At 59.8% G+C, this 57,046-nt stretch carries 52 protein-coding genes (2 of these 52 cut by a window edge); 28 read left to right on the top strand and 24 right to left on the bottom strand.

From position 1 onward, the window contains the following. The 6 genes from flgJ to ACXX9E_RS13205 form a co-directional block, all read right to left on the bottom strand. Positions 1 to 88 carry the 5' end (the start) of a flagellar assembly peptidoglycan hydrolase FlgJ gene (gene flgJ / locus ACXX9E_RS13230; RefSeq protein WP_458555529.1) on the bottom strand. It extends 1,193 nt beyond the left edge of the window, so only the first 88 of its 1,281 coding nucleotides appear in the window; it begins with the start codon at positions 86 to 88; the stop codon falls past the left edge of the window. A gap of 11 nt (positions 89 to 99) precedes the next feature. Further along, positions 100 to 1,188: a flagellar basal body P-ring protein FlgI gene (locus ACXX9E_RS13225; RefSeq protein ID WP_458555528.1), complete on the bottom strand. Its 1,089-nt coding sequence runs from the start codon at positions 1,186 to 1,188 to the stop codon at positions 100 to 102. A gap of 27 nt (positions 1,189 to 1,215) precedes the next feature. Continuing rightward, entirely contained in the window at positions 1,216 to 1,911 is a 696-nt protein-coding gene (flgH, locus tag ACXX9E_RS13220) for a flagellar basal body L-ring protein FlgH (protein WP_007965503.1), read from the bottom strand. Between the two features lie 52 nt (positions 1,912 to 1,963). Beyond that, positions 1,964 to 2,749 carry a flagellar basal-body rod protein FlgG gene (gene flgG, locus ACXX9E_RS13215; protein ID WP_123465693.1) on the bottom strand — a complete coding sequence of 262 codons (786 nt, stop codon included), beginning with the start codon at positions 2,747 to 2,749 and terminating at the stop codon, positions 1,964 to 1,966. A gap of 45 nt (positions 2,750 to 2,794) precedes the next feature. Beyond that, positions 2,795 to 3,535 carry a flagellar basal body rod protein FlgF gene (locus tag ACXX9E_RS13210; RefSeq protein ID WP_093439577.1) on the bottom strand — a complete coding sequence of 247 codons (741 nt, stop codon included), beginning with the start codon at positions 3,533 to 3,535 and terminating at the stop codon, positions 2,795 to 2,797. Between the two features lie 361 nt (positions 3,536 to 3,896). After that, the gene (locus ACXX9E_RS13205) at positions 3,897 to 5,459 is read right to left on the bottom strand and encodes a sigma-54-dependent transcriptional regulator (RefSeq protein WP_123465691.1); all 1,563 of its coding nucleotides are present in this window, start codon (positions 5,457 to 5,459) and stop codon (positions 3,897 to 3,899) included. 374 nt (positions 5,460 to 5,833) lie between these two features. Here ACXX9E_RS13205 and phhA point away from each other — a divergent pair, with 374 nt between their 5' ends. The 6 genes from phhA to ACXX9E_RS13175 all read left to right on the top strand — a co-directional run bounded on the left by phhA (position 5,834) and on the right by ACXX9E_RS13175 (position 10,247). Then, positions 5,834 to 6,625, top strand: a complete 792-nt coding sequence (phhA, locus tag ACXX9E_RS13200; protein WP_123465689.1) for a phenylalanine 4-monooxygenase — start codon at positions 5,834 to 5,836, stop codon at positions 6,623 to 6,625. A gap of 117 nt (positions 6,626 to 6,742) precedes the next feature. Then, on the top strand, positions 6,743 to 7,099 hold the full coding sequence (locus tag ACXX9E_RS13195) for a 4a-hydroxytetrahydrobiopterin dehydratase (protein ID WP_003222798.1): 357 nt from the start codon (positions 6,743 to 6,745) through the stop codon (positions 7,097 to 7,099). Beyond that, positions 7,099 to 8,292, top strand: a complete 1,194-nt coding sequence (locus ACXX9E_RS13190; protein WP_458555527.1) for an amino acid aminotransferase — start codon at positions 7,099 to 7,101, stop codon at positions 8,290 to 8,292. Before ACXX9E_RS13195 ends, ACXX9E_RS13190 begins: the two co-directional genes overlap by 1 nt. Before the next feature lie 268 nt (positions 8,293 to 8,560). After that, on the top strand, positions 8,561 to 8,692 hold the full coding sequence (locus ACXX9E_RS13185; RefSeq protein WP_261991227.1) for a hypothetical protein: 132 nt from the start codon (positions 8,561 to 8,563) through the stop codon (positions 8,690 to 8,692). A 69-nt stretch (positions 8,693 to 8,761) separates the two neighbouring features. Further along, positions 8,762 to 8,944 carry a hypothetical protein gene (locus tag ACXX9E_RS13180; protein WP_123465685.1) on the top strand — a complete coding sequence of 61 codons (183 nt, stop codon included), beginning with the start codon at positions 8,762 to 8,764 and terminating at the stop codon, positions 8,942 to 8,944. A gap of 115 nt (positions 8,945 to 9,059) precedes the next feature. Then, a complete protein-coding gene (locus ACXX9E_RS13175; RefSeq protein WP_186748333.1) occupies positions 9,060 to 10,247 on the top strand; it encodes an MFS transporter in 1,188 nt (395 codons plus the stop codon). Here the strand turns inward: ACXX9E_RS13175 and arfB are convergent. Then, positions 10,244 to 10,657 (bottom strand): alternative ribosome rescue aminoacyl-tRNA hydrolase ArfB, encoded by a 414-nt coding sequence (gene arfB, locus ACXX9E_RS13170; RefSeq protein WP_095050152.1) that lies wholly within the window; start codon positions 10,655 to 10,657, stop codon positions 10,244 to 10,246. The genes ACXX9E_RS13175 and arfB overlap by 4 nt on opposite strands. 457 nt (positions 10,658 to 11,114) lie before the next feature. Between arfB and ACXX9E_RS13165 the strand changes: the two genes are divergently transcribed. From ACXX9E_RS13165 to queC, 4 genes are all read left to right on the top strand, one after another. Continuing rightward, the gene (locus ACXX9E_RS13165; RefSeq protein WP_007920142.1) at positions 11,115 to 11,378 is read left to right on the top strand and encodes a PAAR domain-containing protein; all 264 of its coding nucleotides are present in this window, start codon (positions 11,115 to 11,117) and stop codon (positions 11,376 to 11,378) included. Between the two features lie 116 nt (positions 11,379 to 11,494). Further along, on the top strand, positions 11,495 to 16,153 hold the full coding sequence (locus ACXX9E_RS13160) for an RHS repeat-associated core domain-containing protein (RefSeq protein WP_458555526.1): 4,659 nt from the start codon (positions 11,495 to 11,497) through the stop codon (positions 16,151 to 16,153). 2 nt (positions 16,154 to 16,155) lie between these two features. Then, the gene (locus tag ACXX9E_RS13155; protein ID WP_222833433.1) at positions 16,156 to 16,554 is read left to right on the top strand and encodes a hypothetical protein; all 399 of its coding nucleotides are present in this window, start codon (positions 16,156 to 16,158) and stop codon (positions 16,552 to 16,554) included. Between the two features lie 297 nt (positions 16,555 to 16,851). Beyond that, complete coding sequence (queC, locus tag ACXX9E_RS13150; RefSeq protein WP_123465675.1) at positions 16,852 to 17,550, top strand: 7-cyano-7-deazaguanine synthase QueC; 699 nt, start codon at positions 16,852 to 16,854, stop codon at positions 17,548 to 17,550. A 53-nt stretch (positions 17,551 to 17,603) separates the two neighbouring features. Here the strand turns inward: queC and ACXX9E_RS13145 are convergent, their stop codons facing one another. Together ACXX9E_RS13145 and ACXX9E_RS13140 are read right to left on the bottom strand one after the other, a co-directional pair. Beyond that, entirely contained in the window at positions 17,604 to 18,482 is an 879-nt protein-coding gene (locus ACXX9E_RS13145; RefSeq protein ID WP_064119579.1) for a queuosine precursor transporter, read from the bottom strand. After that, on the bottom strand, positions 18,466 to 19,071 hold the full coding sequence (locus ACXX9E_RS13140) for a helix-turn-helix transcriptional regulator (protein WP_128613656.1): 606 nt from the start codon (positions 19,069 to 19,071) through the stop codon (positions 18,466 to 18,468). Before ACXX9E_RS13140 ends, ACXX9E_RS13145 begins: the two co-directional genes overlap by 17 nt. A 531-nt stretch (positions 19,072 to 19,602) precedes the next feature. On the opposite strand from ACXX9E_RS13140, the gene glyA reads away from it, so the two are divergent. Then, the gene (gene glyA, locus ACXX9E_RS13135) at positions 19,603 to 20,952 is read left to right on the top strand and encodes a serine hydroxymethyltransferase (protein WP_123465673.1); all 1,350 of its coding nucleotides are present in this window, start codon (positions 19,603 to 19,605) and stop codon (positions 20,950 to 20,952) included. A 73-nt stretch (positions 20,953 to 21,025) separates the two neighbouring features. On the opposite strand, the gene ACXX9E_RS13130 is transcribed toward glyA, so the two are convergent. Then, positions 21,026 to 22,444, bottom strand: coding sequence for an amino acid permease (locus ACXX9E_RS13130; RefSeq protein WP_123465671.1), 1,419 nt, complete (start codon positions 22,442 to 22,444; stop codon positions 21,026 to 21,028). A gap of 893 nt (positions 22,445 to 23,337) precedes the next feature. On the opposite strand from ACXX9E_RS13130, the gene ACXX9E_RS13125 reads away from it, so the two are divergent. Then, positions 23,338 to 23,475, top strand: coding sequence for a hypothetical protein (locus ACXX9E_RS13125; protein ID WP_003222780.1), 138 nt, complete (start codon positions 23,338 to 23,340; stop codon positions 23,473 to 23,475). Positions 23,476 to 23,545: 70 nt separating this feature from the next. After that, complete coding sequence (locus tag ACXX9E_RS13120) at positions 23,546 to 24,511, top strand: M29 family metallopeptidase (protein WP_123465669.1); 966 nt, start codon at positions 23,546 to 23,548, stop codon at positions 24,509 to 24,511. Positions 24,512 to 24,743: 232 nt separating this feature from the next. Here the strand turns inward: ACXX9E_RS13120 and rluB are convergent, their stop codons facing one another. The 6 genes from rluB to ACXX9E_RS13090 all read right to left on the bottom strand — a co-directional run bounded on the left by rluB (position 24,744) and on the right by ACXX9E_RS13090 (position 29,785). Next, the gene (rluB, locus tag ACXX9E_RS13115) at positions 24,744 to 25,964 is read right to left on the bottom strand and encodes a 23S rRNA pseudouridine(2605) synthase RluB (RefSeq protein WP_222833435.1); all 1,221 of its coding nucleotides are present in this window, start codon (positions 25,962 to 25,964) and stop codon (positions 24,744 to 24,746) included. 143 nt (positions 25,965 to 26,107) lie between these two features. Beyond that, positions 26,108 to 26,299, bottom strand: coding sequence for a DUF1289 domain-containing protein (locus tag ACXX9E_RS13110; RefSeq protein ID WP_186748515.1), 192 nt, complete (start codon positions 26,297 to 26,299; stop codon positions 26,108 to 26,110). A 144-nt stretch (positions 26,300 to 26,443) separates the two neighbouring features. Beyond that, complete coding sequence (gene scpB / locus ACXX9E_RS13105; RefSeq protein ID WP_458555525.1) at positions 26,444 to 27,445, bottom strand: SMC-Scp complex subunit ScpB; 1,002 nt, start codon at positions 27,443 to 27,445, stop codon at positions 26,444 to 26,446. Positions 27,446 to 27,456: 11 nt separating this feature from the next. After that, on the bottom strand, positions 27,457 to 28,278 hold the full coding sequence (locus tag ACXX9E_RS13100) for a segregation and condensation protein A (RefSeq protein ID WP_024012074.1): 822 nt from the start codon (positions 28,276 to 28,278) through the stop codon (positions 27,457 to 27,459). After that, positions 28,279 to 28,908 carry an L-threonylcarbamoyladenylate synthase gene (locus tag ACXX9E_RS13095; RefSeq protein WP_007966016.1) on the bottom strand — a complete coding sequence of 210 codons (630 nt, stop codon included), beginning with the start codon at positions 28,906 to 28,908 and terminating at the stop codon, positions 28,279 to 28,281. A 13-nt stretch (positions 28,909 to 28,921) separates the two neighbouring features. Then, a complete protein-coding gene (locus tag ACXX9E_RS13090; protein ID WP_186748513.1) occupies positions 28,922 to 29,785 on the bottom strand; it encodes a PHP domain-containing protein in 864 nt (287 codons plus the stop codon). A gap of 87 nt (positions 29,786 to 29,872) precedes the next feature. Here ACXX9E_RS13090 and ACXX9E_RS13085 point away from each other — a divergent pair, with 87 nt between their 5' ends. The 6 genes from ACXX9E_RS13085 (at position 29,873) to ACXX9E_RS13060 (ending at position 34,344) form a co-directional block, all read left to right on the top strand. Next, positions 29,873 to 30,469, top strand: a complete 597-nt coding sequence (locus tag ACXX9E_RS13085; RefSeq protein WP_123452630.1) for a septation protein A — start codon at positions 29,873 to 29,875, stop codon at positions 30,467 to 30,469. A 1-nt stretch (position 30,470) separates the two neighbouring features. Further along, positions 30,471 to 30,770, top strand: coding sequence for a YciI family protein (locus ACXX9E_RS13080; RefSeq protein WP_016987935.1), 300 nt, complete (start codon positions 30,471 to 30,473; stop codon positions 30,768 to 30,770). A 278-nt stretch (positions 30,771 to 31,048) separates the two neighbouring features. Next, the gene (locus ACXX9E_RS13075; protein ID WP_123465659.1) at positions 31,049 to 31,459 is read left to right on the top strand and encodes an SH3 domain-containing protein; all 411 of its coding nucleotides are present in this window, start codon (positions 31,049 to 31,051) and stop codon (positions 31,457 to 31,459) included. Positions 31,460 to 31,466: 7 nt separating this feature from the next. Continuing rightward, positions 31,467 to 32,144, top strand: coding sequence for a response regulator transcription factor (locus tag ACXX9E_RS13070; RefSeq protein WP_123465657.1), 678 nt, complete (start codon positions 31,467 to 31,469; stop codon positions 32,142 to 32,144). Positions 32,145 to 32,377: 233 nt separating this feature from the next. Next, positions 32,378 to 32,827, top strand: a complete 450-nt coding sequence (locus ACXX9E_RS13065) for an LTXXQ domain protein (protein WP_128616258.1) — start codon at positions 32,378 to 32,380, stop codon at positions 32,825 to 32,827. A 176-nt stretch (positions 32,828 to 33,003) separates the two neighbouring features. Continuing rightward, positions 33,004 to 34,344 (top strand): sensor histidine kinase, encoded by a 1,341-nt coding sequence (locus tag ACXX9E_RS13060; protein WP_128616257.1) that lies wholly within the window; start codon positions 33,004 to 33,006, stop codon positions 34,342 to 34,344. A 949-nt stretch (positions 34,345 to 35,293) separates the two neighbouring features. Here the strand turns inward: ACXX9E_RS13060 and ACXX9E_RS13055 are convergent. Continuing rightward, positions 35,294 to 35,860 (bottom strand): nitroreductase family protein, encoded by a 567-nt coding sequence (locus ACXX9E_RS13055; protein WP_429541299.1) that lies wholly within the window; start codon positions 35,858 to 35,860, stop codon positions 35,294 to 35,296. A gap of 121 nt (positions 35,861 to 35,981) precedes the next feature. Here ACXX9E_RS13055 and ACXX9E_RS13050 point away from each other — a divergent pair, with 121 nt between their 5' ends. Next, positions 35,982 to 37,436 (top strand): TrkH family potassium uptake protein, encoded by a 1,455-nt coding sequence (locus tag ACXX9E_RS13050; RefSeq protein ID WP_123465649.1) that lies wholly within the window; start codon positions 35,982 to 35,984, stop codon positions 37,434 to 37,436. Here ACXX9E_RS13050 and ACXX9E_RS13045 read toward each other — a convergent pair. Next, a complete protein-coding gene (locus ACXX9E_RS13045; RefSeq protein ID WP_202894582.1) occupies positions 37,393 to 38,454 on the bottom strand; it encodes an AraC family transcriptional regulator in 1,062 nt (353 codons plus the stop codon). The genes ACXX9E_RS13050 and ACXX9E_RS13045 overlap by 44 nt on opposite strands. 164 nt (positions 38,455 to 38,618) lie before the next feature. Between ACXX9E_RS13045 and ACXX9E_RS13040 the strand changes: the two genes are divergently transcribed. Together ACXX9E_RS13040 and ACXX9E_RS13035 are read left to right on the top strand one after the other, a co-directional pair. Then, complete coding sequence (locus ACXX9E_RS13040) at positions 38,619 to 38,930, top strand: Mpo1-like protein (RefSeq protein WP_123465645.1); 312 nt, start codon at positions 38,619 to 38,621, stop codon at positions 38,928 to 38,930. Positions 38,931 to 38,951: 21 nt separating this feature from the next. Next, on the top strand, positions 38,952 to 39,545 hold the full coding sequence (locus ACXX9E_RS13035) for an HD domain-containing protein (RefSeq protein WP_123465643.1): 594 nt from the start codon (positions 38,952 to 38,954) through the stop codon (positions 39,543 to 39,545). A gap of 115 nt (positions 39,546 to 39,660) precedes the next feature. Here ACXX9E_RS13035 and ACXX9E_RS13030 read toward each other — a convergent pair whose 3' ends face one another. Beyond that, complete coding sequence (locus ACXX9E_RS13030; protein WP_123465641.1) at positions 39,661 to 40,476, bottom strand: UDP-2,3-diacylglucosamine diphosphatase; 816 nt, start codon at positions 40,474 to 40,476, stop codon at positions 39,661 to 39,663. Between the two features lie 135 nt (positions 40,477 to 40,611). Here ACXX9E_RS13030 and ACXX9E_RS13025 point away from each other — a divergent pair, with 135 nt between their 5' ends. Then, positions 40,612 to 41,376: an AraC family transcriptional regulator gene (locus ACXX9E_RS13025; RefSeq protein ID WP_458555524.1), complete on the top strand. Its 765-nt coding sequence runs from the start codon at positions 40,612 to 40,614 to the stop codon at positions 41,374 to 41,376. 97 nt (positions 41,377 to 41,473) lie between these two features. Beyond that, on the top strand, positions 41,474 to 42,367 hold the full coding sequence (locus ACXX9E_RS13020) for a DMT family transporter (RefSeq protein ID WP_267804729.1): 894 nt from the start codon (positions 41,474 to 41,476) through the stop codon (positions 42,365 to 42,367). On the opposite strand, the gene ACXX9E_RS13015 is transcribed toward ACXX9E_RS13020, so the two are convergent. Then, positions 42,361 to 42,648 (bottom strand): Rdx family protein, encoded by a 288-nt coding sequence (locus ACXX9E_RS13015; RefSeq protein WP_458555523.1) that lies wholly within the window; start codon positions 42,646 to 42,648, stop codon positions 42,361 to 42,363. The genes ACXX9E_RS13020 and ACXX9E_RS13015 overlap by 7 nt on opposite strands. A gap of 71 nt (positions 42,649 to 42,719) precedes the next feature. On the opposite strand from ACXX9E_RS13015, the gene ACXX9E_RS13010 reads away from it, so the two are divergent. Next, positions 42,720 to 44,921 (top strand): patatin-like phospholipase family protein, encoded by a 2,202-nt coding sequence (locus tag ACXX9E_RS13010; RefSeq protein WP_458555522.1) that lies wholly within the window; start codon positions 42,720 to 42,722, stop codon positions 44,919 to 44,921. A gap of 131 nt (positions 44,922 to 45,052) precedes the next feature. On the opposite strand, the gene ACXX9E_RS13005 is transcribed toward ACXX9E_RS13010, so the two are convergent. The 3 genes from ACXX9E_RS13005 to recQ form a co-directional block, all read right to left on the bottom strand. Next, a complete protein-coding gene (locus ACXX9E_RS13005) occupies positions 45,053 to 46,831 on the bottom strand; it encodes a motility hub landmark protein FimV (protein WP_458555521.1) in 1,779 nt (592 codons plus the stop codon). Positions 46,832 to 46,958: 127 nt separating this feature from the next. Next, positions 46,959 to 47,393 (bottom strand): MarR family transcriptional regulator, encoded by a 435-nt coding sequence (locus tag ACXX9E_RS13000; RefSeq protein WP_027613988.1) that lies wholly within the window; start codon positions 47,391 to 47,393, stop codon positions 46,959 to 46,961. Between the two features lie 133 nt (positions 47,394 to 47,526). After that, entirely contained in the window at positions 47,527 to 49,656 is a 2,130-nt protein-coding gene (gene recQ / locus ACXX9E_RS12995; protein ID WP_186748508.1) for a DNA helicase RecQ, read from the bottom strand. 309 nt (positions 49,657 to 49,965) lie between these two features. Between recQ and ACXX9E_RS12990 the strand changes: the two genes are divergently transcribed. The 3 genes from ACXX9E_RS12990 (at position 49,966) to ACXX9E_RS12980 (ending at position 53,803) form a co-directional block, all read left to right on the top strand. Further along, complete coding sequence (locus tag ACXX9E_RS12990) at positions 49,966 to 50,553, top strand: UPF0149 family protein (protein WP_123465629.1); 588 nt, start codon at positions 49,966 to 49,968, stop codon at positions 50,551 to 50,553. 10 nt (positions 50,554 to 50,563) lie between these two features. Beyond that, a complete protein-coding gene (locus ACXX9E_RS12985; RefSeq protein ID WP_123465627.1) occupies positions 50,564 to 50,959 on the top strand; it encodes a YbaN family protein in 396 nt (131 codons plus the stop codon). 156 nt (positions 50,960 to 51,115) lie between these two features. Next, positions 51,116 to 53,803 carry a hypothetical protein gene (locus ACXX9E_RS12980; protein ID WP_458555520.1) on the top strand — a complete coding sequence of 896 codons (2,688 nt, stop codon included), beginning with the start codon at positions 51,116 to 51,118 and terminating at the stop codon, positions 53,801 to 53,803. 115 nt (positions 53,804 to 53,918) lie between these two features. Here ACXX9E_RS12980 and ACXX9E_RS12975 read toward each other — a convergent pair whose 3' ends face one another. After that, positions 53,919 to 57,046: the end of a retention module-containing protein gene (locus ACXX9E_RS12975; protein ID WP_458555519.1), read on the bottom strand. Its footprint extends 5,479 nt past the window's final position; 3,128 of the gene's 8,607 nt are visible here — the last part of the coding sequence; its start codon lies off the right edge, out of view; its stop codon occupies positions 53,919 to 53,921.

Here is a 57,046-nt window from a genome sequence, read left to right as displayed (position 1 = left end):
CACCGACCTTGAGCTGGTTCAGGCGATTGAGGTCCGAGTACGAACCCGAATCGTTGCTGCTGACCAGACCGCTCTTGCGCATATCCATGAGTGTCGGCCTCAGATCACGATCAGGTCGGCTTGCAACGCGCCGGCCTGTTTCAGTGCTTCAAGAATGGCCATCAAGTCACCCGGTGCCGCGCCAACCTGGTTCACCGCCCGCACGATCTCGTCGAGGGTGGTGCCCGGACCGAACTTGAACATCGGCTTGGCTTCTTGCTGGGCATTGACCCGCGAACGCGGCACGACGGCGGTCTGGCCGTTGGACAATGGACTTGGCTGGCTGACGATCGGGTCTTCGGTGATGGTCACGGTCAGGCTGCCATGGGTCACGGCGGCCGGCGAGACCTTCACGTTCTGGCCGATGACGATGGTGCCAGTACGCGAGTTGATGATGACTTTCGCCACGGCCTGGCCCGGATCGACCTCAAGGTTTTCCAGGATCGACAGGTAGTCGACGCGCTGGCTCGGATCAAGCGGTGCAGTGACGCGGATCGAACCGCCGTCGATGGCTTGCGCCACGCCAGGGCCTAGCATGTCGTTGATCTTGTCGACGATGCGCTTGGCGGTGGTGAAGTCGGAACGGTTGAGGTTCAGCGTCAGGCTGTTGCCCTGGTTGAAACCGCTCGGCACCGAACGCTCGACCGAAGCACCGCCGGGAATACGACCGGCCGACGGAACGTTGACGGTGATCTTCGAACCGTCGCGCCCTTCGGCGTCGAAACCACCGACCACCAGGTTGCCCTGAGCGATGGCGTAGACGTTACCGTCGATACCCTTGAGCGGGGTCAGCAACAGGGTGCCGCCGCGCAGGCTCTTGGAGTTACCGATGGACGACACGGTGATGTCGACCTGCTGACCCGGTTTGGCGAACGCCGGCAGATCGGCACTTACCGACACCGCCGCGACGTTTTTCAACTGCACGTTGCCCGATCCCGGCGGCACCTTGATGCCGAACTGCGAGAGCATGTTGTTGAAGGTCTGCAGGGTGAACGGAGTCTGTGTCGTCTGGTCGCCGGTGCCGTTAAGCCCGACCACCAGGCCGTAACCGATCAACTGGTTGGAACGCACGCCGGAAATGCTGGCGATATCTTTCAGCCGCTCGGCGTGGGCACCAAAGGCTGCGGACAACAGGGCCGCAGCCAGCATGAGGCTCTTGAAATTCAAAGTCGCCACCTAGAAAGGGAACAGCGGGCTGAGGAAGAAACGGTCGAACCAGCCTGGCTGACTCGCATCGGCAAACGAACCGGTGCCCGAGTAGGTGATGCGCGCATCGGCGACACGGGTCGACGACACGGTGTTGTCGGTGGCAATGTCATCAGCGCGCACCAGACCTGCGATCCGCACCAACTCGTCGCCGGTGTTGAGGGTCATCCACTTCTCGCCGCGCACGGCGATGATGCCGTTGGGCAACACGTCAGCCACGGTCACGGTGATCGAACCGGTCAGGGTGTTGCCCTGCGCCGCCTTGCTGTCGCCTTTGGTCGCACGGTCGCCGCTGTAGCCGACGTCCAGGCTCAGGTCGTTACCGCCCAACGGGTTGTTGGTGGTACCGCTGCCGCCGAACAGCGACGTCAGGCCGATGCCGGTCTTGCTGTTCTTGGCCACTTGCGAGTTGGCGTTCTTGCTCGCCTGAGTCTTCTCGTTCAGCGTGATGGTGATGATGTCACCGACGCGGAACGCCTTGCGGTCGCTGTACAGGTTCTGCTCGAAGCCGGCCTGATAGATCGAGCCGTTGTTGGCCGCAGCCGGCAATGGCGTGCGCGGCAACACCGGGGCGTAGTAAGGGTCATTGGGCTTGGGCGTCGGCGCGACGCAGCCCGCGAGCGAGACGACCCCACCCAATGCCAGAACAGATACGAAGCGTTTCATGACCCTACCTCACGGTGTTGCTGGCGGCCTCATGGCCGCCTCATAGACTGGATTACAGATTCTGCGTTACGAACGAGAGCATCTGGTCGGCGGTGGAGATCACCTTGGAGTTCATCTCGTAGGCGCGCTGAGTGGTGATCATGTTGACCATCTCCTCAACAGTGCTGACGTTCGAGGTTTCCAGAGTGTTCTGCAGCATGGTGCCGAAACCGTTCAGGCCCGGGGTACCGACTTGCGGCGCACCGGAAGCGGCGGTTTCCAGGAACAGGTTGTTGCCCACCGCTTGCAGACCAGCCGGGTTGATGAAGTCGGCAGTTTGCAGGTTGCCGATCACCTGGGACGCCGGGTTGCCGGCAATGGTGATCGACACGGTGCCGTCGCGGCCTACGGTGAAGGTCTGGGCATCGTTGGGAATGACGATGGCCGGTTCCAGGGCGAAACCGCTGGCGTTGACGATCTGGCCATTGGAATCGAGGTGGAACGTACCGTCACGGGTGTAGGACGTGGTGCCGTCCGGCTGCAGAATCTGGAAGAAACCACGACCGTCGATGGCCATGTCCAGCGGCTGCTCGGTGGTTTGCAGGCTGCCGGCGGTGAAGTTTTTCTGCGTGCCGACGATGCGCACACCGGTACCCACCTGCAGACCGGACGGCAGTTCGCTGTCCTGGGTCGACTGGGCGCCTGGCTGACGCTTGATCTGATACAGCAGGTCCTGGAACTCGGCGCGGTCACGTTTGAAACCCGTGGTCGAGACGTTCGCCAGGTTGTTGGAAATGGTGGTCAGGTTGGTGTCCTGGGCGGACAGACCGGTTTTGGCAACCCATAGAGCCGGAAGCATTCGATTCTCCTCGTGCGCCTGTTTTACGGCGCGACGTTCTGATAATTAGCTGATCTGCAAGACCCGAGCCATGGCCTGGTCGTCGTCTTTGGCGGTGTTCATCATCTTGACGTGCAATTCGAACTGCTTGGCCAGGGCCAGCACCGAAGTCATTTCTTCCACGGCGTTGACGTTGCTCGACTCGAGGAAACCCGACACCAGTTTGACGTTGGCGTCGGCCGGCGCAGGCTGGCCGTCCTTGGTGTAAATCGAGCCGTCGAGGCCCTTGTTCATGTTCTTGATGTCCGGGTTGACCAGCTTGATCCGGTCGACTTCCGCCATGACGCGCGGGCCTTCGCCCATCGCACGAATACTGATGGTGCCGTCTTCGCCGACTTCGATCTGCTGCTCGGGCGGCACGGCGATCGGACCGCCATTGCCCATCACCGGCATGCCGTTGCCGGCACGCAGCACGCCGAGGGCGTCGACGTTGAGGCTGCCGGTGCGCACGTAGCTTTCGCCGCCGTTCGGGTTCTGCACGGCGATCCAGCCATTGCCGGTGACGGCGACATCGAGGTCACGGCCGGTCTGTACCAGCGAGCCCGGGGTGAAATCCGTGGCCGGGCGTTCGCTCATGGCAAAGGCACGCGCCGGAAAGCTGTCACCGAACACCGGCATCGAACGCGCCTGCTCCAGGTCGCGCTGAAAACCGTTGGTGGAGATGTTCGCCAGGTTGTTGGCATGGGCCTTTTGCGCCAGTGCGTTCTGGCTGGCGCCGGTCATTGCCACATAAAGGTACTTGTCCACACTCTTTCCTCTGCATGCCGGACGTTTGCCGCCCACCGCTGTACTGCTGAGCCATAAGCAATTTGCAGACCAACTTTTTTCTGGCGGCTGGCAGCCCGATAAACAAAGGACTTGAGGGAATCAGAGGGGAAACTTGAAATGTATCGAAGTCGAAAAACCGGCGGTGTTATGCCGCTTGGCGGCAATCCCGATCTCTGCGGCTGAAGGAGAACTTGTGGTGAGGGGATTTATCCCCCGATGGGTGGCGAAGCCGCCCCGCTTTTCCTTCAGGACGACCTCATTCGTAGGTTTTGCGACTGCTACGCAGCCGCTCGGGGATAACCCCCCTCGCCACAAAACGCTTGATACCACAGCGTTGCTGTTAGTTTTCGGGGTCTTTGCCCACTTCATATTCGCGCAGTTTGTTGGCAATCGTGGTGTGCGAAACCCCCAGCCGCTTGCCCAACTGCCGGCTGCTTGGATGTTCGGAATACAGTCGCTCCAGCACCGCCTTTTCGAAACGCCCGACAATCTCGTCCAGCCCACCTTCAAGCGAGAAATCGCCAAGCGGCTGACGCACGCCGTAATCCGGCAGGCGAATATGCTCAGCCTTCACCGTGCCGCCCTCGCACAGCGAAACCGCCTGGAACAGCACGTTCTCCAACTGCCGCACGTTACCCGGCCAATGGTAATGACTGAGACGATCCATCGCCGCCGGCGCCAGTTTCGGCAGCGAGCAACCGATCTGCCGACTGGCCTGATCGAGGAAGTGCTCCACCAGTGGCGTCAACCCGTCGAGGCATTCGCGCAAGGGCGGGATGTGCAGCGACAGCACATTCAAACGGTGATACAGATCCTGGCGAAACTCACCGCGTGCGCACAGTTCGGACAAGTCCACCTGAGTCGCGCAGATCACCCGCACATCCAGATACACCTCTTCATCGCTGCCGACCCGCCGGAAGCAACCGTCCTGCAAAAAGCGCAGCAGTTTCACTTGAAGGCGCGGGCTCATCTCGCCAACGCCATCGAGAAACAGCGTACCGCCCGCCGTCAGCTCCAGCAGACCGAGCTTGCCTTCGGCGCGCGCCCCTTCGAACGCGCCCGGTCCGTAACCGAACAGCTCGGTCTCGGCCATGGACTCCGGCAAGCCGGCGCAATTGAGCGCCATCAACGGCGATTGCCCGCGCGGGCTGGCGAGGTGGCAGGCACGCGCCAGCAACTCTTTGCCGGTGCCGGTCTCGCCTTCGATCAACAGCGGCGCATCCAGCGGCGCCATGCGCCGGGCTTCACGCACCACCGCCGCCATCACTTTCGAGCTCTGGAAGATGCTGTCGAAGCCGCGCAACTCCTGTTTGCGTACGTTGTAGATACGCTCGCCAACCCGGTCGGCACGGTGCAGTGTCAGCACCGCGCCGGCCATCGCTTCGCTGTCGTCATGCTCCGATTGCAGCGGCGCGATATCAGCCAGAAAGATGTCGCCCTTGACCTTGACCCGCATGCCATTGATGCGCGACTTGTTGGCGCGCACCAGTTCCGGCAGGTCGAAATCTTCGGCATAACGCGACAGCGGTATCCCCGGCACCTCATCGACGCGCACCCCGAGCAACTGCGCCGCCGCACGGTTGGCGGCGACAATCGAGCCGCCCATGTCGATCGACAACACCGGAAACTCCAGCGCACCGAGCAAGGCATTCAATTCCATGTGCCGACGCTCGCTCGGCATCAAACCGACACGCTTGACACCAAACACCCCGGCAATCGCCTCGAACTTCGGCCGCAGCGCCTGAAACTGGATGTTGATCAGGTTCGGGCAATGCAGATAGATCGCGTTGCCATGCTCGCCACCCACTTCACCGCGCGCCACGTTGATCCCGTAGGCGACCAGCAAGTTGAGAATGTCGCGCAGGATGCCGATGCGGTTCTGGCAATGGACTTTGATGCGCATAAAAATCGTCCGAATAAACGATAAAGAACCTGTAGGAGTGAGCCTGCTCGCGATAGCGGTTTATCAGGCTGTACTGAAGGTGAATGACACACCGCTTTCGCGAGCAGGCTCACTCCTACAGGGGGACTGCGCCAGACTTTTCTGTCGAGGCGCGCAGATAGTTGTCAAGATTATGTGACAGCCATCGACCTTTTCAAACCCACTAATGACCGTAAACGCGAGTTATCCTGCAAAGCGTAACGATTATTTTACGATTTAAAGAGAAATTTCCTACACAGAGGCGTTTCAACCTGCTGCACATCAATGCGCTCTCGGGTAATCCTGAATCCATCGCTGGACATAACAAGAACGAATTCCCCTAGCAGGAGAGCAGTATGAAGCAGACGCAATACGTGGCCCGCGAGCCCGATGCGCAAGGTTTTATCGACTACCCCGCCGAAGAACACGCGGTGTGGAATACGCTGATCACTCGCCAACTGAAAGTGATCGAAGGGCGTGCTTGCCAGGAGTATCTGGACGGTATCGAGAAACTCGGTCTGCCACACGACCGCATTCCGCAACTGGGCGAGATCAACAAAGTGCTCGGCGAGACCACCGGCTGGCAGGTCGCCCGCGTCCCGGCGCTGATCCCTTTCCAGACCTTTTTCGAATTGCTCGCCAGCAAACAGTTTCCGGTGGCCACCTTCATTCGCACCCGCGAAGAGCTGGACTACCTGCAAGAGCCAGACATTTTCCACGAGATCTTCGGCCACTGCCCGCTGCTGACCAACCCGTGGTTCGCCGAATTCACCCACACCTACGGCAAGCTCGGCCTGCAGGCCACCAAGGAAGAGCGCGTGTATCTGGCGCGCCTGTACTGGATGACCATCGAGTTTGGCCTGGTCGACACCCCGCAAGGCAAACGCATCTACGGCGGCGGCATCCTGTCCTCGCCGAAAGAGACCGTTTATTGCCTGTCGGACGAGCCTGAGCATCAGCCGTTCGATCCGCTGGAAGCCATGCGCACGCCGTATCGCATCGACATCCTGCAGCCGTTGTACTTTGTCCTGCCGAACCTCAAGCGCCTGTTCGACGTGGCCCATGAAGACATCATGGCCATGGTCAAGCAAGGCATGCAGCTGGGTCTGCACGCGCCGAAATTTCCGCCGAAACCGAAAGCCGCGTGAACCGCGACTTTTGCTGACAATTGAGCCTGTCCGTCGCCGCCACTTTGGTTTAGCGTGACGGCATTGACAGCTCAAAAGCTTTAATAAAAAAAACACTCTCGATTTCAGGAATACATCATGTCCACTTTGAACCAAGCCCACTGCGAAGCCTGCCGCGCCGATGCGCCACAAGTCAGCGATGAAGAACTGCCGATCCTGATCAAGCAGATCCCTGACTGGAACATCGAAGTGCGCGACAGCATCATGCAACTGGAGAAGGTCTTCCTGTTCAAGAACTTCAAGCATGCACTGGCGTTCACCAACGCAGTCGGCGAAATCTCCGAGGCCGAGGGTCATCACCCGGGCCTGCTGACCGAGTGGGGCAAAGTCACCGTGACCTGGTGGAGCCACTCGATCAAGGGCCTGCACCGCAACGACTTCATCATGGCTGCACGCACTGACGAAGTGGCCAAGACCGCAGAAGGACGCAAGTAATGCACTTCGACGCCATCGGCCGGGTACCCGGCGACCCGATCCTCGGTTTGATGGAGGCCTATGCGCAGGACAGCAATCCGCGCAAGTTCGACCTCGGCGTTGGCGTCTACAAGGATGCCCAGGGCCTGACGCCGATCCCCGAAGCGGTGAAAATCGCCGAGGCGCGCCTGGTCGAAAGCCAGGACACCAAGACCTACATCGGCGGTCACGGCAATCCGTTGTTCGGCAAGGTCATCAATGAGCTGGTGCTCGGCGCCGACTCGAAGCTGATCGCCGCACAACGTGCCGGCGCCACCCAGACGCCGGGCGGCACCGGGGCCCTGCGTCTGGCGGCCGACTTCATCGCCCAATGCCTGCCGGGCAAGGGCGTGTGGCTGAGCAACCCGACCTGGCCGATCCACGAAACGATTTTCGCCACCGCCGGGGTCAAGGTCAGTCACTACCCATATGTGGGCAGCGACAACTGCCTCGACGTCGACGCCATGCTCGCCGTGCTCAACGAAGTACCGAAAGGCGATGTGGTGCTGCTGCATGCGTGCTGCCACAACCCGACCGGTTTCGACCTGAGCCATGACGACTGGCAACGCGTGCTCGACGTGGTGCGCAGCCGCAATCTGCTGCCGCTGATCGACTTCGCCTATCAGGGCTTTGGCGACGGGCTGGAACAGGATGCGTGGTCGACCCGACTGTTCGCCGCCGAAGTGCCCGAGTTGCTGATCACCAGTTCATGCTCGAAGAACTTCGGCCTGTACCGCGACCGCACCGGTGCGCTGATCGTCTGCGCGAAAACCGCCGACAAGCTCATCGACATCCGCAGCCAGTTGGCCAACATCGCTCGCAACCTGTGGTCGACGCCACCGGATCACGGCGCGGCGGTGGTCGCGACCATCCTCGCCGACCCGGAGCTGAAAGCGCGCTGGGCCGACGAAGTGGAAGCCATGCGTTTGCGCATCGCCCAGTTGCGCAGCGGTCTGGTCGAAGCGCTGGAGCCACACGGCTTGCGTGAGCGCTTTGCGCACATCGGCGTGCAGCGCGGGATGTTTTCCTACACCGGCCTGTCGCCGGAGCAAGTGAAACAATTGCGTGAGCAGCACAGCGTGTACATGGTCAGCTCGGGCCGGGCCAACGTCGCCGGCATCGACGCCACGCGTCTCGCCTTGCTGGCCGACGCCATCGCCAACGTCTGCAAGTAATACCGCCCCCCCTTGTAGGAGTGAGCCGGCTCGCGATGGCGGTGTATCAGTCAACTTAAATGCTGGCTGACACAGCACCATCGCGAGCCGGCTCACTCCTACCGTTGTTTTTGCGGTGACCTTTTGCTTTTGCCCTCCCCCTGCGGCCATCTGTCGCATTAATTTGAATTAAAAGTCTGATTGTCATTTTTCCTGCTGTATCCTGCGCAGGCTTTCAAGAAGCGCGGATCTACCAGATCTATCAACAGACTTAGCGAGGAGCGCAACCATGCACGAGATTCCTAATCTCCCCTTCCCAAGCCTGCACGTACCTGAGCAGACGACCACGCAGCAAGCCGGAGCCCAACAGCCCGAGCCGAAAGAAGCCGTTGACAGCCGCCCGGCCGACAACGACGAGTAAAACCCGCCGTACAGACCGTGTGGAAAGCGCTAACATGCGCTTTCCACACTGCCTGAATCCGAGCCCGCCATGACCGACGAATTCTCCGAAAGCCAAGCCGCCGTCCTGATCGGCGCGACCGAGAAAATGATCGAGATCTGGAACCGCCTCTCCCCGGAAAAACGCGCCGCCCTGCTCGCCCGTTTCGGCAGCGAAGAAAATGCCCTCGCCGCCCTGGTCACCACGCAACTGGTCGCCCCGGCCAAGTCCTGATGCCAGCACCCTGCAAATAGTTTTACTGTTGCCCACCTCAGCGTCGTCCGCGCCGCTATCATAAGCAGCCTATCTAATCCTGCTTTGCCGTGGATCGTTTCCCATGTCGTCCTCTATGCCACAACCCCAGCGCCCCCTGGCGGTCACGCTGCAAGTCGTTTCCATCGTCCTCTTCACCTTTATCGGCTACCTGAACATCGGTATTCCGCTCGCAGTGCTGCCGGGCTATGTCCACAGCGATTTGGGCTTTGGCGCGGTGGTTGCCGGCCTGGTGATCAGCGTGCAATACCTGGCCACCCTGCTCAGCCGCCCGTACGCCGGCAAGATCATCGACAACCAGGGCAGCAAACGTGCGGTGATGATCGGGCTGGCCGGTTGTGGCTTGAGCGGTGTGTTCATGCTGATTTCGGCCTGGACCCCGAACCTGCCCATGCTCAGCCTGATCAGCCTGTTGATCGGCCGGCTGGTGCTGGGCAGCGCGGAAAGCCTGGTCGGTTCCGGTTCAATTGGCTGGGGCATCGGCCGGGTCGGCGCGGCGAACACTGCCAAAGTGATCTCGTGGAACGGCATCGCCAGTTACGGCGCACTGGCGGTCGGCGCGCCGTTCGGGGTGTGGCTGGTCGGCCAGTTGGGGCTGTGGAGCATGGGCGTCAGCATCATTCTGCTGGCAGCACTGGGCTTGCTGCTGGCGTGGCCGAAAACCGCCGCGCCGATTGTCGCCGGCGAACGTCTGCCGTTCATGCACGTGCTCGGCCGCGTCTTCCCCCACGGTTGCGGACTGGCGCTGGGCTCGATCGGCTTTGGCACCATCGCCACCTTCATCACCCTGTATTACGCGACACAGCATTGGGACAACGCGGTGCTGTGCCTGAGCCTGTTCGGCGCCAGCTTCATCGGTGCGCGCCTGCTGTTCGGCAACCTGATCAATCGCCTCGGCGGCTTCCGCGTAGCGATCGCCTGCCTGTCGGTAGAAACCCTGGGGCTGCTGCTGTTGTGGCTGGCGCCGGACGCGCATTGGGCGCTGGCCGGCGCGGCACTGAGCGGTTTCGGTTTCTCGCTGGTATTCCCGGCGCTGGGTGTGGAAGCAGTGAATCTGGTGCCGGCCTCCAGTCGCGGCGCAGCGGTTGGCGCGTATTCGCTGTTCATCGACTTGTCGCTGGGGATCACCGGGCCATTGGCCGGGGCGATTGCGGCGGGATTCGGTTTTGCCTCGATCTTCCTCTTCGCCGCCCTCGCCTCGCTAAGTGGATTGGCGCTTAGCGTGTATTTGTACAAACACACGGCGAAGTACCGCGAAGACTAAAAATCCACCTTGCCGCGTCCGGCCTTGATACTGCCGCGCTTGGTTTTCGATTCGAGTCGACGCTTTTTTGAACCGAGGGTCGGCTTGGTTGGACGGCGTTTCTTTTCGACTTTGGTCGCGCTGAGAATCAGCTCGACCAGACGCTCCAGCGCATCGGCGCGGTTGGCTTCCTGCGTGCGGTATTGCTGGGCCTTGATGATCAACACGCCATCGCTGGTGATGCGACTGTCGCGCAGCGCCAGCAACCGCTCTTTGTAGAACTCGGGCAGGGACGAGGCCGGAATGTCGAAGCGCAGGTGCACGGCACTGGAGACCTTGTTGACGTTCTGCCCACCGGCGCCCTGGGCGCGGATGGCTGTCAGTTCGATCTCGGCATCCGGCAGATGCACGTTGTTGGAAATCACCAGCATGGAAAAAGCGTCCGTATTCAGAACGCGCAGGATACTCCGAAACAGACCTCGAACCTGCTGAAGATCCACTGCCGGCCTTCGCCTGTTCGCGATGAGGTCAGTGCAATCAACATCGTTTTGTCAGAAATCGATCAGCCGCCCAACTGCGCAACTTCTTGCGCACCGGTCTTCGAAAAAACGCCCGCCACTCGCCTGTAGCCCTTGTTACACGGCCCCTGTAGCCGAGTGCGCAAGAAGTTGCGCAGCACTGCGCAACTTCTTGCGCACTTTGAGACGGTTTCCCACAGCAAAAAACGATTTATCTCTAAGGCACAGGACGCAAACCCTTACCGCGTAATGGCCATATAGTGGCTGGCACGGATTTTGATATCAAATCGGCACTAACGCGTGCTGAACGCAGGCAGGAAAGACAGGGTAGCTCGCCGAGCCAGCCACCCTCGGTCAAAGGAATGACGTAATGAAAGACGCAATTCGCTTGGGCGACTCCACCACGCACGGTGGCAAGGTCCTCGAAGCCTTCTCCCGCACCGACCTCAACGGCAAGCCGATTGCCGGGGTCGGTCACAAGGTCAGCTGCCCGCTGTGCAAAGGGGTTTTCCCGATTGCCGAGGGCAGCAGCACTTACACCGTCGATGGCACACCCATCGCACTGGACGGCATGAAAACCGCCTGCGGGGCCGCACTGATCGCCAGTGGCCCGAAAGGCGCGGTCGTCAGCTAATCCCGTTTTTTCACTTTGATCCGCACCTCTGAGAGGCGGCTTGCTGTCGCCCGCTCGTTGAGGTCTTCAATTTTTGTCCGCAAAGCCCAGGCCTTGTTGCCGGGTGAGATGCTGTCATGACTACTGAAATCGTAAAACGTGAACCTCAGGTTGCCATCGTTCCACTGAACGCCATCGACATTCAGGACGTTGCCAGCGGTGCGGCAACGTTCGATGCCTGGCTTCAATCCGCGAGTGGTGGGGTGGTCACTCTCGACCGGATCAAGAACGTCGCCGGCGCCTTACCCGTGGTGGGCAACATCATGGCGCTGGTCGATGCGCTGGGTGACATCGTCACGCTGTCGAATGCCCAGAAGCGTGATTTGCTGGCTTGGGCCAGTCTGGGCATCAACCTGATCGGTGTTTTGCCGCTGCCACCGGCGATGGCAGCAGCCCGTATGACGTTGCGCCCAACACTGTTTCTGGTACGTCAGGAGATGAGGGCCAGCAGTAAGATGCTGATCAGTTCGTCGGTCATCGAGATCCTGATCGGGCATTTGAACGAGTCCATCATCGGCACGCTCGACGATTTCGTTGAGCAGGCCAAAGGCAAGTTGCCGGGGATTCTGGCGGACGCTGGCAAGCTGGGTGAGGACGTCATCAACGAAATTGCCAAAGGCCTCGATACGGTGGCCAATGGCAAGCTCGACGCCAAGGGCGATCTAAAAGCGGCCAGCGCACAAGCGAGTGCGGCAGTTGATCAATTCAAGAATGATCCCCTTGCATCGTTTGGCAACATCTTCGCCGCCGCTTCCAGCGCCTATAAAGCCGCAGGCAAGGGCTTAGCCAACAGTGCCGCTGATCACCTGCTACCCGATGAGGTGAAGAAGCGGGTTGCCACGGAAACCGCAAAACTGCGGGCAATGGGTCCGGAATTACGCACACAGCTGAGCAAGCTGGACGATGAGTCCGCTCAGAACTCCATCGGCTGGTTGCTGCTGATCCTCTCCAGTGCCGTGACCTTGTGGCGCAAGCGCAATGCCCATGGCCAAAGTACCGCGGTCCATACAGAGAAGACCGGTAAGGCCACCCACACGGCTTCAGAGGGCCAGTTGGGCGTTAACCAAAAGCAAGTTCCAGCGGAAAAAGCGCCCAATCCAAAGAAAGGCCCCTGTGAATGCGCCACGCCATACAGCATCAATTTTGCCATAGGCTCTGAAAGCCTCAGCCATACCGATTTCAGCCTGCCCGGCCCCTTCCCGATCGAATGGACACGCACCTACAACTCACGCCTCGGCGCCTTCGATCAGAGCGAACTCGGCGCTCGCTGGATCAGCGAATTCACCACGCGCTTCGACTGCGTGGACGATGGCCTGACGTTCTGCGACGCTGACGGCCGCGACCACAGCTACCCGCTGCCAAAGGTCGGTCTGTTCCACTACGACGCCATTGAAAACATCACCCTGGTTCGCAGTGGCGAAGACCAGTTGCTGTTGTGCCGTGGCTTCGAACGCAAGGAAACCTACGTCCGCCGTGGCCAGCGCTTTGTGCTGAGCAATATCTCGCTGCGCAACGGCGCCGGGGTCATGCTGCATTACGAGCATCGTCACGGCGAACACTCGCTGCTCTCCGACCTGATCACCTACCAGGAAAACGACATCAGCAAGGTGCACCTGCACCTCGGCACGATGATCGACGATCACGGCCGGTTTATCGGCCTCTGGCAGATCGTTGACGGCGAGCCGTTGCGACAACTTTGTGCGTACCAATACGACGCCTATGGCGACCTGATTCAGGCGCAGGACGAGAACGGCGCCGTCTGGTCGTATCAGTTCCAGCATCACCTGATCACCCGCTACACCGACCGCACCGGGCGCGGCATGAACCTGCAGTGGGACGGTTCAAGCGCCAAGGCCAAAGCCATCCGCGAATGGGCGGACGACGGCAGCTTCGACACGCGCCTGGAGTGGGACGAAAACATCCGTCTGACCTACGTCACCGACGCGCTCGGCAACGAGACCTGGCACTACTACGACATCCTTGGCTACACCTATCGCATTCGCTACGCGGACGAGCGTTCGGAATGGTTCTTCCGCGACGAGGCCAAGAACATCGTGCGCCGCGTCAACGCCGACGGCAGCACCGATCGCTACAGCTACGATGAACGCAGCAACCTGCTCGAACACATCCGCGCCGATCACACGGTGATGCACTACGCGTACGACGACCAGGACCTGCTGATCAAGATCAGCGACGCCGAGGGCGGTCAGTGGCAACGCGCCTATGACGACCAAGGCAATCTGGTTGAAGCGCTGGATCCGCTGGGCAACAAAACCGAATACGCCTACAACAAATCCGGTCAGCCCACCGCGATCAAGGACGCCAACGGCAACGAAAAGACCCTGGACTACAACGATGCCGGGCAACTGGTCGAGTACGTCGACTGCTCGGGCAAGACCAGCGCCTGGGAATACAACGAACTGGGGCAGATGATCTGCTTCACTGACGCCGCCGGTAACGCCACCGAATACGAATACAAGGCTGGCCAACTGGTGCTGATCAAGCACCCGGACAAGACCGAAGAGCGTTTTGAGCGCGACGCCGAAGGTCGGCTGCTGGCGCATGTCGACGCTCTCGATCGCTGCACCACGTGGAGCTACAGCGCGGCCGGTTTGATCGCCGAACGTGTCGATGCCGCCGAGCAAACCCTGCGCTACCGCTGGGACCGTCTCGGACGGCTGACGGCCCTGGAAAACGAAAACGAACAACGCGCGCACTTTCACTACGATCCGGTCGGACGCCTGCTGGAAGAACGCGGCTTTGACGGGCGCAGCACGCGTTATCAGTACGACCCTCTGACGGGGCGCCTGGCCCAAACGATCAATGGCCAACGCGTAATCTCGTTGAGCTTCGACCCGATGGGCCGCTTGACCGACCGTCGCGCCACCTTGGGTGACCAGTCGCAAAGCGAAACCTTCGCCTACGATGGCAACGGCAACATGGTGCTGGCCAACAACGCCGACAGCCGCCTGCAATGGTTTTATGATCCGGCAGGAAATATTCTGCGCGAGCACCAACACTATCTGGGGTTGGACAGCCCGGTGGTCGCGGTCTGGCGGCACGAATACGACGTACTAAACCAGTGTATTGCTACGACCCGTCCAGATGGCCACCGTGTTAGTTGGTTGACCTACGGCAGTGGCCACTTGCTGGGTCTACGACTGGACGATCATGAACTGGTTGGCTACGAACGCGACGACCTGCACCGCGAAGTCGCCCGCCATCAAGGCAACCACCTAGTGCAAACCCAAAGCTGGGATCCGGTTGGTCGCTTGCAGGAGCAATTGCTGGGACGCAGCGACGACAAATCCACGCTGCTCAAACGCGAATACACCTACGACGCGGCCGGCCAACTGACTAACATCAACGACAGCCGCCGCGGCCCACTCGCCTATCGCTACGATCCTGTTGGCCGACTGCTCAGCGCCGTGACGCGTCAAGGCGTGGAAACCTTTGCCTTCGACCCGGCCGGCAACCTGCTCGACGAGAAGGCGACAGAAATTCGCCGACCACTGGATCTGACGCCACAGCGCAGCAAACTGGTCGACAACCTGCTGCGCGAATATGTCGGCACGCATTACGACTACGACGAACGCGGCAACCAGATCCAGCGCTGGCACAACGGCCAACGCAGCGATCTGCGTTGGGATCTGTTTGATCGACTGGTGCACTTCGAAGACCCGCGCCTGAGCGTGGATTTCGCCTACGACGCACTGGGACGCCGCCTGCACAAAAATTCCCGCGCGCACTACAAACAGCGCCCGGAAGCCGGTTCCCTCTGGAACAGAAACGAACACGCGCGCAAACAGCGCGAACTCGGCTGCGGCTTCACCTTGTACGGCTGGGACGGCGACACCCTCGCCTTTGAAAGCAGCCCTTCACAAAGCGATGGCGAACCCGGACGCACGGTGCACTACGTCTTCGAACCGGGGACTTTTGTGCCTGTAGCGCAGGCTGTACGGCATGCGCCAATCGAGCTGATCGGGTTGCCGGATTACAGCGGTGAATACAGCCTTGATGAAGATCCAGTGTGGAATCACAAGGCGACGGCATTACCGTTTGATGCGTTGGCCTGGTACCAGTGCGATCACTTGGGCACGCCGCAGGAACTGACGGATTCACAAGGCAACATGGCGTGGACCGCGCAGTACAAGGCGTGGGGGCAGGTGACGGAGCAGCGGTCGGAATGGGCGCGGCAGCATGGCGTGATGAACCCTATACGGTTCCAGGGGCAGTATCACGATCATGAGACGGGGCTGCATTACAACCGGTATCGGTACTATGATCCGGGGGTTGGGCGGTTTGTTAGTAAGGATCCGATTAGCTACGCGGGGGGATTGAATCTTTATGCTTATGCGCCTAACCCTATAGGCTGGGTTGATCCACTAGGGCTGACATCAACTTGCAGCTGTGGAATCGGTGGACATTTCTCGGGCACAGAAAAACCAAGGAGTGAAGGTGCTACCCCAAACTCAATTTATACAAAATCCGACAAATCCGGTCAGGTTGCTGTTCAAAATACGATCTACGATGAAAACGGAATTGCAATTGGCCAAGTAGACTTCAAGAATCATGGCGGCAGCGCAGTATCAGGACATGGCCATATAATCGATCCTCCGGGCAACCTATCTTCTGGTCATGGCTCAAGTGCCGTCCACCTCGAGCCCGGTGCGGTTCCTCAGGGATGGGGAGTCATTCCTCCTGGTATGCAACCCTCAACACCTATAGGAAAGTAGATATGACACTGTCTATGGAACAAGTAAGCAAGGTTTCGGAGGCCTTTCATCGTTTTGAAGATGGGTTAATTCTTTCTTTCGAATTTTTTTACCTTCCCAATGAACCCCTTGCCGCGCAAGTAATATTCCATGCCAGAGATCATAGAGTTAAAGGCAACGTATGGAAGAAAGTAAAGGTGATAGTGGGGGCGGTGGAGGAGTTAAGTGCAAAAGTTAAAGGCAATCAGTTTAACTCAATATGTTCTGGGGTTAGGATCTTGAAATTTGACGACGTCTGGTGTGTGGAAATTGATGGAAATTACGACATGGATGCCGATCCCACTTCACTAGCCCAGATACGCGAGGATGGAGAGCTCTACATAATTGGTCGACAGATAACAATCCTCGAGATTGCAGACTGATTTCTATAGACTTGATTTTCAATCATATCATTGGACCAGCGAGCAGCCCGTCTGCTCGTGATTACTTTTCATTATGAAACTCTTTGCGGACAAATCATGCCCTTGAGAATTAATAAAGTATAGCTTTCCTCTAACAACCACCTACTGCGCGAGAGAGGGCAGCAAAAAAAAGGCTCTAAAGTGGATCAGGCCGCTCGCAGACTCACGAGCGCCTCTGGACTCTGCACCGAGTTCCAGCCCTATTTCGAGTATCATCTCCACCTTTGCCCTCAAGACCTCAATGCAGGAAGCATAAGCATGACCAACAAAGCAGTTATCGTATTCAGCGGCGGGCAGGACTCCACCACGTGTTTGATCCACGCCCTGACCCACTACGATGAAGTCCACTGCATCACGTTTGACTATGGTCAGCGTCATCACGCAGAAATTGAAGTGGCGCAGCAGCTGTCGAAGAAGCTCGGCGTGGCCGTGCATAAAACGCTGGATGTGTCTTTGCTCAACGAGCTGGCCATCAGCAGCCTGACCCGCGATAACATTCCGGTGCCGACCGTGAACAGCTCTGGCGAGAGCCTGCCAAGCACCTTCGTTCCGGGGCGGAACATTCTGTTTCTGACCCTGGCCTCTATCTATGCCTATCAAGTCCAGGCGAAAACGGTCATTACCGGTGTCTGTGAAACCGACTTCTCGGGCTATCCCGATTGCCGGGATGAATTCGTCAAGGCGCTGAATAAAGCCCTTGAATTAGGCATGGATTATAAGCTGCAACTGGAGACGCCGTTGATGTGGCTGAACAAGGCAGAAACCTGGGCCTTGGCTGATTACCACCATCAACTGGATCTGGTTCGCGAGGAAACACTGACTTGCTACAACGGCATCAAAGGCACTGGATGTTCCGATTGTGATGCCTGTAATCTTCGCGCCAAGGGCTTGAATGAGTTCCTGAATAACAAAGCTCAGGTCACTCAAAGCTTGAAAGATAAACTTGGCTTAAAGTAAAACCGCAACAAGATGCGCTCACTCAAGCATGCTGAGTGAGCGCCCTCCTCTCTTTATTGCGTCTGCGCACCCGTCAGGTATTTCTTGAACAAAGACCTTGCCCCGTAGGCCGGCAAGATATTAAAGAATGCAAAACCCACCTTGATTGCGATCTGAACGTAGATCATGCCCAGTATCGCGCTATTTTCCATCGTCCCGTAAAAGGCGATGTAGCAGAACAGAAAACTGTCGATAATCACGGCAAACAGTGTGCTTAAAAACACTCGCAAAAACAGAAATCTGGAGTTTGTGAGCTCTTTAATCTTGCACAACAGGTACGAGTTTATATTCTCGGAAACCAGGAACGATACAGAAGACGCTACCAGAACTGCTGACAACTGACTGATAACATCATTGTAAGCCCCATCGAGCTTCCAACCCGGCAGGCCCGGAAGATGGGTAGTGATGGCCAACAGAATGATAATCGCCGCATTGCTGATGAACGCGAACAGGATCGCTTTTCGCGCGAGCCTCAGGCCAAAGGTTTCGTTGAGCAAGTCGACGATCAGAAACGTCAGCGGATAGAGAAAAGTACCCGGCGTGACGACAATATCGAAATACTCCAGATAGATCGGTTTTGTCGCAGCAATACTGGTGAAAATGTACAACGTGAACAGCATCAGGTTCAGGATGATGTAGATCATCCAGGAACTCTCATGACGGTCATTGATTTCGTAAGCGGTGAGTGCTCCGCCTTGGGAGTAGAACTTCTTGTAGAGGTTTTTTACTTCGATTTTATTCAGATTATCCATAATCTCACTATTCAACACTTCACTTAGCTTTATTTTAATTATTTTGCCTGTCGCGATGACCATGATGACGGCCAGGCTTTTTCCATTTTCGAACCCCAGCAACTTGTACTTGCTGTTTTCCAACTCAACACTGCAATCCATTAAATCGTTCCTCGATTACATCTCCGATCACGCATACACGATCCGTATCAAAGTTGCCTTCATGGCTTATAGATAACTTCGCTGTGATTTTGTCATACACCAGCTTTTCCCTGTCGCTGGTCGATGCTCCTTTCTGCACGATCAATAGATCGCCGGGTTCATTCATGCCACTGATTTCATTCTCCAGAAGCACGCCAATCAGGTTAAAGGACGCGCCAAAATAGTAAGTCAGCGGGTAAATAGTGGCCAACTCACCAATTCTTTTATCCAGACTTTGCAGCAGCATACTTTCTTTAATCACCGGAACAGCTGCGGGATTCATATTCCCCTGTGGCGAAATACTGCTTTCGATGATTTCTTTTTCTTCAAAATCAATCGTCTCTATTTCTTCGTAAGACACCCCGAAGAAATCAGAAATCTTGCGCACAGTGGACTGTTGGACATTGACCACCTTGCCTTCAAGGATGTTGTAGATGGTCGTTCGGGTCAGACCACTGGAGTGGCACAGGGACAACTGCGTTTCCCCGCGACTCTTTATCAGGTATTTGATGTTGTTCTTCAGATTCTCCGATCTTTCTCTTCTGTGCATCACATGCTTATCATCCATTTTTAACTGCAATCATTGTCACGTCCCGAATGATCATTCCGGACATACACAAGTGAGGTAGGAAATTGCAGTTATATCCCTGTCAGTGCCGCGCAGGATCATAGCATTCTCCCTCCCTGGGTTCGGTATAAAAAGTCAGCTTTCACAGGCTGCTTCCGCCAACATGGGGGGGCATTTCAGCTGCCGTACTGACTCGTCAGTTCCTATTGCCTTCGACCCGGCGCTTGAAAAGCGACACCGGGTAATGCCTGTTTTACACCCGCAACGACTACAAAAAGAATCATTTTCTTTGAAGAATGTTCATTTTTTTGATTAATTCTGTGGTGTTCCTCACTGAAAAATCTATGATGCGTCAATCCGGCGTCTCATTCTCGCGAGTGAAAGAACGAAAAAACGGGTGGCCTGCACAGGGTTTAGTTTTGCGCGCACGCGGTCAAAACACGGATTCGCCTGTACAGATCTGGCAAGCAAGGACATGCGCAAATCACGCAAAACCAGGGAAGGAATAAAGCAATGGCAGTCATTACTGAACCGCTCAAGAACCAGGCCGACGTGTTGCGTCGTGGCCTCGCGGATCTCCGCGCAGAAGATGCCGAACTGGCGGCCATTCTCGACGCTGAGGTGACGCGTCAACAGCACACCCTTTCATTGGTCTCCTCCTCCTGCGCAGTTCAGCCGCGAACCTTGGCGGCCTCCGCTTCCGTGCTGGTCAACGTGACCGCTGAAGGCATGCCCGGCAAGCGCCACAGCGCGGGGTGCGAGAACGTCGAACTGGTCGAGTCGCTGGCCATTCGTCGGGCGCGGGAAATGTTCGGCGCGCAATACGCCAACGTGCAGCCACACTCGGCGTCGAACGCTGTTTACCAAGTGCTCACAGCCTTGCTTGAGCCTGGCGATACCTTGCTGGGCATGGCGGTGGAACACGGTGGTCATCTGACGCATGGCAGCCTTGCCGCGTTTTCCGGCGCCTACTACAAGGCGATCCAGTACGGCACAACATCCGACGGCCTGATCGATTACGACAAGGTACGTCTGCTCGCACTCGCCCATCGCCCACGCGTCATCCTCTGCGGCGCCACCGCCTATTCGCGCGTGGTGGACTTCAAGCGGTTTCGCGACATTGCCGATGAAGCAGGCGCTATCCTGCTCGCCGATATGTCGCATATCGCCGGGCTTGTCGCTACCGCGCGCCATCCAAGCCCGATCAACGCCGCACACGTCACCGTCACGTGCACGCACAAGCAACTCGCGGGGCCTCGCGGTGGCCTGATCCTCAGCGGTGCTGATGCGAACACCAAGATTCCCGGCTTGCGGACCACCTTCAGTCGTCTCCTTGAGCAAGCCGTTTACCCGCGAATGCAGGGCGCGCCCGCCGCCAACATGATCGCTGCGAAGGCTGCCGCGCTGGGTTATGCAATGTCCGCAGAGTTCGATGCCTGCATGGCGCAGATCCGCAGTACGGCGGATGAAATGGCCAAAGCGTTTCAGGCAAAGGATTATGAGGTGGTTGGCGGCTGCAGTGAAAACCACACGGTGCTGGTTCGCTTGCGTGGCGGCGTTACGGGCGCCATCGCGGAGGCGGCGCTGGGGCACTGCGGGATCATCGTCAGCAAACATCGCGTCCCCGGCGATCAGCGCTCGGCACTCGTTACCAGCGGGCTGCGCATCGGCACGGGCGCTCTGGCGCAACGCCGGGTCGATGTCCACGGCAGCCGCCAGATCGTCGATTTGATCGTGCGGATTCTGAATACCGTGGCGCCGCTCGGTGAGCAGGACTACACACTGGAACCCCTGCTCCTTGCGCAGTTTCGTTCAGAGGTCGAAACCTTGTGCAGAGACTATCCTGTCGCCGACTACCAATAGCACCCGACTCACAGCATTTGTACCCATAAAAAACCCGGCACTCAGGCCGGGTTTTGTGTTTCTGCGTCAGCGTTTACTTGGCAGCACCTGCCGCGTGCAGCGCCTGTTGCGCGCCACGCTTGTTCTTGATCACGTAGCAGACCCACATGAACACGACCCACACCGGAATCGCGTACACCGAGATCTGGATGCCCGGGATCAGCAGCATCACGCCCAGAATGAACGCGACGAACGCCAGGCAGATGTAGTTGCCATACGGATACCACAGGGCCTTGAACAGCGGCGTCTGCTTCGTCTTGTTCATGTGCTGGCGGAACTTGAAGTGCGAGAAGCTGATCATCGCCCAGTTGATCACCAGGGTCGCTACCACCAGCGACATCAGCAGTTCCAGTGCGTGCTGCGGAATCAGGTAGTTGAGCAATACAGCCACCAGTGTCACCGCCGCCGACGCCAGGATCGAACGCACCGGCACACCGCGTTTGTCGATCTTCGCCAGGCCTTTCGGCGCATCGCCCTGCTCGGCCATGCCCAGCAGCATGCGGCTGTTGCAGTAGGTACCGCTGTTGTACACCGACAGGGCCGCGGTCAACACCACGAAGTTGAGGATGTGTGCGGCGGTGCTGCTGCCGAGCATCGAGAACACTTGCACGAACGGGCTACCGCTATACGAATCGCCGGACGCGTTGAGGGTTTCCAGCAGGCTGTCCCATGGGGTCAGCGACAGCAGGATCACCAGTGCACCGATGTAGAAAATCAGGATCCGGTAGATCACCTGGTTGATCGCTTTCGGGATCACGGTTTTCGGCTTGTCGGCTTCGGCGGCAGTGAAACCGAGCATTTCCAGACCGCCAAAGGAGAACATGATGATCGCCATGGCCATCACCAGGCCGCTGACGCCATTCGGGAAGAAACCACCGTGCGACCACAGGTTGCTCACCGATGCCTGCGGGCCGCCATGACCGCTGACCAGCAGGTAGCTGCCCAGGGCGATCATGCCGACGATCGCCACGACCTTGATGATCGCGAACCAGAACTCGGCTTCACCGAAGACTTTGACGTTGGCCAGGTTGATCGCATTGATCAGCACGAAGAACGCCGCTGCGGTGACCCAGCTCGGGATCTCCGGCGCCCAGTAGTGAATGTATTTGCCGACCGCGGTCAGCTCCGACATGCCCACCAGGATATACAGAATCCAGCAGTTCCAGCCCGACAGGAAGCCGGCGAAGCCGCCCCAGTACTTGTGCGCGAAATGGCTGAAGGAACCGGCCACCGGCTCTTCGACGATCATTTCGCCGAGCTGGCGCATGATCATGAAGGCGATGAAGCCGCAGATGGCGTAGCCGAGGATCATCGACGGGCCGGCGGATTTCAGCACCCCGGCCGAGCCGAGGAACAATCCGGTACCGATCGCGCCACCGAGGGCGATCAGTTGAATATGGCGATTTTTCAGGCCGCGTTTCAGCTCGCCTGATTGCGAGGGTTGTCCACTCATGAAAAAGGTCTCACGCAAGGTTTGATGATGTTCAGTAGACGTTGCTGCAAGGTTGCGATTTCAGGCAGCCCCGATCAAACCCCAGCGCAGGCACCAGGAGTTCAGCTTATTTACAACGGTCATGCGTCACCTGTTTGTTTTTATCTGTGACGAAATCGAACCCGACACGCTTATGACGCGGCGGAGTGAACAAGGCGGATAGCCTTGAGGTTTGCGCGATTACGCAGAGGGTCACAGTTAAAACGCGGCGCATTGTACACCGCTAACGCCCTGCTGCCAGACCCCGCTGGATCAGCGTGGCGGTTGCCGGGATTGCGTGTGTCCGCCTCGAGACGCTCGGGCGGCAGCAATAATTGAGTCAGGCCTTTGCAGGCCATCGACGGGGACGGGGAGAAAACCGTCCCACGCAGAGAAGTGGAGATCAGTCACGGCGTTCATTGCGCCTCCTTCTTGTTATGCACCTGCACGACAGGCATGGGGCGCATCACACCCTTCAAACGACGCTGAAACAAGCGCGCCAGAGCCTTGCATGGAGCGCTCGCAGCCGGGCTTCGGCAGGTTTTCCTTACAGCCTCGGGAGAGACGTGGTTCCACTGGGCTACGCCGCGCTTTTCGTAAACATTTCTTTACGTCGCGTAACGTAAATTTTCCATTTCAGAAATTTTCGAAGGATGTCTACAAATTGACGGTAGCAAGCTTGCTAATGAAGTTGGCGGCTTAGTTTTTTGTTTTCAAATAAGAAAACCCTTGGCAAAAAACAGAATAAAAAGTTTATTTAAATTTTAAATAAATAATTTTTTGCATTACAAAACACCCTGAACTAGGTTTTTCACGTCTTGCCGGCCACCTCGACCGGCCAGTCATAACCGTGAAAGTCATCTAGGAGATCGACCATGCAAGCACTGGAAAAAGACTTGGATACCGAACTGCAACTGGACGAATGGTTTGAAGCACCGACCCACGAGGCGGCTGTGGAAATGATGCAAGCCGACGCGGTCGTTCCGTTCGGCACGGCGATGTGGCCTCTGTAAGACATCCCGGGCAGGCACGGTCCGGCCGGTCGTGCCTGCCGCTTCCTTCACGGTCAGTCAGGGAGTACTCATGGATAAGCCCCGTGCGATCTCGCATTTCCTTTACTACCTCGAACATCACCCCGCCCTTGCCGGCCTGGAGTCGGCGAAGGTATTGCTCGGCCACACCGCCGATTACGAAGCCCTGACCGGCGCCATCGCCGAACAGGCCGGTGATCACCCGCGTTTCACCTTCAGCGCAAGACGCCTGGATCTGGAAAGCACCGCAACGCTGACCGCAGCGATTGCCGATAGCGATCTGTACATTTTCTTCTACGACTCTTCCACCCTGCCCAACCCGCGTCCCGACGGCCCGGAGTTTGTCCGCGCGCTGCAAGGCGTAATGGCGGAAAACTGGAAGAAGTCGCTGCTGTTCAAGGATTACGGCGACTATTTCTACGACACCTTCAGCATCACCCCGCAGCGCATCGCCGGGCTCAACAGTCATCTGATCCAGCGCATGTCCCAGGCCACCACGCTGAGCTTCAGGGACGACCACGGCTCATGGTTCGAAACGCCGCTGAGCAGCATCAAGAAGTGGACCGACATCAACGGCGTCGGCAACTTCGACCTGGCCCCCGGCGAAATCGCCACCCACAGCGAAGCCATCAACGGCCATGTGAAATTCAAGGGCACCTTCCTCAGCACCATCCCCTTTGCGCGCAAGTACGGCGTGCTGGAGTCGCCACTGGAACTGTGGATCGAGAACTCGACCATCAGCCGCATCGCCACTGATGTGCCGGGGCTGGAGCATGATTTCAACAAATACCTGGACGCCAACCCGTCGAACCGGCGGATCGAGGAATTGGGGATCGGCACCAACGAAGGCGTGAAGGATCTGTATGCGCGCAATGCCGGGTTCGAGGAGCGGCACTGCGGGTTGCACCTGGGCCTCGGCGGTGGCGCCAAGGGTAGCCATCACCTGGACCTGATCTTTTCCGGCGGCGTTTTGGCGCTGGATGACAAGCCAGTGTTTGACGGGCGGTTTGTGTTCTGATCCTGCAAATTAGGTGGCTGCATTGGCCTCATCGCTGGCAAGCCAGCTCCCACATGGATCTGCGGTGTTCACAGGATTTATGCAGCGCTACAAAAAACTGTGGGAGCTGGCTTGCCAGCGATGAGGCCCTCAAAAGCACCACATACCTTTCGCCAGACGAAAAAAAACGCCAACCCTGAGGTTGGCGTTTTTGCTTGAGCTACAAGCTTGCCGCTAGAAACTCATAGCTGCCTTATTCCGGCTTCTTGCGACCAAACCCCGGACGCTGACCGGAACCTGCCGGCGCACCGCGGCGCTTGCCCGACGGCTTGTCGCCATCGACCAGCTTGATCCCCGGACGCTTTGGCGCAGGCTTGGCCGGGCGCTTGTTGATGGTGTCCGCAGGACGATCCGCCACAGGCGTGCCACGACCGGCAGGCGCACCACGCTCGCCACGTTCAGTGCGACCGTTGGCCGGACGCGGAGCGCGCTCGCCGTCACGGGCAACCGGCTTGCGACCCGGACGCTCGCCTTCGATCTGCGGCTCGCGGCTTGGGCGTGGGCCGGTCGGTGCGCCAGCGGCTGGACGCAGCGTGCGCACGCGCTCGGTCTTGGCCATTGGTCGAGACGATTTGCGCTGCATACGCTCAAGCTTGTCTTTGCTCTTGGCGTTCAGTTGCGGCATCGCTACCGGCGTCAGGCCGACTTCAGCACTGAGAATGTCGACTTCGTACTGACTCATTTCGCGCCAGCGGCCCATCGGCAGGTCGGAGTTGAGGAACACCGGACCGAAACGCACGCGCTTCAGACGGCTGACCACCAGCCCTTGGGATTCCCACAGACGACGAACCTCACGGTTACGACCTTCCATCACCACGCAGTGATACCAGTGGTTGAAACCTTCGCCACCTGGCGCCTGCTTGATGTCGGTGAACTTGGCGGGGCCGTCTTCCAGCACGACGCCGGCCTTCAGGCGCTCGATCATTTCGTCGTCGACTTCACCGCGTACACGCACGGCGTACTCACGGTCCATCTCGTAGGACGGGTGCATCAAACGGTTGGCCAGTTCACCGTCGGTGGTGAACATCAGCAGACCGGTGGTGTTGATGTCGAGACGACCGATGTTGATCCAGCGCCCCTCTTTCGGACGCGGCAGCTTGTCGAACACGGTCGGACGGCCTTCCGGGTCGTCACGGGTGCAGATCTCGCCATCGGGCTTGTTGTACATGATCACGCGGCGCACCGATTCGGCCGCCTCTTCGCGCTTGATGACCTTGCCATCAATGGTGATGGCGTCGTGCATGTCAACGCGCAGGCCGAGGGTGGCGTCTTTGCCATTGACCTTGATCCGGCCCTGGCTGATCCAGGCTTCAACGTCACGGCGCGAGCCGACGCCGATACGGGCGAGGACTTTCTGCAGCTTTTCGCCTGCTGGGCCGATTTCCTGGTCGTCTTTCTGATTGATGTCACTCATCTGGGCACCTCCCGGTGTGGTCTGTTCAGGCGGCGCCTGAAGCATTGAAATCTGGGTTTTCGGGCGAAGGGATCGCCGAAGGGTCGCGAATCATACGCGGATGTGCGCCATCGCGCATCAGAGACTAGCTGATCGTTCAACAGTTATTTCTTTTTCCGCCGACCGGCGCCACCGAGTTTGATCAGACGCAGCGCGGCTTCAGCCAGCACTGTGCGCTTGTCATCCTTGTCGAGTTTCTTCCAGGCCTTGATTTCGCGCTTGCTGCGGCCGCAACCGAGGCAGATGTCGTCGGAGAACTTGCAGAGGCTGATGCACGGGTCTTTTGCCGAACTCATTTGATATTCCTGGTTCACACTAAACCCTGTGGGAGCGAGCTTGCTCGCGAAGGCGGTATGTCAGATACATCATCTTTGAATGACACTCCGCTTTCGCGAGCAAGCTCACTCCCACAGGGGCCGTCATTGTTCTCCGGATTTCGGTCAGTCCTCGAATTCGCGGCGCTCGGCTTCGATGGCTTCGGCCAGGGCGCGGGCTTCGGCTTCTTCTTCGCTCAGTTCGGGTTCTGGCGCTGGCGCGGGTTGCTCAAGGGCAGCGACGGCTGCCAACAGTTTTTCCCGTGCTTCGGCGACGCCGAGGATGTCTTCTTCCGGTTCGGCTTCTGGCTCGGCTTCACGTTCAACTTCAATGGCCGGTTCGGCGATCGCGGTTTCAGGCTCAGGCTCGATCTGAGTCACTGCATCGGGCGTCGACACCTCACCGTCCGCCGCATCGCGCAGCAAGTCGTCGAAATCGGTCTTGATCCCCTCCTCCATGCTGTCCAGCTCCAGCAACAGCGTATGGAAGCTGGTCTCCTCCTTCTCCTCCTCCGGCTCGGCGCTGGCGTCGGCCAGTTCCTGCAAGCCTTGCGGTACCGGCGCGTCGTCGAAATCGAGCACCGGATCGGCTTCCATCTCGCGCAATTCGGCCAATGGCGGCAGGTCTTCGAGGTTCTTCAGGTTGAAGTGATCGAGAAAGGCCTTGGTGGTGGCGAACATCGCCGGCTTGCCGGGCACGTCGCGGTAACCGACGACGCGGATCCACTCGCGCTCCAGCAGGGTCTTGACGATGTTGCTGTTCACCGCCACGCCACGCACGTCTTCGATCTCGCCACGGGTGATCGGCTGGCGATAGGCGATCAGCGCAATGGTTTCCAGCAAGGCACGGGAATAACGCTGCGGGCGTTCTTCCCACAAGCGGCCAACCCACGGCGAAAACTTCTCGCGGATCTGCAGACGATAGCCGGAGGAGACTTCCTTGAGCTCGAAGGCGCGGCCTTCGCAAGACTTGCCCAACAGGGTCAGGGCTTTCTTGAAAACCGCAGGTTCGGGGCGTTCGCCTTCTTCGAACAGTTCAAACAGGCGCTCGAGGGATTGCGGCTTTCCCGAGGCCAACAGAAAGGCTTCAAGCAGGGGCGCCAGCTCGCGGGGTTCAGTCAGGTTCATGTTTCGACTCGTTATTCGGCTCGGGCTCGCACGTGGATCGCGGCGAACGGCTCATTCTGCACCAGCTCGACCAAAGATTCCTTGACCAGTTCAAGGATCGCCATAAAGGTCACCACCACTCCCAACCTGCCTTCTTCGGCGGTGAACAGCTCGACGAACGGCACGAAACCGCCGCCCTTGAGCCGTTCCAGCACATCGCTCATGCGCTCGCGGGTGGACAGTGCCTCGCGGCTGACCTGGTGGCTTTCAAACATATCGCCACGGCGCAGCACCTCGGCCATGCACATCAAAATCTCTTCCAGTGCGACATCCGGCAACAGCTTGCGCGCCCGGGCTTCCGGGGCGTCGAGCTTGGGCACGATCACATCGCGGCCGACCCGGCTCAAGCCGTCGATGCCTTCGGCGGCGGCCTTGAAGCGCTCGTATTCCTGCAAGCGGCGGATCAGTTCGGCACGCGGGTCGTCTTCTTCGTCTTCGACGGTTTCAGCCCGAGGCAGCAGCATGCGCGACTTGATCTCGGCGAGCATCGCGGCCATCACCAGGTACTCGGCGGCCAGCTCCAGACGCACCGACTGCATCAACTCGACATAGCCCATGTACTGGCGGGTGATTTCCGCCACCGGAATGTCGAGAATGTTGATGTTCTGTTTGCGGATCAGGTACAGCAGCAGGTCGAGCGGACCTTCGAAGGCTTCGAGAAAGACTTCCAGCGCATCCGGCGGAATGTACAGGTCCAGCGGCATTTCCATGACCGCCTGGCCATAGACCATGGCAAACGGCAGTTCCTGCTGGGCGCCGGCCTGGGGATCGACAACGGTTTCCACTGCGGACATTCAGGCCTCGACCATGAACGGCGCGGGGTCGCCGCAACCGACGCGGATCACTTCCGGATCGTCGCCGGTCAGGTCGATCACCGTGGACGCCTTGATCCCGCCGAAACCGCCGTCGATGATCAGGTCCACCTGGTGTTCAAGCAATTGACGCATTTCATAGGGATCGCTCAGCGGGTCTTCGTCGCCGGGCATGATCAGGGTCACGCTCATCAGCGGCTCGCCGAGTTCGGCCAACAGCGCCAGGGCGATTGGATGGCTGGGCACGCGCAGGCCGATGGTGCGCTTCTTCGGATGCAGGAGCAGCCGAGGCACTTCGCGGGTAGCGTTGAGAATAAAGGTGTAAGGCCCCGGCAAATGCGCCTTTAGTATGCGGAACGTGCCGGTGTCGATCTTGGCGTAATTGCCCAGTTGCGACAGGTCGCTGCAGATCAGCGCGAAGTTGTGCTTTTCATCCAGCTGACGCAGGCGCCGAACCCGCTCGATGGCGGTCTTGTCGCCGATCTGGCAACCAATGGCGTAGGAAGAGTCGGTAGGGTAAATCACCACCCCGCCCTTGCGGATGATCTCGACCGCCTGTTTGATCAGGCGCGCTTGCGGGTTTTCCGGATGAATCTGGAAAAATTGACTCACATTCTCTACCTGTTCAGACGGCGGCAATAACTGTGTCATGTTTGAACCGACACCACAGGGGTGGAAGGTCCTCGGGAACCGGCCGGTACTGGCCGATCTCGGACCAGCCTCCAGGGCCATGGAAATCACTGCCGGCGCTGACCAGCAGACCGAACTCACGGGCAAGGATCGCCAGGCTGCCCACCTGTTCTGCGGGCTGAAAGCCATTGACCACTTCAATCGCGTGCCCGCCCGCTTGAATATAGTCGGCAATCAGCTTTCGGCGCTTGCTGCGGGTGAAATCGTAGTGCCACGGATGCGCCAGGCTGACCCACGCATTGGCGGCGCGCAACGTGTCGACAGTGTCTTCCAGTGTCGGCCAGTGCAACTTGACGTCGCCCAACTTGCCAGCGCCGAGCCACTTGCGAAAGGCTTCGGCGCGATCCTTTACAAAACCTTCACGTACCATCCAGTCAGCGAAATGCGGACGGGCCGGCGCATTGCCGCTATCGCCCAGTTCCAGCTGAATCTGCCGGGCGCCATCGAGGGCGCCGGGCATGCCCTTGAGCGCGAGCTTGCGGCTTATTTCTTCCGACCGCAGCCAGCGGCCATCGTGCAATTTGGCAATTGCCTCGACCAACGGCGCGGCGTTGACGTCGAAACCGTAGCCCAGCACATGAATGGTCGCGCCGCCCCAGGTGCAGGACAATTCGACGCCGTTGACCAGTTGCATGCCCAATTCATCGGCGGCCGCGCGCGCTTCGGCGAGGCCTTCAAGGGTGTCGTGGTCGGTCAACGCCAGGACTCGCACGCCGTTTTCAAACGCACGCGCAACCAGAACCGCAGGCGCCAGGGCGCCATCGGAGGCCGTGCTATGGCAGTGCAAATCAACATTCACGGGGAGTTGTAACCTCAAATCAGCTGACGCTATCGCGCGCCCATATGTTTGTTATTATGCCGCCACATCCAGCTTCTGGCTCTTACTGTGAAACAATTCATCGATTTCATCCCGCTTCTGCTGTTCTTCATCGTTTACAAACTTGATCCACGGGTCGTCGACATCGCTGGCCATGAAGTGACTGTAGGCGGTATTTACAGCGCCACCGCGATGCTGATCATCAGCTCCCTCGTGGTGTACGGTGCGTTGTTCATCAAACAGCGCAAGCTGGAAAAGAGCCAATGGCTGACCCTGATCGCCTGCCTGGTATTCGGCAGCCTGACGCTGGCCTTCCACAGCGAGACCTTCCTCAAGTGGAAAGCGCCGGTGGTCAACTGGCTGTTCGCCGTGGCCTTCATCGGCAGTCACTTCATCGGTGACCGCCTGCTGATCAAACGCATCATGGGCCACGCACTGACCCTGCCGGATCCGGTCTGGACCCGCCTGAACATCGCCTGGATCGGCTTTTTCCTGTTTTGCGGGGCCGCCAACCTGTTCGTCGCCTTCACCTTCCAGAGCATCTGGGTGGACTTCAAGGTGTTCGGCAGCCTGGGCATGACCGTGCTGTTCCTGGTCGCTCAGGGCATCTACCTGTCTCGTCACCTGCACGACGCCGATACCACAACACCAAAAACCGAGGACTGACATGCTCTACGCCATCATTGCCACCGACGTCGCCAACTCGCTGGAAGCCCGCCTGGCCGCGCGCCCTGCGCACCTGGAACGCCTGCAAGCGCTCAAGGGCGAAGGTCGCATCGTATTGGCCGGCCCGCACCCGGCGGTCGACAGCAATGATCCGGGCGCAGCGGGTTTCACCGGCAGCCTGATCGTCGCCGAGTTCGATTCGCTGAGCGCCGCGCAAGCGTGGGCCGATGCCGATCCGTACATCGCCGCTGGCGTGTATGCCAATGTGATCGTCAAACCGTTCAAGCAAGTCCTCCCGTAAAAGACCAGAAGCCCCAGTAGCAAGGGGATTTATCCCCGTTGGGTGGCGAAGGCGCCCCAAAGCCATCCAATGCGGTGTGCCTGTCACACCGCAGTCCCTGTTATTGGGACAGCTTCGCTGCCCATCGGGGATAAATCCCCTCGCCACAAAGTCACCTGCACTACAAACCAGTCTTCCCCGGCACTGAACCTTCTCGGTTCTTGCTGCTCTCAATCGCTCATTATTCTCGTTTGTCTGCCGACAACCTGCCCAATATCCATTTGGAAGCAGGTGTCGCGATGCGCAAGGGTCCGTTGTGTCTGATGTTGGTCACGTTGTCGATCATGGCGCCCGCCCATGGTGAGGAAACCACCGAAGGCGGCAGCTCCACGCCATTGTCATTGAGTGCCGGCAGTCAGATCACCGAGTTGCAACAGCGCCTCAAGGTCAGCGAACAGCAGCGGGAAGAACTGAGCAAACAATTGCAAAATGCCGACAACACCCGCGAAAGCGCCCAGCTCGCCCGGTTGCGCCAGGAGAACCAGCGTCTCAAGCTGCAACTCAAGGAAGCCCAGGCCAGCCCGCTCCCGCGTCTGTTGACCGAACAGCAGCAGTGGTTCGTCACCGGTGCCGGAGTAGCGCTATTGGCGCTGCTCTGCGGTATCTTTGCCAGTGGAGCAAGCCGAAAACGTCGGCAATGGCTAAATTGAGTGAGTCATGAGCGAGCTGTTACTGATTGATGATGACCAGGAGTTGTGCGAACTCCTGAGTAGCTGGCTGAGCCAGGAAGGCTTCCAGGTGCGCGCCTGCCACGATGGCCAGAGTGCGCGCAAGGCGTTGGCCGAATCGTCGCCCGCGGCGGTGGTGCTGGACGTGATGCTGCCCGACGGCAGCGGCCTGGAACTGCTCAAGCAACTGCGCAACGATCACGCCGATCTGCCGGTGCTGATGCTTTCGGCCCGAGGCGAGCCGCTGGACCGCATCCTCGGCCTGGAGCTCGGCGCCGATGATTACCTGGCCAAGCCGTGCGATCCCCGTGAACTGACCGCCCGCCTGCGCGCCGTGTTGCGCCGCAGCCATCCGGCAGCGGTGTCGACTCAACTGGAACTGGGCGACCTGAGCTTCAGCCCGGTGCGTGGCGTGGTCAGCATCGACGAGAAAGAACTGACCCTCACCGTGTCCGAAAGCCGCCTGCTCGAAGCCCTGCTCAAGCAGCCCGGCGAGCCGCTGGATAAACAGGAACTGGCGCAACTGGCCCTCGGCCGCAAGCTGACCCTGTACGACCGCAGCCTGGACATGCACGTCAGCAACCTGCGCAAGAAGATCGGCCCGCACCCGGACGGTCGTCCACGGATCGTCGCCCTGCGTAGCCGCGGTTACTTCTATAGCCTCTGAACCTGCCACCCCCTGTAGGCGTGAGCCTGCTCGCGATGGCAGTGTGTCAGTCGACACTTTCTTGCCAGATACACCGCTATCGCGAGCAGGCTCACGCCTATAGGGGTGTGTTTGTAAGGTTGGACACAAAGCGTCTTTACCCAAGCTTTACGCAGCGCTGACCGCCGCTGACCTTGATCTCCGTAATCTGTACTCATCCGGAACGTACCGGGAACGAGACAAGGAGATACACCATGCGCAAGACTCTTATCGCTCTGATGTTCGCTGCCGCTCTGCCAACCGTCGCCATGGCCATGCCGCAGGATGGCGGCCCGATGGGTGGCCCAATGGATGGCGCTCGCCACGGCGGTCAGATGCACGGCATGCACGGCAAAGGACCGTACAGCCAACTCGACCTGTCTCGCGAACAGCGCGAGCAGATCCGCAAGATCATGGGCGAGCAGATGCACGAGCGTAAGCAAGTGGTCGAGAAGTACCTGGAAAAACTCTCGCCGGCTGACCAGAAAGCCATGAAGGACGAGATGGCGGCCAACCACAAGAAAGCCGAAGCCGACGTACGCAACCTGCTGAAGCCGGATCAACAGAAGAAATTCGACGAGATCCAGAAGAAACAGGCGGAACGCCGCGCCGAATGGGCCGAGTTCAAGGCGTGGAAAGCGCAACAGCCGCAAAAAGCGCAATAATGTTCTAATCACAGGCCCGGCGGCATATTCCGTGGGGCCTGTTTTTACCGATCCAAATGCAGGAGTGAGCCTGCTCGCGATAGCGGTGTGCCAGTCGACAGAATCGTGTCTGGCCCACCGCTATCGCGAGCAGGCTCACTCCTACAGGGGTTTTGTGTTTGTTCTGAGGAATTTCTGTGCGTTCATTGTTCTGGCGTATTCTCGCGAGCTTCTGGCTGGCCATCGCTCTGGTGGCCGGGTTGTCCATTCTGCTCGGGCACATGCTCAACCAGGACGCGTGGATCCTCAGCCGTCACCCGGGCCTCAACACATTGGCCAGTGAATGGACGCAAACCTACGAAGCCCAGGGCGAAGAAGCCGCCCAGACGATCCTCGAACAACGCAAACGCCAGTATCACATCGACGTTCAGGTGCTCAACGAAAGCGGTGATCCGGTGGTCCGCGGCACCTTCCCGCGCCGCGCCGCCGCCTTCGAAGCCCGCCAGAACAACGATGACCGCCGCCTGCCCTGGCGGCGCCTGACCGACGAGTTCACCAGCGAAAAAACCGGTGACACCTATCTGTTCATCTTCCGCATCCCGCACCCGGAACTCGACGCCTGGCACCGCGATAGCCTGCTTTGGCCGCTCAGTGCGCTGGGTATTGCGCTGGTGGTACTGACCCTGTTCAGCCTCTTGGTCACGTTCTCCATCACCCGCCCGCTCAGCCGTTTGCGCGGCGCGGTGCATGACCTGGGACAGACCACCTATCAGCAGAACAGCCTGGCGAAACTGGCCAACCGCCGCGACGAATTCGGCGTGCTGGCCACCGACTTCAACCGCATGGGTGCGCGCCTGCAAAGCCTGATCGGCAGTCAGCGGCAATTGCTGCGTGATGTGTCCCACGAATTGCGCTCACCGCTGGCACGGTTGCGGATTGCCTTGGCGCTGGCGGAACGGGCCAACCCAGAGGAACGCGAGAAACTCTGGCCACGACTGACACGCGAGTGTGATCGGCTGGAAGCGTTGATCAGTGAAATTCTGGTATTGGCGCGAGTCGATGCCGACAACGCCAGTGCTGAAGAGGTGGATCTGAATACGTTGCTCGGCACGTTGCAGAAGGACGCGAAACTGGCATCGCCCGAGCAGATCGTGCGTCTTGATGCCGAACCGCAGCTGAATCTGAAGGGCTGGCCGACCATGATCGAGCGCGCCGTCGATAACCTGCTGCGCAATGCCCAGCGCTTCAATCCGGAAGGTCAAGCGATTGAAATGCAGGCCTCGCGTCAGGGCGAAAAAATTGTCGTGAGCGTGCGCGACCATGGCCCGGGGGTGCAGGCTGAGCATTTGAGCCAGTTGGGCGAACCGTTTTACCGGGCGCCGGGGCAGACGGCGGCGGGACATGGCCTGGGCCTGGCGATTGCCCGGCGAGCGGCGGAACGCCATGGTGGGAGTTTGACGCTGGCCAATCATCCGCAGGGCGGGTTTATTGCGAGTCTGGAATTGCCGCTTGTACCCGGCGCCGTCGTCCAACCCTAAAAGCCACCCTCACCCCAGCCCTCTCCCGGAGGGAGAGGGGGCCGACCGAGGTGTCTGGCGCCCTGCATCGAGTTGAAACACCGAGTCGATTATGGACTCCAAGCCGTGATCGGGTCTGGATTCAGCCAGGCACGTCCAGGTCGGCGCGTCTCTGCAACATCCCACAATCAGTCCCCTCTCCCTGCGGGAGAGGGCTGGGGTGAGGTGTCTGGCGCCCTGCATCGACCTGACAGACCGAGTTGATTATGGATGCTGAATCCGTAATCAACTCTGTATCCGAATTGAACCGAAGTCGATTATGGATTCAGCGAAGAACGTTCAGGTCGGCGTATCTCTACAACATCCCCCAATCAGCCCCCTCTCCCTCCGGGAGAGGGCTGGGGTGAGGTGCCTGGTGCCCTGCATCGACCTGACAAACCGAGTTGATTATGGATGCTGAATCCGTAATCAACTCTGTATCCGAATTGAACCGAAGTCGATTATGGATTCAGCGAAGAACGTTCAGGTCGGCGTATCTCTACAACATCCCCCAATCAGCCCCCTCTCCCTCCGGGAGAGGGCTGGGGTGAGGTGTCTGGTGCCCTGCATCGACCTGACAAACCGAGTTGATTATGGATGCTGAATCCGTAATCAACTCTGTATCCGAATTGAACCGAAGTCGATTATGGATTCAGCGAAGAACGTTCAGGTCGGCGTATCTCTACAACATCCCCCAATCAGCCCCCTCTCCCTCCGGGAGAGGGCTGGGGTGAGGTGTCTGGCGCCCTGCATCGACCTGACAGACCGAGTTGATTATGGATGCTGAATCCGTAATCAACTCTGTATCCGAATTGAACCGAAGTCGATTATGGATTCAGCGAAGAACGTCCAAGTCGGCGTATCTCTACAACATCCCCCAATCAGTCCCCTCTCCCTCCGGGAGAGGGTCAGGGTGAGGGGCTTTTGATCTTCAGGCTTTACCCGGCCAGGCGCTAACGAACTCGGCCAGGTCAACCTTCTCCGCCACACGCGGCTCTTTCTGCGGGGTGCCGAGGTACAGGAACGCGATCACCTCTTCCCCTTCCGCCAGCCCCAACCCTTGGGCCACATGCTTGGAATACGCCAGATCACCGGTGCGCCACACCGCGCCAATCCCCTGCGCATACGCCGCCAGCAAAATCCCGTGGGCGGCACAACCGGCCGCCAGCAACTGCTCGGCTTTCGGGTATTTGACGTGATCCTGCAACTTCGCAATCACCACAACCACCAACGGAGCACGCAGCGGACCGTTGCGTGCCTTGTCGATCATCGCTTCAGTGACTTCGCCTTCCTGCATTTGCGCGGCTTCGGCCAGCAACTCGCCCATCTGCTCGCGCGCCGAGCCTTCGACGGTCAGGAAACGATAAGGCTGCAAGTGCCCGTGATCCGGCGCACGCAGGGCCGCGGAGAACAACGCTTCGCGCTGTGCGGCGGTGGGGGCCGGTTCGACCAGTCGTGGAACGGAAACACGGTTGAGCAAAGCGTCGAGAGCCTGCATCGGCCACCTCCTGAGAAAAATGTGCGGCTATTCTAGCGGTATCTGCCAACCGGGTGCCGGTTTACATGCCTGCCCCCACGGGTAGAATGGCGCCCTTCCCACATCAGCCCGAGCGGACTTCATGGCGTTGCCGACCTTACGGATCATTGGTTTCATCATCGGCATCTTCCTGATCACCCTGGCCGTGGCCATGGTCGTGCCGATGGCCACCCTGGTGATTTTCGAGCGCACCAGCGACCTGCCGTCGTTCCTCTGGGCGAGCATGATCACCTTCGTCGCCGGCCTCGCGCTGGTGATTCCCGGCCGGCCGGAACACATTCATCTGCGCCCCCGCGACATGTATTTGCTCACCGTCAGCAGCTGGCTGGTGGTGTGTATTTTCGCCGCACTGCCATTTCTGCTGACCCAGCACATCAGCTACACCGACTCGTTTTTCGAAAGCATGTCCGGCATCACCGCGACCGGTTCGACCGTGCTCAGCGGGCTCGACACCATGTCCCCGGGGATTCTGATGTGGCGCTCACTGCTGCACTGGCTCGGCGGCATCGGCTTCATCGGCATGGCGGTGGCAATTTTGCCGTTGCTGCGCATCGGCGGCATGCGCCTGTTCCAGACCGAATCCTCGGACCGTTCGGAAAAGGTCATGCCGCGCTCGCACATGGTGGCGCGGCTGATTGTGGCAGCGTATGTCGGCATCACCATCCTCGGCAGCCTGGCGCTCTGGTGGGCCGGGATGAGCCCGTTCGATGCAATCAACCATGCGATGTCGGCGATCTCCACGGGCGGGTTCTCGACCTCCGACCAGTCCCTGGCCAAGTGGACACAACCGGCCGTGCACTGGGTCGCGATCGTGATCATGATCCTCGGCAGCCTGCCGTTCACTCTCTACGTGGCGACATTGCGCGGCAACCGCAAGGCGTTGATCAGGGATCAGCAGGTGCAGGGTTTATTGGCGATGTTGCTGGTGACCTGGCTGGTACTCGGCACCTGGTACTGGTGGACGACCAAACTGCACTGGCTGGAGGCGTTGCGGCATGTCGCGCTGAACGTGACCTCGGTGGTCACCACCACCGGGTTTGCCCTGGGCGACTACAGCCTGTGGGGCAACTTCTCGTTGATGCTGTTCTTCTATCTGGGTTTTGTTGGTGGCTGTTCCGGCTCGACAGCGGGCGGGATCAAGATTTTCCGCTTCCAGGTCGCCTACATCCTGCTCAAGGCCAACCTTAACCAGCTGATTCACCCACGCGCGGTGATCAAGCAGAAATACAACGGCCACCGCCTAGACGAAGAGATCGTGCGCTCGATTCTGACCTTCTCGTTCTTCTTCGCCATCACCATCTGCGTGATTGCCCTGCTGCTGTCGCTGCTCGGCGTCGACTGGATGACCGCGCTGACCGGCGCCGCGAGCACCGTGTCCGGCGTCGGCCCGGGCCTGGGTGAAACCATCGGCCCGGCGGGCAACTTCGCCACCCTGCCGGATGCCGCCAAGTGGATTCTGTCGTTCGGCATGCTGCTCGGCCGCCTGGAAATCATTACGGTGTTTGTGCTGTGCATTCCGGCCTTTTGGCGTCACTGACCGCGTTCGGCGCCTGCAACAACCGCGTCCGGTAATCGCCGGGCGTGGTGTCGAACCAGCGGCGGAAGGCGCGGAAGAAATTACTCGGATCGGCAAATCCCAGCAGATAAGCGATCTCCAGCAGGGTCATGCTCGGTTGCGCCAGATACTGTTCGGCCAGTTCGCGGCGGGTGTCATCGAGCAACTGCTGAAAACTGGTGCCCTCCTCCTGCAAGCGGCGCTGCAAGGTCCGTTGCGACAGGTGCAGGGTCTGCGCCACGGTGTCGCGCTTCGGTTCGCCTTGTGGCAACAACCGGCACAACACCTGCCGCGCCTTGTGGGTCACGCGGCTTTCGGAAAAGCGCGCCAGATATTCCCCGGCAAACCGGTCGTGCAGCAGCGCCATCGCTTCATTGGCCGTCGGTAGCGGCGCTTCCATATCCGCGCGTTCGAAGATCAGTGCGTCATACGGTGCGTTGAACACCAGGGGCGCGTGAAAGGCTTGTTTATAAGGCTCCAGATCGGCGGGCTGATCGCCCTGCACCAACACTTTGACCGGGTGCAGCGTGCGCCCGGTCAACCAGCCGCACAGGCCCAGCGCGCAGGCCAGCGAGGCTTCGGCGCTTTGTCGGGTCGGCGGCAGATGATCGCCGTGCACGGTCAGAATCAGCGCATAACCTTCATCGAGCAGGCGAAAACTCAGGTCGGCGCTTTCGGCAATGATCCGTTGATAACGCACCAAGCGTTGAAAGCCTTCGGCCAGCGTGTTGCTCGACATCAACGCGTAGCCGGCGACGTGAAACGACGCCGGCCGCACCACTTTTCCCATGTTCAGGCCGATCGCCGGGTTACCGGACAACTCAACCGCCCTTTGCCACAGGCGGGTCATGGAATCTTGCGGGAAACGTGCATCCGGATCATCCAGAGCCGCGTAATCGAGCCCCAGTTGCTTGAACAGAGCCCGGCAATCCAGGCCGTCCATCTCCAATGCTTTGACAATCCCCATCGCCCAGCTTGCAGAAGTCGTTCGTTCGCTCATGGCGTTTTTCTTTTACATGATGGCCCGCATGCTACGGCCCGATTTGCGAAGGATACTAAAGTGGCGCCGATTGTCACTGGCCCACCCCCATGATCACTCTAGACTCAAATAGGCTACCCGCAGAACAACTCGTCGCCAGAACAATAACCACAGAGAACGCGGTCGTGGAAAACATAAAGCATTTCAACAGCTTCGCTGAGTTCTATCCGTATTACCTCAGCGAGCACAGCAACAGCACCTGTCGGCGCCTGCATTTCATCGGCACGACACTGGTGATTCTTATTCTGGCCCTGACTCTCGCCAAAGGCGCCTGGCTGCTATTGTTGGCCTTGCCGCTGGCCGGCTACAGCTTCGCCTGGATCGGGCATTTCTTTTTCGAGAAAAACCGCCCGGCGACGTTTCAGCATCCGCTGTACAGCCTGCTCGGCGACTTCGTCATGTACCGCGACATGATCCTGGGTCGCGTGGCGTTCTGAACAACCCGACGAGGATGGCCGATGAGCGCCAATGCCCGTTTCACCCACATGAAAGACGGCACCCAGGAAGACTGGGCAATCATTGCGGCGGATTTCAGTGCCTACGCCAGACAATTGCCGGCGCGGATCATGACCCACCTGAAATTGCTCGAAGGGGATTTCGGCGGCTTCCCGGTGGACCGCCTGACCCACTCGCTGCAAACCGCAACCCGAGCCTTGCGCGACGGGCGCGATGAGGAATATGTGGTGTGCGCGCTGCTGCACGACATTGGCGACACCTTGGGCTCCTACAACCACCCGGACATTGCCGCAGCGATCCTCAAGCCGTTCGTCAGTGCCGAGAACCTGTGGATGGTCGAGAAGCACGGCATCTTTCAGGGCTACTATTTCTTCCATCACCTGGGCATGGATCGGCATCTGCGCGAGCAGTTCAAAGAGCACCCGCAGTTCCAGGCGACCGCCGAGTTTTGTGCCAAGTACGATGCGGCGGCGTTTGATCCAGCCTATGACACCCTGCCGCTGAGTTTCTTCGAGCCGATGGTGGAAAGGCTGTTTGCGCAGCCGAAGAACTCGATTTACAAAGCCGCAATGGAAGAACACACCACCACCGCTTGATGTTGTTTGTACTGGCCTCATCGCTGGCAAGCCAGCTCCCACAAGATTGTGTGCCGTTCACAAAACCTGTGGGAGCTGGCTTGCCAGCGATGAGGCCCTCTAAACCACCCGAGACTCAGGCCAGTTCGGCGACTTTGGCCGCCTTGAGCTGCGCTTCGCGTGCCTGGGCATCCGCCAGGCGATACAACTCGATCGTGCCGTCCCAATGCTCGATCAACGCCGTGCACGATTCCACCCAGTCGCCGCAATTGAGGTAATCGACCTCGCCAACCTTGCGGATCTCGGCATGGTGAATGTGCCCGCAGACCACACCATGCAGCTCGCGCTTCACGCATTCATGGGCGATGGCTTCTTCGAAGTCGCTGATGAAACTCACCGCGGTTTTTACCTTGTGCTTGAGATACGCCGACAACGACCAGTACCCGTAGCCATACCGCGCACGCCAGTGATTGAGCCAGCGGTTGAGGGTCAGGGTGAATTCGTAGGCCGAATCGCCGAGGAAGGCCAGCCAGCGATGATAGCGGGTGATCACATCGAACTGATCGCCGTGAATCACCAGCAAATGCCGCCCGTCTGCCGTGACATGCACCGCCTCGTCGACCAACTGGATATTGCCCAGAATCAGCTTCGAATAGCGGCGCAGGAATTCGTCGTGGTTGCCGGTGACGTAAATCACTTCGGTGCCGCGCTTGCTCATGGTCAGCAAGCGGCGGATCACGTTGGTGTGCGCTTGTGGCCAATACATGCCGCCACGCAGTTTCCAACCGTCGATGATGTCGCCGACCAGGTAGATCTTGTCGGCGTGATAGCCCTTGAGAAACGTCGACAAGTGTTCCGCCTGGCAATCCCGCGTGCCCAGGTGCACGTCGGAAATCCACAAGGTGCGCACTCGCTGTTTACGGCTGGGTTTGGCAAGCTCGGCGCTGGTCATGGGCAACCCTCTACGATGTTTTCGCCAGAGTGCGCCCGTCCGGTTAATCGACCATGACAGGCGCGAGTCAGTCCTGTGACAACGCATCCGGCGCGGGCCGGTGTAGACTGGCGATCACTCCGGAGACGAACTGCGATGCGACCGATCCTCACCCTGCGCGACTACACCCATGATCTGATCGTCCACAGCCACGAGCACGCTCAACTGGTGTTCGGGTTATCGGGCGCGCTGGATTTCGAGGTCGAGGGCCAGGGCAGTCAGGTGCGCCAGCAGAGTTTCGTGGTCGTCCCGTCCGGCGCCCATCATGCCTGCGGCAGCCCTGATGGCAGTCGCTGCCTGGTGCTCGACATCCCTGAGGGGCCGTGGGTAACGGAGTCATTGGGCGAGCATGCCGAGGCCAGTCGCCGCCTGCTCGACAATCCGGCGCGCCGGACACTGGATACCGGGCAAAGTCAATTGGTCAGTTGGCTGGCCAGCAGCCCCATCAGTGATCCGCTGATCGCTCGCCAGGGTGCCGTGTTGCTGTTGGCCAGCCTCAATCATGCCAGGCCGGCCGAACTCGCCGCGCGCCGCCTGCCCTACGCAGCGCTGGACGCGCACATCGAGCAATACGCCGCCTATCCACTGCAAGTCGCCGACCTGGCGCGCATCGCCGGCCTGTCCAGCGCGCGCCTGCATGCGCGGTTCATGGCCGAATGCGGACAGACGCCGATGGACTACATTCGCAGCCGGCGCCTGCATCTGGCGGTGCGACTGTTACGCGACACTGCACTGCCGATCGGCGAAGTAGGCAGCCGCGTAGGCTACAGCTCGCAAAGTGCTTTTTCAGCCGCAGTCCTGCGTGAGTTCGGTTCATCACCCGGCCAGCTTCGGCGCGAGTCCTACAACAAAAGACGCTAGTCTGCCGACAGACTTATCAGCCTGCATACGATTCAATGCGCAGGCGCTGCCGAAGGCTGCGCCTACCGTTGAATATGTGCCTGAATTAAGGATTGCGATGACCCCGCGTACTGCCCTTGGCGCCCTGCATATTGGCGCCCTGATGTTCGGCCTGACCGGTGTGTTCGGCAAACTCGCTGCGGCATCACCTGCCGTGATCGTGTTCGGCCGTGCCGCGTTCGCCGTGCTCGCCCTGGCTTTTTTTGCCCGTTTCGCCAGCCAGAACGGCTGGAAAAAACTCCAGGCTGTGGACTGGCGACGCCTCGCCCTCAGCGGTGTGTTGCTGGCCGGGCATTGGGTGAGCTTTTTCGTTTCGGTAAAAATCGCCGGGGTGGCGATTGCGACGCTGGGCTTTGCCAGTTTCCCGGCGTTCACGGTGATTCTCGAAGGGCTGATCTTCCGCGAACGCATCCGCGCCAACGAGATCGTGCTGGTGGTGCTGGTCACGGTCGGTCTGGTGCTGGTGACGCCGGCGTTCGATCTGGCCAGTGGCGCGACCACCGGCCTGCTTTGGGCGGTGCTGTCCGGCCTGTTGTTTTCCCTGCTGTCACTGACCAATCGCGCCAGCTCCGGGCGCATCCCGGCGGTGCAGGCGGCGCTGTGTCAGAACGTCGTGGTCGCCGTGTGCCTGCTGCCGGTCGCGGCGCCGCAACTCAGCGAAGTGCGCGCACTGGACTGGCTGTGGATCGGCCTGCTCGGGGTGTTCTGCACCGGGGTGGCCCACAGCCTGTTCGTGGCCAGTCTGGCGGTGATCAAGGCGCGCACGGCAGCGGTGGTGTTTGCGATGGAGCCGGTTTACGGCATCACTGTCGCCTGGCTGCTGTTTGACGAGAACCCGACACTGCGGATGTTGCTCGGTGGTGCGCTGATCATCGTCGCAATCGTCGTGTCGGCGCGGATGTCAGGTCATGCGGACAAGAAAACCGTCGCCGCCGAGGCCGCGTCTCACTGAGTGCTGTCGTTGTGGCCGAGGTCGCGGTCAGGGTCGATCTGATCGCGCACCCGTTGCTTCAACACCTTGGCTTCGGGAAAGCCACCGTCGGCCTTGCGCTCCCAGATCTGCACGCCAGCGCAGGTGATGTGAAACACCCCGCCGGTGCCCGGCACCAACGAGACTTTGCCGAGGTCGTCGGCAAAGGTGCTGAGCAACTCCTGGGCCAGCCATGCGGCGCGCAACAGCCATTGGCATTGCGTGCAATAGGTGATGACAACTTCTGCTTTTGCGGCGGTCATGTTCGCTGAAACTCCTGAGACAGAGGGCGCCGCTATAATAGCCGGCTTTACAGTTTGCCCCGAGACTCACAATGCGCCGTCTGCTGCTCTGCCTGCTGCTTGGTTACCTGCCCTTGTTCGTTCACGCCAGCGCCCCTGCCAATGAAGCCACGCGGCCAAAGGTCGGCCTGGTGCTGTCCGGTGGCGCTGCGCGTGGCCTGGCGCACATCGGCGTGCTCAAGGCGCTGGAAGAGCAAGGCATCAAGATCGACGCGATTGCCGGCACCAGCATGGGCGCGGTGGTCGGCGGCCTGTATGCCTCGGGCTACAAGATCGACGAGCTGGAAAAACTCGCCCTGAACATCGACTGGCAACAGGCGCTGTCCGACGCCCCGCCCCGGGAAGACGTGCCGTTTCGGCGCAAGCAGGATGACCGCGACTTTCTGGTGAAACAGAAACTGAGCTTTCGCGACGACGGCAGCCTCGGCCTGCCGCTGGGGGTGATTCAGGGGCAGAACCTCGCACTGTTGCTGGAGAGCCTGCTGGCGCATACCAGCGATACACGGGATTTCGACAAGCTGCCGATCCCGTTCCGCGCCGTCGCCACCGACATCGCCAATGGCGAAAAAGTGGTGTTCCGCAAGGGTCACCTGCCCCAGGTGATTCGCGCCAGCATGTCGATCCCGGCGGTGTTCGCCCCGGTGGAACTCGATGGCCGGTTGCTGGTGGACGGCGGCATGACCGACAACATCCCCCTCGACGTGGCGCGGGAAATGGGGGTCGACGTCGCCATCGTCGTCGATATCGGAACGCCCCTGCGCAGCAGCAAGCAGCTGACCACCGTGGTCGACGTACTGAACCAGTCGATCACCCTGATGACCCGGCGCAACTCCGAAGAGCAACTCGCGGCCCTGAAACCGTCGGATGTCCTTATCCAGCCGGCGCTGGCGGCGTTCGGCGTCACCGACTTCGGCAAGGCGCAGGACATGATCGACGCCGGTTACCGCGCGACGCGAATTCTCGACGCCCGCCTCGCCGTACTCAAATCCGCCGAATCCCAGGATGCCGAACTCAACGCTGCCCGCTCGCCGGGCCAGCGCACACCGATCATCACCGCGATCAAGGTCGAGAACAATTCGAAAGTCGATGACGATGTCATTCGTTACTACATCCGCCAGCACATCGGCGAACCGCTGGACCTGGGGCGCCTGCACTCGGACATGGGCACCCTGTATGGCCTCGACTACTTCGAGCAGGTGCAATACCGCGTCGTGCACAAGGGGCAGGATCACACCTTGGTCATCAGTGCTCGTGGCAAGCGCAGCGGCACCGATTACCTGCGGGTCGGCCTCAACCTGTCGGACGATATGCGTGGCGACAGCGCTTTCAACCTCGGTGCCAGTTACCGGGTCAACGGCATCAATCGGCTCGGCGCGGAATGGCTGACCCGCGCGCAAATTGGCGATAAACAGGAGCTGTACAGCGAGTTCTACCAGCCGCTGGACGTCGGCTCGCGCTACTTCATCGCCCCGTCGGTGGTGTTCGAAGCGCAGAACGTCGATGCCGTGCTCGATAACGATCCGATCGCGCAGTACCGCGTCGAACGCTATGGCATGGCGCTGAATGTCGGCCGGCAGATCGGCAACAACGGTGAAGTGCGCTTTGGCGTCGGCGAGGCGTGGGGCAAGGCTGACGTGCGCATTGGCGATCAGGACCTGCCCAGCGAGCATTTCAACGAAGGCTTCTATTCGCTGAAGTACTCCTACGACTCGCTGGACAACGTCTACTACCCGCACGAAGGCAAGGACATCAGTCTGACACTGCTGCAATTCGAACCGAGCCTGGGGTCAGACACACGCTACCGGCAATGGGAATTCAAACTCGATAAAGCCATGAGCCGCGGGCCGGACACGCTGATACTCGGCGGGCGTTACGGGCGCACACTCGACGACACCAACGTGGTCACTTCCAGCTTCCTGCTCGGCGGTGCGCGGCAGTTGTCGGGCTTCCGTGAGGATGCGATTTCGGGACAGAACGTCAGTCTGTTGCGGGCGGTGTATTACCGCCGCCTGACCCCTCGCGCCTACCTGCCGCTGGACTTCCCGCTGTACGCCGGTGCTTCGCTGGAGCGTGGCCGGGCATGGAACAACGACAATGAATTCGACAGTGGCTACATCAACGCCGCCAGTGTGTTTATCGGGTTCGATACACCATTGGGGCCGTTGAATTTCAGTTACGGGCTGAATGATGCCAACGAGCAGGCGGTGTACCTGAATCTCGGCCAGACCTTCTGATCAATCAGGTCTGACGGGCCGTGTTCGCGAGCGAGCCCGCTCCCATAGTTGGAATGCCTTTCAACGGTGGGAGCAGGCTCGCTCGCGAAAGCAATCACCCAGCGCCCCTGAAAATACCGGTGACTCAACAATCAACGAATCCCCGCCAACAAGGTTCGAGCGGTTTGCCTGAGGGGTTCGTCGCCCTCCTTGAGCAATTCATTGAGCAACGCAATCGCACTGTCGATGTCTCCGTCATCAATGCAGGTCTGTGCCTGCTCGAGCTTGCCGGCACCTGCCTCGCCCTCCTCCTCCGGCATCTGCAGCTCCAGCGTTTCCAGGGGTAGCGACGGCGGCGGATCAGCAAACTCGTTGAGAAAGTCATCGTCCAGCGGCTGAGCCTCGGGCTCGGGGATCCATTCCAGCTCCGCTTCTTCGCTGGCCGCCGGAAGCTCAAAGTCCTGCGGCAGCACTTGCAGACGGCTACCCTGCGGTGCTTCGTCCAGCGTTGATCGCGGCGGCGCCGCACGGCTGTCCTCCAGATCCCAACTGGCGGCCGTCGACAATTCATCCAGCTTCAGCTCGAAATGATCTTCGGGCGCTGCCGGCTCAGGCTCAGCGACAACCACCGGCGCGACACTGGCAGCCACCGGCGCAACAGCCGCCAATGGCGCAGCACTCAGCAGTTTCGGATGACGCTCGCGCACCGCCTGCAGCTGCGCGGCCTCTACACCGAGTTCACGCAGGTGCTGTTCCTGTTGCTCATACGCTGCGCTATCACCCTGACGCCCGAGCACTTCCAGCAGTTGCAGGTCGAGGTCGATGCGTTGCGGTTCTTTGTGCAAAGCCTCGCGCAGCAGGCCAACCGCTTCACCCAGCCGTCCGTACGCCAGATAAATCCCCACCGCTTCCAGCACATCGCCCGCCGCGGGTTCTTCGCGATGCTCGGCTGTAGCGTGGGGCCTGACGGGATGACTGTCGGCCACTTCCTCGATTTGCGTGTCGCTGCCGGACGGCCACAATGGCAGCGCTGTTTCATCCTGTTTTGACTGACGACGACGGCGAATCACTACGCCGGCAATCAGTCCGCCAAGCAACAGCAACAAACCACCCAGCCACCAGCCATTCGGGGAATCGTCAGCCGCGGCGACCGGCGCAGTCACCTGGGCCGGCGTCGGCGTGACCACCGCAGGCGGTGGCGGTTTCTGCAGTTCGGTCAGTCGGGTCTGCAGTTCACCCAACTGCTTCTTGCCATCGGCGATGAGCGCCTGCTGTTCCTGCAGTTTTGCGTTCAACTCATCGACGGTTTTTTGCAACTGCTGGTTGTGCAGGGTGCTGGCGGCCAGCTGTTCGGCGAGCGCATCGCTGGCCGCTGCGGCGGGCGGTGGCGGCACCGGCGCCACTGCGCGTTTGCCCTGGGCTGCCTGAGTCGGCGCGGTGGTCGGTTCGACCGTGGGGAATTCAGAGGATTGCGGGCGCGGGTCCGGCTCATCGGTGGCCGGTACGATACCGGGCGAGCCCGGCGGGTCGATCAACACGGTGTACTCGCGCAGCAGGCGCCCATTGGGCTGATTGAGCTGCACCAGAAAATTCAGAAAAGGTTCGTTGACCGGTTTACTCGAGGTCACCCGGACCAGTTGGCGACTGCCGTGCAGAATCGGCGTGAATTTGAGGTCGTTGAGGAAGAACACCCGCTCGACCCCGGCGCGACCGAACTCATCCGCCGTCGCCAGGCTGATCGACAGATCGCTCTGGGTGAGCGCGCCGACATCCACCAGCGCGATGTCGGCCTTGAGCGGCTGATTGAGGGCTGAATGAACCGTGATGTCACCCAGCCCAAGAGCCACCGACGCGGTCGAATAGCTGAATACACCAGCGACCAGCAACCTTTTGGCGCCACCGCGCAGTACCACGTGCCAACTTGCGAGCATGAGCATCCCTTAAATAAGCAAAACCGGTTTCTATGCGTTCGCACATCCGGTACGAACACGATATTGCCCAGTAGTTCTTATAGTCTGCTCAGCGCGATCCCTCAAAAAACCGGCACGCGTTTATGCCTCAAGACTTTTCCAGATTGCCCAGAATGTGCCCGTGAACGCGCATGCACACCTTTAGATCCGCTTCGTCGACGCCTTCGAACAATTCGTGGCGCAGTTGCGTGGCAATGGTTTCGATTTGTTCGATCAGCGGCAAGGCGGGCGCGCAGAGCACGATCTTTTTCGCCCGACGGTCTTCCATCACGGACTGGCGTTGCACCAGGCCCTGGCTTTCCAGACTATCGAGCAAGCGTGCAAGGGTCGGCCCTTCGACACCGACGCTTTGCGCCAGCTCACGTTGCGTCGGCGCGTCTTCAAAGCGCGCCAGGTGCAGCAGCACCAGCCAGCGTGCCTGGGACAGGCCCAGCCCCGCGAGGCGACGGTCCAGTTCGGCACGCCAGCCACGGGACATCTGGGCCAGTTGCATGCCAAAGCGGTGTTGATCGGTTAACGGCATAAAACACTCATGGTTAGACTGACAAATAGAGAAAAACTAATTATTAGTCAGCTAAGCATGGCCTGCAGTTATAGGCAAGAGTCGACCTGTACTGAATCGTTACAACTGTCTGGCGTCTGGCGCAATCGCCCTCTCACATTTCAAATTCAGATTGCAGCGCAGCCCGCACGCAGTACAGCACGCCCTCCGGCACACGCCCGGCAAACAGCTCGGCCACCTCGGCGACCGACGGTAACTCGCCCTCGCCATCAAGGAAGGCATCCTGCACTTCGCCCATCAAGTCTTCCGGCAAATCCAGCGCCTGCTCCAGCGACAACTGCTGCTTGCCGATGGCTTCAGCGAGCATGGCGTAGACGTTCTTCTCCGAACACTGCAACTGCCCGGCGATCTGCAACGGCGTCATGCCGGCGCGGGCCAGGGTGATCAATTCGTGGCGCACGTCGGCCACCGCTTTGGGTGCCTCGGCCTCGCCGCCGAGCACCTCGAGGAACGCCTCGCCATAGCGTTCCAGTTTGCGCGCGCCGACGCCGCTGACCCGGGCCATCTCCGCCAGGGACGTCGGCTGGCTGCGCAGCATTTCCAGCAAGGTCGAGTCGGGAAAGATGACGTACGGCGGCACGCCGTGTTCTTCCGCCAGTTTGCGCCGCAGGGCGCGCAACGCTTCCCACTGTTCGCGCTCCTCGCCGCGCACCAATTGGCTGGCCGGGCTCTTGCTGGTGGTCTTGGCGGTGACTTGCGGCTTGAGATCGCGGCGCAACTCCAGGGTCACTTCACCCTTGAGCAGTGGTCGGCAGCTGTCGTTCAGACGCAGCCCGCCATACCCTTCGTGATCGACATCGGCCAGCCCGCGCGCGACCAACTGGCGAAACAGCGAACGCCATTCGCTTTCGCTGAGCGCCTTGCCGACGCCGTACACCGACAGATGTTGATGGCCGAAGCTGCGGACCTTTTCGTTGTCCTTGCCCAGCAAAACATCCACCAGATGACCTACGCCATAACGCTGGCCGGTGCGGAAAATCGCCGACAACGCCTGACGTGCCGGCTCGGTGGCGTCCCAGGTCTGCACGCCATCGACGCAGTTGTCGCAATGGCCGCACGGCTCGGGCATGTCTTCATCGAAGTAGGCCAGCAGCGTCTGGCGACGGCAGCGGGTTTCTTCACACAGCGAAAGCATGGCGTCGAGCTTGTGCTGCTCCAGACGCTTGTGCCGCTCATCGCCTTCGGAGTTCTGCAGCATCTGCTTGAGCATCACCACGTCTTGCAGACCGTAGGCCATCCACGCATCCGCCGGCAGACCGTCACGGCCACCACGCCCGGTTTCCTGGTAATACGCCTCAAGGGATTTCGGCAGATCGAGGTGTGCGACAAAGCGCACGTTGGGCTTGTCGATACCCATGCCGAACGCGACGGTGGCGACCATGATCAAGCCTTCCTCATTGAGGAAACGCTTCTGGTGATAGGCACGCAGATCGTTGGGCAGGCCGGCGTGATAGGGCAGCGCCGGGAAGCCTTGTTCGCTGAGGAACGTCGCCACTTCCTCGACCTTCTTGCGCGACAGGCAATAGACAATGCCGGCATCGCTGCGCCGCTCGGCGAGGAACGCCAGCAACTGCTTGCGCGGCTGCTCCTTGGGCACGATCCGATAGAAGATGTTCGGCCGGTCGAAGCTCGACAGGAAACGCTCGGCGTTCTGCAGATGCAGGCGGGTAACGATTTCTTCGCGGGTACGCTTGTCGGCGGTGGCGGTCAGGGCAATGCGCGGCACGTCGGGAAACATTTCCGCCAACTGGCCCAGTTGCAGGTATTCCGGACGGAAATCGTGGCCCCATTGCGACACGCAGTGCGCTTCGTCGATGGCGAACAGCGCAATGTTGAGCCCTTGCAGGAACGACAACATGCGCGGCTGCACCAGACGCTCGGGCGCCAGATAGAGCATCTTCACTTCGCCACGCTTGATACGGGCTGCGAGGTCGCGCTGTTGCTCGGCGCTGAGCGTGGAGTTCAATGCGGCGGCCGCTACGCCCAGTTCTTCAAGGGTGGCGACCTGATCGTCCATCAAGGCGATCAACGGCGACACCACCACTGCCAGGCCTTCGCGCAGCAGCGCCGGCACCTGGAAGCACAGGGACTTGCCGCCACCGGTAGGCATCAGCACCAGCGCATCACCGCCGCTGGCCACGCGCTCAATGATTGCACCCTGACGGCCACGGAAACTGTCGTAGCCGAAGATGTCCTTGAGGACGCGTTGAGCCTGTTCGAGCATAAAAACTCCAAAAATCTACCGAAACATCCCTGCACAGGCTGGTTCAGGACAGCCAAGGCTGCTTAAACAAAACGTAAGAGCGCATTGCCAGACAACCGCAATACGAGCAGGGAGCGCAAAACGCGGCAGTATACCCGAGCCCTCCCCGGCAGGGGGTGCCGCTGAGAAGACACCCTCAAACCTGTCACATAAATCCCACAGGGTTATTGGTGTTGCCTGTAATTACGGCAAATCTGCCGTGCGGCTGGCTTGAGCGCGCAAGAAGGCCTAGAATTCCCGCATTGTTTATTCCCCCAAGGTAGCCCCGTAATGTCCTTCGCTGAGCAACTGACCCGCCTGCAAGTTTTCCTCGATGCCGACGAGCTGCATGACGAGGCGCTGGATTACGTGGCCGCCCACGGGTACCTGACCGCGCTGTCGATCTGCGCAGAAGAGGTACCGGAGCGTGAGTGGATCGACGCCCTGTTCGCTGAAGAGCCGCATTACAGCAGCGACGCCCAGCGCGAAGAGATCGAAGCCACCCTGATCGGCCTCAAGGCACACATCGCCCGTCAACTGGCGTCCGACGAAGAATTCGAGCTGCCATGCGAACTGGATCTGGGCGACGAGCCGGACGACTCCGAACTGCGCGGCTGGTGCATCGGTTTCATGGAAGGCGTGTTCCTGCGTGAAGCGGCCTGGTTCGAAACCGCCGAAGAAGAGGTCAGCGAAATGCTCCTGCCGATCATGGTCGGTTCGGGCCTGTTCGACGAACAGCCAGAGTTCGAAGACATCGCCAAGGACGCCAACCTGATGGACGACATGATTGTGCAAATTCCGGAAGCCCTGACTGCGCTGTACCTGCTGTGCCAGGCGCCTGACGAAAAACCGGCGATCCTCAAGCCACGTCACCACTAAGCTCCGGCCTATGGACAACCCCATAGGCAACCGCCCCCTGATGTTGCGCTACATCCTGCTGGCCATCGGCTGGCTCAGCGTGGCATTGGGGGTGATCGGGATCTTCCTGCCCGTACTGCCTACCACTCCTTTCCTCCTGCTGGCGGCCGCCTGTTTCGCCCGCAGCTCTCCGCGTTTCTATCGCTGGCTGGTCGAACACCCGAAACTGGGTCCGTGGATTCGCGACTACCTCGACGGCAACGGCATTCCGCTCAAGGGCAAGGTCTACGCGATCGGGCTGATGTGGGCGAGCATTCTGTTCTCGTGTTACCTGGTACCGATGCCGTGGGCACGGGGGTTCATGCTGACCAGTGCGGTGCTGGTGACGGTTTATATTCTTCGACAGAAGACGCTGCAAAAGCCCTGATACCCTCCACTCGATCGACCTCTGAAGATACAACAGACAGCACCAAGGCCACCGCTCGTCGAAAAACGTTCCGCACCTGTCAGATCTGACAGGTGCGCTTTCCCCCACAACGCGCTCTGATAACTCCTGCCCGCCCACCGTCCAGGAGCCGTAAACATGGCCACAGCCAAATCCAGCGACAACACCATATTGGCGCTATTCCCTCCCCACGCTCCAGACGCCACCACCCCGGTGGTCGGTGCTGTCTATGGTGTGCCCAAGCATGTCTACGACCTCAAGCCCATGGGCCTGACCATCGTCGTCGACCCTCCGCAATCTGGCACGCTGCAAGAAGGCGATGTCATTCGGCTGCGGCTCAACGGCGCCGATACCGAAGCCACAAAAACCGTCCTGGCTGGCGAAGAAAATTCCCGTCACACCCTGTATCTGCCCAAGGGCCTGCTGCTGACCGATCGCGTCAATACCCTCGTTTACACCATCACCCGCATCAGCGAAAACAAAGGCACCTCCACGCCGGAGCTGACTCTGCTGTACAACAGCATCCGCCCCGGCATCGAGGATCGCTCGCCCGGCGATAGCGCCCATTCCGAACTGCAACTGATCCTGCCCCAGGACGTGCTCGACGACGGCATCGACGCCGACCGCGCCAAACAGGGCGTGCAAGTATGTTTCGCCTACCCTTACTGCCGCGCCTACGACCAGATCCGATTGAACTGCAACGGTCAGGATGTCCCGCACACCGTGACCGCCGCCGAGGCCCCGCCCACTCCCTCGGCCGAGCCGACCAGGATCTGCGTGATGGTCGAGGAAGCGGTGTTCCTGAGCGCCGGGGACAACCCGAAGTTCATCTTTTCCTACACCGTCACCGACCAGCTCGGCAACGGGCCGGACACCGATTCGCCCTATTCCGGCGCGGTGGAGGTCGATGTGAACCTGAAGGAAACCCGCCTGGTCGCCCCCGATCTGGCCGAGGATCCGGATGACCCGAACGACGATCCGAGCACTATTGATCTGGACAAACTCTCCGGCAAGGATCTGACCGTATTGGTCCACACCTTTGCTCCGTTGTGGCAACCCAACGATAAAATCCGCGTGAGCTACAGCGCCACCGCGTCGAACGGCACAGTTACCCTGCACAGTGTGGAACAGGACGTCGTGCGGATCCCGTTCACCTACAAACTGATGGTGCCCAACGCCAAAGTGCTCGCCGGCAGCGTGGTGCGGGCGAAGTACGAATTGCTGAAAAATGGCAACGTCTTCGCTACTTCGAAAAATGCCGTGGCCGAAGTCATCGGTTCAGAGGTTATCGAGTTGTTGCCGCCGGTGCTGCTGAAACCGGCGGTGAGCCCGATCGACGCGCTGGCCTATCCGCAAGGCGTGACCATCCGGGTCGAATATCTGGGCGCTCTGCCAGGCGACAAAGCGCGGCTGGTGGAGGTCAACCCACCGGCAGGCGCACCGCAGTTTCCATTGGTGCCGTTCAACAATAATAAACGCACAAACACGGTATTAAGTCTGGCGTTCCTGACAGCCAGGCATGGCAAGGAAATTCGGTTGCGGTGGAACCTGAATCGCGATAACGCACAGAAAGGCAAGTCGCCTGATTTGAACCTGAGCGTGTCGAAGATTAACGAGGGCGATACGCGTTTGCCGACGCCGGTGGTGGATGGCAAGACCGGCAATGAACTCGACGTGGCGCTGTTACAGCCCACCGCCCAGCTCACCGTTACGACCTGGCCGCACGTCGAGGGTGAGCGGCTGTGGTTGCAGTACGAAGGCAAGGACAATCAGGACCAGACCGTGACCTTCGACGACCTTCGCGGTGAAGTGGGCGTGGGTGCATCAGGCTTGAGCCGGGCGGTGCCGCTGGACTGGTTGAAAGACTTGAAAGATGGCAGTGAGTTGAAGGTGACGCTCAAGGTTAATTTTGATGGGGTGGCGAATGCGGCGACGGCGGTTGGGTTTCCGGTGCGCCGCTATAGCGTCCGAACCGTCAAACAGGTGGATCCGACCATCATCTCGGTGAAAGGTCATTCCGCCAGCGGCCCGGAAATCCCCGACGGTGCGACTACCACCGCAACCACCCTCATGCTCACGGGCGAGGGCACTGCCAATCAGGCAATCACGCTGCGTGACAATGGTATTGCCATAGTCACATTCGACGTAAACCCTCAAGGCGACTGGAGTCGTACGCTGACTGATCAGGATATTGGAGACCATCGCTATACGGTCAGGTCAGCATATGGCTCGACTCCAGAGTCTTCGGCGAGAACCCTGACCCTCTCGCACATGACCGACTTTCAGGACAGCACTTACAACGGCTGGGACCTCTACACGGGAGCCCGAAGCGGATCAATTCGCGTCCATGCAGGCGAGAAGGCGTACTTCAACTTCACTGACGTCGCCCCCTCCACAGGCTATTCGGGTGCCATTTTTTACCAGGACTTTGTGCTGGCGCCCGGCACCTACATGTTCACAATGAAGGCTTGTCACATCCGCGAGTTTCCCAACGCCAATCTGGTCAATCCGATTCTGGCACTCACCACCAGCTTGCCGAATAGCCCGCAAGTCGTTCGTGAACTTCCTAAAAACGGCACCAAATATGACTTCTCGCTTACGTTCACGGTTGCCGCTCGTCAATCTGTCAGGCTCTATATCGTCAATCACCAGGACAATGGCATCGGTAACGATTTTGGCATCTTCACCATCGGCCTGAGCAAAGGAAGCACAAATGTGAATGGCGCGATGGAAACCCTCAATGAACTGCCACCCTACACCGGAGCACTGCAGACAATCGTGTTGCCCCAGCCGTCGGGAGTGGCCTCTGATAGCGGGCAATCATAGATTCTGTTTTTGATACCCGCCATGATGTCAGCAAGGACGAGCGCCCTGGCGTAAAGCATGAAAAACCCGCCGCCCCGATCATCGGAGCGGCGGGTTTTGTCGTTTCGGACTTTGCTTACACCGTATCCACCTTCAACGAATGGTCATTCAACATCCCGCTGATGATCGTCGCCGTGTCGTGTCCGCCAGCGACCACCCCGCCCGCCCCCGGCGTTACGCCGTAATGGCTGGCGAGGTTGACACCGGCCAGGTCGATGGTCTGGTTCGGCGTGGCGCCAGCCAGGGCGCTGACGTCGATGCTGGTGAGCACCGAGGCGCCGCTGCCGGTGACGGTGAAGTGCAGGTAGTCGTCGAGCGACGCGGTGCTGCCGTTTTCACCTTGCAGCAGTTGCGACAGGTCGAGTTTGTCGGTGCCGGGGGTGAAGTCGGTGATCGTGTCGTGGCCACTGTTGCCCTTGAGGTACTGGAAGGTGTCCGCGCCCGGCCCGCCGGTCAGGGTGTTGTTGCCCAGGCCGCCGATCAGCAGGTCATCGCCACCGCCACCGTTGAGGATGTCGTTGCCCAGGCCGCCGTTGATCACGTTGTTATTGTTGTCACCGGTGAGGGTGTCGTTGAAGTTCGAGCCGACCAGATTTTCGATGCCGGTCAGGGTGTCGGTGCCGGCGCCGAGGGTGTTTTGCGCACCGAGCAGGCCGAGGTTGACCGTGACCCCGGCGGTGGCGTGGGCGTAGCTGACCGTGTCGATGCCGGTGCCGCCGTCGAGCAGATCATTGCCTGGGCCGCTGTAGAGCAAATCGTTACCCGCGCCGCCGTGCAGCTCGTTGTTGCCTGAGCCTGCGGTGAGCACGTCGTTGCCATCGCCCGCGTTGAGGATGTTGTTGCCGGTGCCGGCCACCAGCACGTCATCCCCAGAGGTGCCGGTGAGGGTGTGGCCGTCCTGATAGCTGATGGTCACATTGGCCGTGTCGCTGCCACCGTGGTTGTCGTTGGCGGTGTAGGTGCCGTTGAAGTCCGGGGTGATGTCGTGGGCCCCGGCGTAGTTGAGGGTCATGGTCAGTTGATAGTTTTCTGCCGCGTTGGGGTTACCGCCGCCGCTGGGGTTGGAGATGTTGGTGATGTGGATCTGGTAGACGCCGTCCGACGTCGCGGTGAGGGTTTGCCCATCCGCCAGCGCGATGTAGGCGCCACCGTTGATCGAGTACTCCATGCTGACGTAACCGGCCGCCAGGTTGTGATCCAGGTTGAGGGTTTCGCCCTGGCGCAGATTGACGGTGATGCGGTCTTCATCGTTGGCGTTGCTGTTGGTCACTGCACCGAGATAGCCACTGACCACCAGCACGGCGGTCATGGTCGCGGCATTGGCACTGAACGCATTGCGCACGTTGGCCAGGTTCTGGTTGGCGGCGGTGTTGACGTTGGTGCCGGTGAAGTTGATCGCCCCGGTGCCGGTGAAGTCCGCCGCTTTCGAGACCCAGCCGGTATTGAAACTGGTGGGCGTGGCGTTGAGGGTATCGCCATTCGGATCGGTGTCGTTGGCCAGCAGCAACTCGCCGGGCACCACGATGTTGCCAGACAACACGTTGGTGATGACGTGGTCGTCCATCGCCACTGGCGGCGCGTTGGGGATCACTTTCACGGTCAGGGTCGAGCTGGCGAGGTCGCCGTCGTTGTCGCTGAGGGTGAAGCCGATGTTCTCGGTGATCACCGTGGTCGTGGTTTTCTGTGAGGTGTAGCTGTAGTCACCGGTGTCGAGGTTGATCACCAGCGTGCCGCTGTTATTGGTGGCAATGCTCAGGCTGTTGTTCACCGTGTTGAACGTGCCGTGGTTGGTGCCGCCGCTTGCGGTCAGCGAACCCTGACCGCTGTTGGCGCGCGGGTCATAGGTGTAGGTGGTGCCGTCGACCACGATGGATTTGATGAAGCCGCCATCGGCGCCGAACGTCCCGCCCTCGCCCAGCAGCGAACCGGTAACCGGCGCGCCTTCAACGGTGCCGGACAGCACCGAGTTGAGTTGATTGAGGTCGGTGACCACCACCGCGTTGGTGTTGGTGTGGCTGATGCCGTCATACGCCAGCGGGTCGAGGTTGGCGTTGCTCACGCCGCTGCCGAGGCCGATCGCGTAGTTCTTGATGTTGTTGGCATCGAGGAAGGCTTTGAGCGTCGCTTCGTCGGCAGTACCAATATCGCCCTCGTTGGGTTTGCCGTCGGAGAAGAAGTAACCGACGTTCTGCGCCCCGGTGAGTTTGCCCGAGGTGTTGAACGCGTTGTACATGGTCGCCACGGCAGCGTCGTAGTTGGTGCCACCGCCAGCGGTGAGTCCGGCGAGAATGGTTTTCGCTGTGGCCACATCGACCCATACCGTGGTTCGGTCGGTGGCGTTGCTGCTGAAGGTGACGAGCTGCACTTTCACATCGCCGAGGTCGTCGTACTTGTCGAGCAAGGCGCTGATGGCCTGCTTGGCCAAGGCCAGCCGCGACAGGCCCGGTACGCCAGAGGCGTCGGCCATACTGCCGGAGATGTCGAGGACGATAAGGATGTTGGAGTCGATCTCCACCGCCGCCACCGAGCGATCCGAGGCCACGGCTTTGGGCACGTCGTCGACGATGTTGACCACGATCGTACTGGTGGTGCTGTTGCCCAGCGCATCGGTGGCTTTGTAGGTAAAACTTTCGCTCAGGGTGTTGGCACCATCGTTGGCGTTCGGCGTGGTTTTCGGTGCCGAGGTCAGGGTGTAGGTGTAAGTGCCATCGGCGTTGAGCTGGATCTGACCGTACGTGCCGGTGGCGCTGCCGACCAGGGTGTAAGTGATCGCGCCGCTGCCGCCGGTGACTGCACCGACCAGCGTGCCGGTGGTGGTTTCGCCGGTATTGGTCGGGTCGCTGCCGGTGACCGTACCGGGGGCCAGATCCTGGCCGTCCTTGGTCAGGTCGAGGGCTTTTTCGTAGACCGTCACGTCCTGGTCCACCGACGCCACGAGTTTGCTGTCGGCGACGTTGATGGTGATGGTGGTGGTGCTTTCGTCGCCATCGCTGTCGCGGATGGTGTAAGTGAAGGTGTCGGTGGCGCCTGGTGGGCTCACCGAGTTCGGGTTGCTGTGATAGACGGCGTTGCCGGCCGCATCGAGGGTCAGGTAACCGAAGTTGCCATTGATGTTGCTGTTGAGACCGCCGATGGCCGAGGTGCCGGTATTGCTGCCGGCACGCACACCGACCACCGTGGCCGCACCATCGGCCCCGCTGATGT

It is taken from the genome of Pseudomonas sp. GNP014 (assembly GCF_054344005.1).
This window is presented reverse-complemented; position numbering and strand designations above follow the sequence as displayed.

What these genes read in the sequence shown, in the direction of transcription:
- ACXX9E_RS13225 (WP_458555528.1), bottom strand. Translation starts at nt 1,188, where the DNA reads ATGCTGGCTGCGGCCCTGTTGTCCGCAGCCTTTGGTGCCCACGCCGAG.
- flgH (WP_007965503.1), bottom strand. Translation starts at nt 1,911, where the DNA reads ATGAAACGCTTCGTATCTGTTCTGGCATTGGGTGGGGTCGTCTCGCTC.
- flgG (WP_123465693.1), bottom strand. Translation starts at nt 2,749, where the DNA reads ATGCTTCCGGCTCTATGGGTTGCCAAAACCGGTCTGTCCGCCCAGGAC.
- ACXX9E_RS13205 (WP_123465691.1), bottom strand. Translation starts at nt 5,459, where the DNA reads ATGCGCATCAAAGTCCATTGCCAGAACCGCATCGGCATCCTGCGCGAC.
- phhA (WP_123465689.1), top strand. Translation starts at nt 5,834, where the DNA reads ATGAAGCAGACGCAATACGTGGCCCGCGAGCCCGATGCGCAAGGTTTT.
- ACXX9E_RS13195 (WP_003222798.1), top strand. Translation starts at nt 6,743, where the DNA reads ATGTCCACTTTGAACCAAGCCCACTGCGAAGCCTGCCGCGCCGATGCG.
- ACXX9E_RS13190 (WP_458555527.1), top strand. Translation starts at nt 7,099, where the DNA reads ATGCACTTCGACGCCATCGGCCGGGTACCCGGCGACCCGATCCTCGGT.
- ACXX9E_RS13185 (WP_261991227.1), top strand. Translation starts at nt 8,561, where the DNA reads ATGCACGAGATTCCTAATCTCCCCTTCCCAAGCCTGCACGTACCTGAG.
- ACXX9E_RS13180 (WP_123465685.1), top strand. Translation starts at nt 8,762, where the DNA reads ATGACCGACGAATTCTCCGAAAGCCAAGCCGCCGTCCTGATCGGCGCG.
- ACXX9E_RS13175 (WP_186748333.1), top strand. Translation starts at nt 9,060, where the DNA reads ATGCCACAACCCCAGCGCCCCCTGGCGGTCACGCTGCAAGTCGTTTCC.
- arfB (WP_095050152.1), bottom strand. Translation starts at nt 10,657, where the DNA reads ATGCTGGTGATTTCCAACAACGTGCATCTGCCGGATGCCGAGATCGAA.
- ACXX9E_RS13165 (WP_007920142.1), top strand. Translation starts at nt 11,115, where the DNA reads ATGAAAGACGCAATTCGCTTGGGCGACTCCACCACGCACGGTGGCAAG.
- ACXX9E_RS13160 (WP_458555526.1), top strand. Translation starts at nt 11,495, where the DNA reads ATGACTACTGAAATCGTAAAACGTGAACCTCAGGTTGCCATCGTTCCA.
- ACXX9E_RS13155 (WP_222833433.1), top strand. Translation starts at nt 16,156, where the DNA reads ATGACACTGTCTATGGAACAAGTAAGCAAGGTTTCGGAGGCCTTTCAT.
- queC (WP_123465675.1), top strand. Translation starts at nt 16,852, where the DNA reads ATGACCAACAAAGCAGTTATCGTATTCAGCGGCGGGCAGGACTCCACC.
- ACXX9E_RS13145 (WP_064119579.1), bottom strand. Translation starts at nt 18,482, where the DNA reads ATGGATTGCAGTGTTGAGTTGGAAAACAGCAAGTACAAGTTGCTGGGG.
- ACXX9E_RS13140 (WP_128613656.1), bottom strand. Translation starts at nt 19,071, where the DNA reads ATGCACAGAAGAGAAAGATCGGAGAATCTGAAGAACAACATCAAATAC.
- glyA (WP_123465673.1), top strand. Translation starts at nt 19,603, where the DNA reads ATGGCAGTCATTACTGAACCGCTCAAGAACCAGGCCGACGTGTTGCGT.
- ACXX9E_RS13130 (WP_123465671.1), bottom strand. Translation starts at nt 22,444, where the DNA reads ATGAGTGGACAACCCTCGCAATCAGGCGAGCTGAAACGCGGCCTGAAA.
- ACXX9E_RS13125 (WP_003222780.1), top strand. Translation starts at nt 23,338, where the DNA reads ATGCAAGCACTGGAAAAAGACTTGGATACCGAACTGCAACTGGACGAA.
- ACXX9E_RS13120 (WP_123465669.1), top strand. Translation starts at nt 23,546, where the DNA reads ATGGATAAGCCCCGTGCGATCTCGCATTTCCTTTACTACCTCGAACAT.
- rluB (WP_222833435.1), bottom strand. Translation starts at nt 25,964, where the DNA reads ATGAGTGACATCAATCAGAAAGACGACCAGGAAATCGGCCCAGCAGGC.
- ACXX9E_RS13110 (WP_186748515.1), bottom strand. Translation starts at nt 26,299, where the DNA reads ATGAGTTCGGCAAAAGACCCGTGCATCAGCCTCTGCAAGTTCTCCGAC.
- scpB (WP_458555525.1), bottom strand. Translation starts at nt 27,445, where the DNA reads ATGAACCTGACTGAACCCCGCGAGCTGGCGCCCCTGCTTGAAGCCTTT.
- ACXX9E_RS13100 (WP_024012074.1), bottom strand. Translation starts at nt 28,278, where the DNA reads ATGTCCGCAGTGGAAACCGTTGTCGATCCCCAGGCCGGCGCCCAGCAG.
- ACXX9E_RS13080 (WP_016987935.1), top strand. Translation starts at nt 30,471, where the DNA reads ATGCTCTACGCCATCATTGCCACCGACGTCGCCAACTCGCTGGAAGCC.
- ACXX9E_RS13075 (WP_123465659.1), top strand. Translation starts at nt 31,049, where the DNA reads ATGCGCAAGGGTCCGTTGTGTCTGATGTTGGTCACGTTGTCGATCATG.
- ACXX9E_RS13070 (WP_123465657.1), top strand. Translation starts at nt 31,467, where the DNA reads ATGAGCGAGCTGTTACTGATTGATGATGACCAGGAGTTGTGCGAACTC.
- ACXX9E_RS13065 (WP_128616258.1), top strand. Translation starts at nt 32,378, where the DNA reads ATGCGCAAGACTCTTATCGCTCTGATGTTCGCTGCCGCTCTGCCAACC.
- ACXX9E_RS13055 (WP_429541299.1), bottom strand. Translation starts at nt 35,860, where the DNA reads ATGCAGGCTCTCGACGCTTTGCTCAACCGTGTTTCCGTTCCACGACTG.
- ACXX9E_RS13050 (WP_123465649.1), top strand. Translation starts at nt 35,982, where the DNA reads ATGGCGTTGCCGACCTTACGGATCATTGGTTTCATCATCGGCATCTTC.
- ACXX9E_RS13045 (WP_202894582.1), bottom strand. Translation starts at nt 38,454, where the DNA reads ATGAGCGAACGAACGACTTCTGCAAGCTGGGCGATGGGGATTGTCAAA.
- ACXX9E_RS13035 (WP_123465643.1), top strand. Translation starts at nt 38,952, where the DNA reads ATGAGCGCCAATGCCCGTTTCACCCACATGAAAGACGGCACCCAGGAA.
- ACXX9E_RS13030 (WP_123465641.1), bottom strand. Translation starts at nt 40,476, where the DNA reads ATGACCAGCGCCGAGCTTGCCAAACCCAGCCGTAAACAGCGAGTGCGC.
- ACXX9E_RS13025 (WP_458555524.1), top strand. Translation starts at nt 40,612, where the DNA reads ATGCGACCGATCCTCACCCTGCGCGACTACACCCATGATCTGATCGTC.
- ACXX9E_RS13020 (WP_267804729.1), top strand. Translation starts at nt 41,474, where the DNA reads ATGACCCCGCGTACTGCCCTTGGCGCCCTGCATATTGGCGCCCTGATG.
- ACXX9E_RS13015 (WP_458555523.1), bottom strand. Translation starts at nt 42,648, where the DNA reads ATGACCGCCGCAAAAGCAGAAGTTGTCATCACCTATTGCACGCAATGC.
- ACXX9E_RS13010 (WP_458555522.1), top strand. Translation starts at nt 42,720, where the DNA reads ATGCGCCGTCTGCTGCTCTGCCTGCTGCTTGGTTACCTGCCCTTGTTC.
- ACXX9E_RS13005 (WP_458555521.1), bottom strand. Translation starts at nt 46,831, where the DNA reads ATGCTCGCAAGTTGGCACGTGGTACTGCGCGGTGGCGCCAAAAGGTTG.
- ACXX9E_RS13000 (WP_027613988.1), bottom strand. Translation starts at nt 47,393, where the DNA reads ATGCCGTTAACCGATCAACACCGCTTTGGCATGCAACTGGCCCAGATG.
- recQ (WP_186748508.1), bottom strand. Translation starts at nt 49,656, where the DNA reads ATGCTCGAACAGGCTCAACGCGTCCTCAAGGACATCTTCGGCTACGAC.
- ACXX9E_RS12990 (WP_123465629.1), top strand. Translation starts at nt 49,966, where the DNA reads ATGTCCTTCGCTGAGCAACTGACCCGCCTGCAAGTTTTCCTCGATGCC.
- ACXX9E_RS12985 (WP_123465627.1), top strand. Translation starts at nt 50,564, where the DNA reads ATGGACAACCCCATAGGCAACCGCCCCCTGATGTTGCGCTACATCCTG.
- ACXX9E_RS12980 (WP_458555520.1), top strand. Translation starts at nt 51,116, where the DNA reads ATGGCCACAGCCAAATCCAGCGACAACACCATATTGGCGCTATTCCCT.